Origin of the sequence: Parachryseolinea silvisoli (assembly GCF_021190955.1) — a bacterium.
GTDB lineage: Bacteria > Bacteroidota > Bacteroidia > Cytophagales > Cyclobacteriaceae > Ohtaekwangia > Ohtaekwangia silvisoli.
Genome location: NZ_JAIOAO010000004.1, coordinates 230,686 through 288,356, shown reverse-complemented (window position 1 = coordinate 288,356; position 57,671 = coordinate 230,686). Strand labels below are relative to the sequence as shown.

The 57,671-nt window shown below is 53.2% G+C and carries 42 protein-coding genes, 1 tRNA gene and 1 riboswitch (2 of these 44 only partly in view); of the genes, 13 read left to right on the top strand and 30 right to left on the bottom strand.

Translation table 11 applies throughout. The features are described from left to right. From K7P01_RS24155 to K7P01_RS24145, 3 genes are all read right to left on the bottom strand, one after another. Positions 1–949, bottom strand: the 5' portion of a protein-coding gene (locus K7P01_RS24155) for a hypothetical protein (protein ID WP_267297151.1). 434 nt of this gene lie to the left of the window's left edge; only the first 949 of its 1,383 coding nucleotides appear in the window; its start codon is at positions 947–949; its stop codon lies beyond the left edge, outside the window. Between the two features lie 9 nt (positions 950–958). Further along, entirely contained in the window at positions 959–1,465 is a 507-nt protein-coding gene (locus K7P01_RS24150) for a hypothetical protein (RefSeq protein WP_267297150.1), read from the bottom strand. Between the two features lie 146 nt (positions 1,466–1,611). Then, positions 1,612–2,640, bottom strand: a complete 1,029-nt coding sequence (locus tag K7P01_RS24145; RefSeq protein WP_267297149.1) for an LLM class flavin-dependent oxidoreductase — start codon at positions 2,638–2,640, stop codon at positions 1,612–1,614. 333 nt (positions 2,641–2,973) lie between these two features. On the opposite strand from K7P01_RS24145, the gene K7P01_RS24140 reads away from it, so the two are divergent. Next, entirely contained in the window at positions 2,974–4,101 is a 1,128-nt protein-coding gene (locus tag K7P01_RS24140; protein ID WP_267297148.1) for an OprO/OprP family phosphate-selective porin, read from the top strand. Between the two features lie 3 nt (positions 4,102–4,104). Continuing rightward, positions 4,105–4,398 (top strand): hypothetical protein, encoded by a 294-nt coding sequence (locus tag K7P01_RS24135; RefSeq protein WP_267297147.1) that lies wholly within the window; start codon positions 4,105–4,107, stop codon positions 4,396–4,398. On the opposite strand, the gene K7P01_RS24130 is transcribed toward K7P01_RS24135, so the two are convergent. From K7P01_RS24130 to K7P01_RS24095, 8 genes are all read right to left on the bottom strand, one after another. Next, on the bottom strand, positions 4,385–5,188 hold the full coding sequence (locus K7P01_RS24130) for an RDD family protein (protein WP_267297146.1): 804 nt from the start codon (positions 5,186–5,188) through the stop codon (positions 4,385–4,387). The two genes, K7P01_RS24135 and K7P01_RS24130, sit on opposite strands and share 14 nt — an antisense overlap. A 116-nt stretch (positions 5,189–5,304) precedes the next feature. After that, positions 5,305–5,377: transfer RNA gene (locus K7P01_RS24125), tRNA-Gly, on the bottom strand. A 60-nt stretch (positions 5,378–5,437) separates the two neighbouring features. Next, the gene (locus K7P01_RS24120) at positions 5,438–6,394 is read right to left on the bottom strand and encodes a glycoside hydrolase family 43 protein (protein WP_267297145.1); all 957 of its coding nucleotides are present in this window, start codon (positions 6,392–6,394) and stop codon (positions 5,438–5,440) included. A gap of 63 nt (positions 6,395–6,457) precedes the next feature. Then, positions 6,458–9,013: a leucine-rich repeat domain-containing protein gene (locus K7P01_RS24115; RefSeq protein WP_267297144.1), complete on the bottom strand. Its 2,556-nt coding sequence runs from the start codon at positions 9,011–9,013 to the stop codon at positions 6,458–6,460. Further along, entirely contained in the window at positions 9,000–9,845 is an 846-nt protein-coding gene (locus tag K7P01_RS24110) for a hypothetical protein (protein WP_267297143.1), read from the bottom strand. The genes K7P01_RS24115 and K7P01_RS24110 overlap by 14 nt, the downstream gene beginning before the upstream one ends. Then, positions 9,842–10,420, bottom strand: a complete 579-nt coding sequence (locus tag K7P01_RS24105; protein WP_267297142.1) for a hypothetical protein — start codon at positions 10,418–10,420, stop codon at positions 9,842–9,844. The genes K7P01_RS24110 and K7P01_RS24105 overlap by 4 nt, the downstream gene beginning before the upstream one ends. A gap of 27 nt (positions 10,421–10,447) precedes the next feature. Beyond that, positions 10,448–10,960 (bottom strand): nucleoid-structuring protein H-NS, encoded by a 513-nt coding sequence (locus tag K7P01_RS24100; protein ID WP_267297141.1) that lies wholly within the window; start codon positions 10,958–10,960, stop codon positions 10,448–10,450. 328 nt (positions 10,961–11,288) lie between these two features. Further along, the gene (locus K7P01_RS24095) at positions 11,289–11,480 is read right to left on the bottom strand and encodes a cold-shock protein (protein ID WP_254085710.1); all 192 of its coding nucleotides are present in this window, start codon (positions 11,478–11,480) and stop codon (positions 11,289–11,291) included. A gap of 220 nt (positions 11,481–11,700) precedes the next feature. On the opposite strand from K7P01_RS24095, the gene K7P01_RS24090 reads away from it, so the two are divergent. Further along, a complete protein-coding gene (locus K7P01_RS24090; protein WP_267297140.1) occupies positions 11,701–12,546 on the top strand; it encodes an aldo/keto reductase in 846 nt (281 codons plus the stop codon). A gap of 47 nt (positions 12,547–12,593) precedes the next feature. Here K7P01_RS24090 and K7P01_RS24085 read toward each other — a convergent pair whose 3' ends face one another. The 9 genes from K7P01_RS24085 to K7P01_RS24045 all read right to left on the bottom strand — a co-directional run bounded on the left by K7P01_RS24085 (position 12,594) and on the right by K7P01_RS24045 (position 25,954). Next, on the bottom strand, positions 12,594–13,541 hold the full coding sequence (locus tag K7P01_RS24085; RefSeq protein WP_267297139.1) for a hypothetical protein: 948 nt from the start codon (positions 13,539–13,541) through the stop codon (positions 12,594–12,596). A gap of 148 nt (positions 13,542–13,689) precedes the next feature. Then, a riboswitch (cobalamin riboswitch) is annotated at positions 13,690–13,902 on the bottom strand. A gap of 38 nt (positions 13,903–13,940) precedes the next feature. Then, positions 13,941–16,871, bottom strand: a complete 2,931-nt coding sequence (locus tag K7P01_RS24080; RefSeq protein ID WP_267297138.1) for a T9SS type B sorting domain-containing protein — start codon at positions 16,869–16,871, stop codon at positions 13,941–13,943. Between the two features lie 176 nt (positions 16,872–17,047). Then, a complete protein-coding gene (locus K7P01_RS24075; RefSeq protein ID WP_267297137.1) occupies positions 17,048–18,685 on the bottom strand; it encodes a hypothetical protein in 1,638 nt (545 codons plus the stop codon). Between the two features lie 137 nt (positions 18,686–18,822). Continuing rightward, the gene (locus K7P01_RS24070) at positions 18,823–19,725 is read right to left on the bottom strand and encodes a DUF5777 family beta-barrel protein (protein ID WP_267297136.1); all 903 of its coding nucleotides are present in this window, start codon (positions 19,723–19,725) and stop codon (positions 18,823–18,825) included. Positions 19,726–19,734: 9 nt separating this feature from the next. Beyond that, complete coding sequence (locus K7P01_RS24065) at positions 19,735–20,274, bottom strand: YceI family protein (RefSeq protein WP_267297135.1); 540 nt, start codon at positions 20,272–20,274, stop codon at positions 19,735–19,737. A gap of 24 nt (positions 20,275–20,298) precedes the next feature. Further along, complete coding sequence (locus K7P01_RS24060; RefSeq protein WP_267297134.1) at positions 20,299–21,114, bottom strand: hypothetical protein; 816 nt, start codon at positions 21,112–21,114, stop codon at positions 20,299–20,301. A 19-nt stretch (positions 21,115–21,133) separates the two neighbouring features. Beyond that, a complete protein-coding gene (locus K7P01_RS24055; RefSeq protein WP_267297133.1) occupies positions 21,134–23,050 on the bottom strand; it encodes a hypothetical protein in 1,917 nt (638 codons plus the stop codon). After that, positions 23,043–23,600 (bottom strand): RNA polymerase sigma factor, encoded by a 558-nt coding sequence (locus tag K7P01_RS24050; protein ID WP_267297132.1) that lies wholly within the window; start codon positions 23,598–23,600, stop codon positions 23,043–23,045. Before K7P01_RS24050 ends, K7P01_RS24055 begins: the two co-directional genes overlap by 8 nt. 332 nt (positions 23,601–23,932) lie before the next feature. Then, entirely contained in the window at positions 23,933–25,954 is a 2,022-nt protein-coding gene (locus K7P01_RS24045) for a caspase family protein (protein ID WP_267297131.1), read from the bottom strand. A gap of 115 nt (positions 25,955–26,069) precedes the next feature. Here K7P01_RS24045 and K7P01_RS24040 point away from each other — a divergent pair, with 115 nt between their 5' ends. After that, positions 26,070–26,615 (top strand): porin family protein, encoded by a 546-nt coding sequence (locus K7P01_RS24040; RefSeq protein ID WP_267297130.1) that lies wholly within the window; start codon positions 26,070–26,072, stop codon positions 26,613–26,615. Between the two features lie 90 nt (positions 26,616–26,705). Here the strand turns inward: K7P01_RS24040 and K7P01_RS24035 are convergent, their stop codons facing one another. The 3 genes from K7P01_RS24035 to K7P01_RS24025 all read right to left on the bottom strand — a co-directional run bounded on the left by K7P01_RS24035 (position 26,706) and on the right by K7P01_RS24025 (position 40,044). Then, positions 26,706–32,267: a carboxypeptidase-like regulatory domain-containing protein gene (locus tag K7P01_RS24035; protein ID WP_267297129.1), complete on the bottom strand. Its 5,562-nt coding sequence runs from the start codon at positions 32,265–32,267 to the stop codon at positions 26,706–26,708. Positions 32,268–32,392: 125 nt separating this feature from the next. Continuing rightward, complete coding sequence (locus tag K7P01_RS24030) at positions 32,393–38,791, bottom strand: S8 family serine peptidase (RefSeq protein WP_267297128.1); 6,399 nt, start codon at positions 38,789–38,791, stop codon at positions 32,393–32,395. A 407-nt stretch (positions 38,792–39,198) separates the two neighbouring features. Continuing rightward, positions 39,199–40,044 (bottom strand): helix-turn-helix domain-containing protein, encoded by an 846-nt coding sequence (locus tag K7P01_RS24025; RefSeq protein WP_267297127.1) that lies wholly within the window; start codon positions 40,042–40,044, stop codon positions 39,199–39,201. 88 nt (positions 40,045–40,132) lie between these two features. Between K7P01_RS24025 and K7P01_RS24020 the strand changes: the two genes are divergently transcribed. After that, positions 40,133–41,074 carry an NADP-dependent oxidoreductase gene (locus tag K7P01_RS24020; RefSeq protein WP_267297126.1) on the top strand — a complete coding sequence of 314 codons (942 nt, stop codon included), beginning with the start codon at positions 40,133–40,135 and terminating at the stop codon, positions 41,072–41,074. A 76-nt stretch (positions 41,075–41,150) separates the two neighbouring features. Here the strand turns inward: K7P01_RS24020 and K7P01_RS24015 are convergent, their stop codons facing one another. Together K7P01_RS24015 and K7P01_RS24010 are read right to left on the bottom strand one after the other, a co-directional pair. Next, positions 41,151–41,579 carry a putative quinol monooxygenase gene (locus K7P01_RS24015; protein WP_267297125.1) on the bottom strand — a complete coding sequence of 143 codons (429 nt, stop codon included), beginning with the start codon at positions 41,577–41,579 and terminating at the stop codon, positions 41,151–41,153. 306 nt (positions 41,580–41,885) lie between these two features. Further along, entirely contained in the window at positions 41,886–42,725 is an 840-nt protein-coding gene (locus K7P01_RS24010; RefSeq protein WP_267297124.1) for a universal stress protein, read from the bottom strand. A gap of 157 nt (positions 42,726–42,882) precedes the next feature. On the opposite strand from K7P01_RS24010, the gene K7P01_RS24005 reads away from it, so the two are divergent. From K7P01_RS24005 to K7P01_RS23995, 3 genes are read left to right on the top strand one after another with little or no spacing between them, the layout of a single operon-like run. After that, on the top strand, positions 42,883–43,431 hold the full coding sequence (locus K7P01_RS24005) for a hypothetical protein (RefSeq protein WP_267297123.1): 549 nt from the start codon (positions 42,883–42,885) through the stop codon (positions 43,429–43,431). Further along, on the top strand, positions 43,418–44,164 hold the full coding sequence (locus K7P01_RS24000; RefSeq protein ID WP_267297122.1) for an LVIVD repeat-containing protein: 747 nt from the start codon (positions 43,418–43,420) through the stop codon (positions 44,162–44,164). The genes K7P01_RS24005 and K7P01_RS24000 overlap by 14 nt, the downstream gene beginning before the upstream one ends. Positions 44,165–44,187: 23 nt before the next feature. Continuing rightward, complete coding sequence (locus K7P01_RS23995) at positions 44,188–44,877, top strand: hypothetical protein (protein ID WP_267297121.1); 690 nt, start codon at positions 44,188–44,190, stop codon at positions 44,875–44,877. On the opposite strand, the gene K7P01_RS23990 is transcribed toward K7P01_RS23995, so the two are convergent. From K7P01_RS23990 to K7P01_RS23980, 3 genes are all read right to left on the bottom strand, one after another. Further along, positions 44,806–46,071: a hypothetical protein gene (locus tag K7P01_RS23990; RefSeq protein ID WP_267297120.1), complete on the bottom strand. Its 1,266-nt coding sequence runs from the start codon at positions 46,069–46,071 to the stop codon at positions 44,806–44,808. The genes K7P01_RS23995 and K7P01_RS23990 overlap by 72 nt on opposite strands. A 398-nt stretch (positions 46,072–46,469) precedes the next feature. Next, a complete protein-coding gene (locus K7P01_RS23985; protein ID WP_267297119.1) occupies positions 46,470–47,441 on the bottom strand; it encodes an alpha/beta hydrolase in 972 nt (323 codons plus the stop codon). A gap of 52 nt (positions 47,442–47,493) precedes the next feature. Continuing rightward, positions 47,494–47,889, bottom strand: a complete 396-nt coding sequence (locus tag K7P01_RS23980) for a DoxX family protein (RefSeq protein WP_267297118.1) — start codon at positions 47,887–47,889, stop codon at positions 47,494–47,496. An 88-nt stretch (positions 47,890–47,977) separates the two neighbouring features. Here K7P01_RS23980 and K7P01_RS23975 point away from each other — a divergent pair, with 88 nt between their 5' ends. Beyond that, entirely contained in the window at positions 47,978–48,835 is an 858-nt protein-coding gene (locus tag K7P01_RS23975) for a helix-turn-helix domain-containing protein (protein WP_267297117.1), read from the top strand. A gap of 2 nt (positions 48,836–48,837) precedes the next feature. On the opposite strand, the gene K7P01_RS23970 is transcribed toward K7P01_RS23975, so the two are convergent. Both K7P01_RS23970 and K7P01_RS23965 read right to left on the bottom strand, forming a co-directional pair. Then, the gene (locus K7P01_RS23970) at positions 48,838–50,322 is read right to left on the bottom strand and encodes a calcineurin-like phosphoesterase family protein (RefSeq protein ID WP_267297116.1); all 1,485 of its coding nucleotides are present in this window, start codon (positions 50,320–50,322) and stop codon (positions 48,838–48,840) included. Between the two features lie 84 nt (positions 50,323–50,406). Next, positions 50,407–50,865: an Lrp/AsnC family transcriptional regulator gene (locus K7P01_RS23965; protein WP_267297115.1), complete on the bottom strand. Its 459-nt coding sequence runs from the start codon at positions 50,863–50,865 to the stop codon at positions 50,407–50,409. A 122-nt stretch (positions 50,866–50,987) separates the two neighbouring features. Here K7P01_RS23965 and K7P01_RS23960 point away from each other — a divergent pair, with 122 nt between their 5' ends. From K7P01_RS23960 to K7P01_RS23945, 4 genes are all read left to right on the top strand, one after another. Continuing rightward, positions 50,988–52,220 carry an aminotransferase class V-fold PLP-dependent enzyme gene (locus tag K7P01_RS23960; RefSeq protein WP_267297114.1) on the top strand — a complete coding sequence of 411 codons (1,233 nt, stop codon included), beginning with the start codon at positions 50,988–50,990 and terminating at the stop codon, positions 52,218–52,220. Between the two features lie 330 nt (positions 52,221–52,550). Continuing rightward, positions 52,551–55,688, top strand: coding sequence for a SusC/RagA family TonB-linked outer membrane protein (locus tag K7P01_RS23955; RefSeq protein WP_267297113.1), 3,138 nt, complete (start codon positions 52,551–52,553; stop codon positions 55,686–55,688). Positions 55,689–55,707: 19 nt separating this feature from the next. After that, complete coding sequence (locus K7P01_RS23950) at positions 55,708–57,309, top strand: SusD/RagB family nutrient-binding outer membrane lipoprotein (protein ID WP_267297112.1); 1,602 nt, start codon at positions 55,708–55,710, stop codon at positions 57,307–57,309. A gap of 98 nt (positions 57,310–57,407) precedes the next feature. Further along, a protein-coding gene (locus K7P01_RS23945; RefSeq protein WP_267297111.1) for a VCBS repeat-containing protein crosses the window boundary here: on the top strand, positions 57,408–57,671 show its 5' end (the start). Its footprint extends 3,039 nt past the window's final position; the window shows 264 of its 3,303 coding nt (coding positions 1–264); the start codon lies at positions 57,408–57,410; its stop codon lies off the right edge, out of view.

Sequence of the window (57,671 nt, the reverse complement as noted above, 5' to 3'; positions counted from 1 at the left end):
AGGCTTGCCAACTACCCCAGAAGACCAGACAGGCAGCGCCAAAGATCAGCACCGACCAGACGCGTTTTTGCCGGATACTCCACCACAGCACCAACCCGCCTGCTACTACGGAAAACACAATCGCCTCGGGGCGCGTCCACAAGGCCAGCACGATTAACACGCTCCCAATGCGCAGGTCCGCGTGAGACGACGTATCGACGGCACGCCACAACGCCAGCAGGCCGACGGCACAATAGTATGCGCAAATGGGATTGGACGATGACAGCGATGCGAAGTTGAACAGTTCGGGCACAGATAAGAACAAGACAGTATAAAAAGCCGCGCCCAGGTGTGTCGTGACCCGCGTCAGGAAGGCATATAAAGAGACGGCCAGCGATGCATAAAATATCACGACGACGACGTGGGAGGTCTCAAAACCCAGCAGGTACACAAAGGCAAAGTTAAGCGCCACCAGTGGCGGGTACAGGCTGCGCAGGCTATAGAGCGGGTGTTGCGGATCAAAGATCGCGTTGTGTAAGGTCCCCTCCTGCGCCACGGCCTTCGCCACAAAGTCAAATCCGTAGATACTGTCGTAAATATATACGGGCCAGAACAACGCCCGCGCAGTGACAACATATACCAGGAACACTGCGATGCCCACGAGGAATATCCAGGCCAGGTTTATCGGAAAGAGCCTTTCCAATAAGCTCTTTATCTGTACAGGGGGTCGATACCGTCGCAGGATATATACCGCCAGCACCATTATCAGTACCAGCTCGATTGCCAGTACCAGGGCAACGTGCCGCAGGGATACGCCGCACAGGTCGAGCACAAACATCAGCAGCGCATTGGCCCCGAGGCCAACGGGCCAGGCGTAGCCCATTTTCTCCCCAACAGGAAGTTGGTAGGCTAGCAGATTAACGATGGCGACGCCAAACAGGAACGTGATAAACAGGCCGGCTATTTCCATAACAACGGATTAAAAGGGCATAACATCATACGGATATTTTTTGTCTACGGGATACGCAAGCTTGTCATATCCCCAGTAGTGAACGATCGCTACATGCGTGGGACGAAGGTGTGACGACCCGGCGCCGAGATCGTCGCTGTAGACCAATCGGCGTGGGTATACAAAATAGCTGGCCCATCCGCGGTTGGTAATCCAATAGTCGATAAACGCATGCTCGCCGTCCGGCTTGCGAAAAACACTGTCCGGTGGCATCAGGATCACTGCAGTCTCCGGCGTTCTTGACCGCAGCAATTGCAGGTAGGTAAAATTATAGCCCAGTTTTATCTCCCGGCGATCGTCGTAGCTCAGGTCTTCGTACTGTTGCTGGGCTGCCCGTTCCTGCAGGAGTTTGTTAAAAAGTAAATCATACCCGGTGTTGGCTTTTACCAGAAGCACGAACACCGAAAACACCCCTGCCAATACCACGAGGTTTTTAACGATATAACGCGCTGACGGAGTACCTCTCAATTTTTTCATAACGGAATTTGCCACGACAGGCAAACGCAAATATAGGCAAACACATCGTTATTGCCACGACACCAGTCGCCGTGAACACACCGGCATGCCGTGGCAGGGCACTGTCGGGTTCTTCACAACGGTGCAGATAGCGCGCAGCGCACCCGTTATTGCTGACTATCCGGCGGCGTTAATCCAAAAGCTTCGGCCAGCAACGTAAACGATCGCAGCCGGTCCTGCTGGGCATAGGTCATTGTCGAGACGATGATCTCGTCTATACCGTAGGCATCGGCCAGCGCTGTGAGCTGTTCCTTTACCTGTCCGGGTGTACCCGATACGATGCGCCCCCGATTGTGTTCGAGGCGCAGCTGCTCCTCTGCTGAAAACTGGTAGTTGGCAATTGCTTCGTAGGGACCGATGGGCTCAAAGCGTCCTCGCTCAAACATGAGCAATGTATAGTCACTCAACTTGCGCAGCTGGCTGGCCTTCTCTTCCGTGTCGGCGCAAAATACCGTGATGCCCAGCATTGCCTGAGGCTCGGGAAACTGATCGGATGGACGAAACTGTTTACGGTATTGTTCTGTCAGCTCGGGCCCGGCATGGCCATTGATGAACCGGGCAATCACCAACCCCAGTCCCAACTGGGCGGCAAGGGTACTGCTACCACCGGCGCTGCTACTCAGGACCCATTGCTGCGGTATACCCGGGCTTTGTGGCACGGCGAGCAATCGACCGTACTCGGTGCCGGCCTCGTCGCGAAAATAAGCATACAAGTGCTCGAGCTGCTCACGGTAGTCCTCTTCGCGAAATCTATTGGAAGGGTTTAACAACGACGACGTAATGCGATCGCCGCCGGGTGCGCGCCCCGTACCCAGGTCAATACGACCGGGGAAAAGCGTTTCCAGCATACGAAAGTTCTCCGCCACCTTCAATGCGCTGTGGTTCGGCAACATAATGCCGCCGGAGCCAATGCGGATCGTGCGGGTCTCGTCCGCCAGCTTGACCATCAATACCTCCGACGTCGAACCGGCAATCATCGTGGAGTTGTGATGCTCGGATACCCAAAACCGGTGATAGCCTAATTGCTCGGCCAACCTGACCGTCTCAATCGTCTCGGCAATAGCCTGTGTTGCCGTCCCGCCCTGGCGCACAATAGACTGATCTAAGATGCTAAGCCGTAAAGATCGTGCTGCCATGGCTATTGCGCGATCAGTGTTACATATCTGAAAAACAGCGAATTATCAAGAATCGAAAGGTTCATAGCCGGAAATTTGATACTGTTGGATAGAAAAGAACACAACGGAACGTCCCATAGCTTAGTTCCTATGTTACCTTAATGTTACGTTATTTATCATTTAGTTAAGTTATCTATATGTTATCGGTTTGTTACCCGGGCTGTGGTTCTTTTGCATCCAAATTACACCACCATGCCGCGAACCTCGTCTGTCCGCCACCTTCTCCCCTTTGTTTTCTTCGCCTGGGTATTACCCCTAGGCGACATAGTGGCGCAGGATCCTGACTCGGTTAAAATGCGCAAAGCAAAGCCAATCGAATGGTTTAGGAAGATCAGTCTGCGCGGCTACGCACAAATACGCTATAACAAACTGCTGGAAACAAACCCCGACCTGGGCTGTGAGCAGTGCGACAAATCGTGGGGCGGTGACAACGGCTTCTTCTTCCGTCGCATTCGCCTAATCGTATTCGGGCAGGTACACGAACGGGTATATGTATACATCCAACCCGACTTTGCTTCGTCGGCTTCGTCCAGCGCCATGAACTTTGCCCAGATCCGCGATGCTTACTTCGACGTGGGGCTTGACAAAGACAACCAATGGCGCCTGCGCTTTGGACAAAGCAAAGTGCCCTACGGTTTTGAGAACCTGCAGTCCAGCCAAAACCGTATTCCCCTCGACCGCAACGATGGTATCAACAGCGCGCTCAGCAATGAGCGGGACATTGGTGTATTTGTTTACTGGGCGCCCAAAAAGATCCGCGAGCGTTTTTCCTACCTGGTGAGTTCCGGACTGAAAGGCTCCGGCGACTATGGTGTTGTAGGATTCGGCCTCTTCAACGGTCAGACTGCTAACCGCAACGAGGGCAACGACCAACCCCACGTGGTGGCACGTGTATCTTACCCGTTCCAGTTTGGCGAGCAATATATCGAGCCGGGCTTACAGGCCTACACGGGCAAAGCCGTCGTAGGCTCCGTATCCGAAGGCGTGGCCGGTGCCAATCCCAACTTTGAATACCTTGACCAGCGTGTAGCTGCCTCGCTGGTGGTCTATCCGCAGCCCTTTGGCCTCACAGCCGAATACAACGTAGGCACCGGCCCGGAGTACGATCCTGCCACCAACTCCATTCAATCAAAAGACCTGAAGGGCGGGTATGTCATGGCGTCTTACATGGCCCGTCTGCAAGAACACGTACTCATCCCCTTCGTACGTCACCATTATTATAACGGTGGTAAAAAGCACGAGCTCGACGCGCGAAGCTATCGTGTGAATGAATGGGAGATCGGGGCCGAATGGCAGCCGTTCAAGGCTTTTGAAGTCGTCGCCATGTATACTGTTTCCAGCCGACGATATGTAGACGCAGCGCGTCCCTCTAATTTTCAAGAAGGAAGCCTGGTCCGATTACAATTTCAGGTAAATTTGTAACGCATGAGCATCCTCTTCAAGCGTTATAAAAGAATTTTCCGTCGCAACCTCCAGCCGGTGTTTGCCGTGCTGGTGGCCAAACGCGATGGCATCTCGGCGGATTCGTGGGAGGAAGAAGTAAAACACACACTAATCCGCGTGGGCGAAAACCCCGTAGAGTATCTCGGTCAGGATCTGCCGCAGCAGTCCCTCCTGCTCACCATTCTGGAAGAGATTGAATACGAATTCTTAAAAGAAATGCGCAGCGCGCGCCATGTCACCCGGTCGTTACAGGACCTTCCGCCTACGGGTATCTAACAACTGTCGTTTTCGAAATTTCGTCGTGCCATCCGTGGCCGTCAAAGCAGGACAATGGTTCTAAAGGAATCAATCGTGCCAGTGTCCGGCGAATGATCGCGCTTTCATCTGGTACTGTACCGTTTTGCATGCGCACGCGGGTGTTCAACAGCAGTTTGCCCGGCGTAAGAAGGAACACACGCTCAAAGACAGCAAAATACAATATATAGAGCACGATCAGCACAAGCCATTCATATGGTAGCATTTCAAGATGGATCGATGCAACGAGTGTCAGAAAAATAGCTACATCTATCGCATAGCTGTAAAAACGCTGTATGGGTGTTGCCACAACGGGGTCAACAGACACAGACGCCTGCATCGTCCATTCGCGCTGAAAAAGTAACAAAACGCAATAGCCTATTACTGTCATCGCTAACATTGGAGACAATTGCGCCAGATCGTGCCCCGTCTTTCTGGCTGTTAGGAAGAATTTAACAAAGCCCACCAGTAAATGGCTGCCCTGGTATGCAAACATCAAGGATCCCAAAAATGCAAGGGCTTTTAGGGCGCCACCACTCATTACGAAGATCAACGCACATATACCGAGCACAAGCGTAGCCACTAGTGTCAGCAAAGGCGTGAATTGAAAGAAATTAACAGGGATAGGGCTGCCCCACATAAAAATGTAGTCTACTCCCAAGGCGTTGTACGGCTCAAAGCCGAGCCCATAAGACAACACATAAAAATAGGGTAGTATACTCAGTCCGCACGAAACCAACACGCTTACTCCCACCCAAATTCTAAAGTTCATAGACAAATATTTCTATAAAAATATAGGATTGTCGGTGAGACGTGAAAAGCATGTAATATTTTCAAAAATCACGACCGAAATATCGTTATACGACGATGTGTCAATCAGAAGAAAAGAGCGGGAAACGGGTCTCGAACCCGCGACCTGCAGCTTGGGAAGCTGCCGCTCTACCAACTGAGCTACTCCCGCGTAATAAATTACGATCTAAAGATAGTAAGCGCTAACACATGTGCAATACATCTCGCCCGTTTAAATCACTACCGGCTGTGCCAGACCCTCCGCATATACACCCTCGGAGGTCATGACAACCCGGCGGATCGTATCGTCCGGATTAAAGTAAATATAATCTATGCACACAGAACGATGATGGCTTCCGCCGCCGGGCAGTGCGCCATTGTGATAAATGAAATACGACCGTTCCTCATAATCGAGAATAAAACCTGAATTGGTTTGACAGTTACCGGCGATCTCGTTCAATATGCCGCAAAACTCCCAGGAGCCCTCCAGGCTGCGGCTGCGGCAATAGACGATCTTTTCCGGCATGCCCGATCCGTACGAGAGATAATACCATCCACGCCGTTTATACAGCCGTGATCCCTCCTGGAAATCCGGCAAATCCAGTTTTTGGATCGCCCCATCCAACGCGGTCATATTCTCGTTCAATCGCGCATAATAAGCTTGCCCGTTCCCCCAGAAAATATAAGCTTGTCCCCGGTCGTCGATGATCACCGCAGGATCCAGGTTGTTCATGCTTCCGGGCGCAGCATCAATCATCTTGTTGGTGATCAACGCCGTTCCGCGCGCGTCGTGAAAAGGCCCCCACGGCGCATCGGCCACCGCGACGCCAATCGCCTTACCGGCAATGGTAGCATGGGTAACGGCAGTATACCAATAGAATTTTCCATGCCGGGCGATCACCTGCGAACCAAAGGCATCACCCTGCGCCCACGAAAAGTCCAGCGCCCGGAGTGGGGAACCGTGTGGCTGCCAGGTGCGCATGTCGGAGGATGAGAAGCACAACCATTCGCGCATGATGTACGCTTGCTGACCAGGTTCCGCCTCGTCGCGTCCCGTAAACAAATACACTCGCCCATCATACACCACCGCCGACGGGTCGGCTGTATATACATGCTGGATAATCGGATTGCCTCTTGCATGGGCGGTGCCTGGCGCCGCCGCGTGCGGTTGTTCAATTGCGCGGATCATACACCTATAACTAAAAATTAATGCCCGTCGTAAGCGACAGGCATATTTTTTTCTGGTGGGCAGTTACCGGTAATACATTACCTGGCAATCGGGATGAGTCTTCTGAAAGCTCTCTACCTGCTTGGCCGATATCTTTGTGTTATAACACTTCAGCGTCTTCATGGGCAGCTCCTGCAGCGGGTCGATCTTTTTAACCTCCGTGTTCGAGCAATCCAGGAACTCGAGCGACCGCAGTGTTTCCAACGCCGTTAACGTCTTGATCTGCGTACCGGCACAATTCACTTTTTTGAGGTTTTGCAGGTTGCCTAGCGGCTTCAGATCTTCTGTTGGTGTATTGGAAATATCGAGGTCTTCCAGGTTTGTCAGCTCTGCCAACGGATCAAGCTTGCGCAGCGGGCTGTGCGTAAGGTGCAGCGACGTCAGCGTCTTCACCTTCGTCAGCGGTGTGATGTCGGTAATCGCCGTGCCTGCAAAATGTAATTCCGAAAGTCGGATAAAGACTTGCAGCGGCGTAAGATCCTGAATACGCGTCTCGCCGGCGTGTACTGTCCTCAACTCGATCAGTCGGTGCAGATCTTCGCGGGTCGGCTGCGCCTGCATGCGCAGCTGGGTGGTAAAAATCTCTTTCCAATCGTCGGTAACGCCGTTCCACCACGCTTGCAGCGAATCGGTCTGATAGACCACCAGGCACTCTGCGTGCTGACGCAAGAGCTGACGTGCCTGCTCGTCGGTAATCGCGGTCTTGTCTGCATATACCTTGCGCAGGCTTCCGGCCGACGCCAGCGGCTCCAGCGTTTGTATTTTGCTGCCGTCCGCCAGCAATGTGGCCAGCTTCTTAAAGCGTCCCGCCACGGCCAGGTCGTCTACGGGCGTATCGCGAATGTCGAGCGTGCGAATCTCCTGATGATCTTGTAAAGGCATCAAATCGCGGATCGATGTTTTCGCGGCTATCACCACTTTCAACTTGGTAAGCTTTTCGAGCGGGTCCAGACTCCGAATCTGCGCATTGCCCCCCAGGTTGATTGAATCGAGTGTCGTGATGCGTGCCAGCTCTTCTTTGCCTGGTTCGGCCGCCGTGCGGGCAGCATCCCGGAAGATCTTTTGCCATACGGCCGGCAGCGTATCCCACCAACCCTTCAGGTCCTCCGAGTCAAAGATCACCAACACCCCCGGATTCGCGGCAATAAAAGCATCGGCCGCTGCACGGTCAATGGAGGTGTGGTCACAGTATACCTTCTCGAGGTGTGTTAATGCGTCCAGTGGCGCCAGCGTTGCCACCGGCGTATAATTCACGTACAAAGTCTTTAATCCTTCCAGGCTGCTCAACGGCGTGAGGTCAGCATGGCGGGTGCTGTCCAGGCGCAGGATCATCAGCTTCTTCATGCCCTTCAAGCCACTTAAATCGGTTAAGGCCGTTTGCGAAAGGTTCAGCTCCTGCAAATTCACCAACGGTTCCAATACTGTCGATTGTGCCAGCGTTGTTCCGCTCACATCCAGCTGTTTCAATGACGTGAGCTTGCCCAGCACAGTAAAGTCATTGGCCTCGAGGTTCTCCATTTTCAGGAATTCCAGCCGGGTCATGCGCTCTACGGGCGCCAGATCGCGTACCTTGGTGTAACCGAAGTTGAGGCGCTGCAGGTTCTCGGCATACTTCAGGGGTGTCAGGTCGGCGACACCGGTGTGCGCCAGGTTCAGATCCACGAGCTCTGTCTGATTTCGAATGGGACTGATGTCGGTAACAAAGGTATTCGATATGTCCAGCGTCCGCAGACCTACCAATGCCGCCAGCGGCTCGATGTTCTGAATATAACTGTTGCGGCTCAGGTCCAGCGACTCGATCGCCGTGACGTTCTTGATGTCGCTCATCGTCACGCTGTCTGCCAGGCCAAGCTTGCGGGTAAAAATCTCCTGCCACTCGTATGAGAGCTGGTTCCACCACTCCAGCAATGCCCCCTTCTCGTTAAATTCGTTGGTATAGATGCTGACGATCTTCAGGTCCTGGTCGTCGGGATTATAGTTGATTTCGACAAAGCGCTTCAGCGTGCTGTTGACAGCTTTACCTGCCACAGTGGTACCTTTCATGTTACGCCCGAGCGTTACTTTATAAAAGAGCTTGTCGCCCGCCAGGGTCTTCTGTTGAATTTCGTCGATGGTAAATTCAAACTTGACGTCGTCGAAAAAGAAATCGACGTCTTTCAGATATGCCTGTACGTCTTTGTTGGTAATGACCTTCCGGTCTGCATCCAGGTCGTCTTCGATCTGCACTTTGCCGTCGCGGAAGATTTTGTTATAGCTCTCCGTCACCAGCACATCTTTATCCCGCGCCAGGGTTGCGCTGCTGCCCAGGGTGTTCAGCACATATTCCAGGAACGCCACCATGTCGCGCACCTTCGCCTCGTGGCCCGTCGCATCAACGGGCTTCGCGGTCACGTCGGGCGGCGGCGCCGTCTTGGTGTCCTGCTTTTTAGGAGCAGTGGTCGGCGTAGTCTTCTTGGCAGGCTGTTGACCTTTCTTGGTGGTCTGTCCCTTCTTCGCCGGCTTTTTTTGCTGGGCTTCGACAGGGGCTACATACACCAGGAGCAGGAAAACTGTGATCAGCCACAGTTTATTTCGTTTCATAATACAAGTACTTTCTGAGAATATTACGTTCCGACTCGCTCTTCAGACTCACCAGGTTTGAGATTAACCAGCCGTTGTTGTTGCCGGGGCGGTTAAACTCAGCAAGCTCAAAGTACCAGCCGGGAATCTGAAAAAAGTGAAACTTCACTTCGTCTACGGTCTTAAATTTAAGACTTCCCTTCTTGATCTCATATAAGAACACCGAAAGATGATCGGCTACAAAGCGCTTACCGGCAAACTGGCTGACGCTGTCGCTGTTCTGAAACGCCTTGCGCAGGTTCATAAAGTCCAACTCGTGACTGAGGGGATGTAGAAACTTGCCCACCTTGGTGGTATCGCGCTTAAAATACGGGTCAAACATATCCGCATGTACTTTGTCGATTACCCACTTGGAACCCAGGTGATCTTTCTCCAACGTCAGGAACAAGATAATGGTCTGAGCCTTATTGTTGTACAAAAAGGTAGTGTGCACCTCGGCAAACCAATTGCCGCCGTGGAAGTCCAGTATAACAGGCTTCGTGCCCTCCAACACGTCCTTGCCGAACTGCGCCTTCAGGTCGGCTTTTATACCGGCGTTGCTGGCGTCGAACAACATGCTCAGATACTTTTTACGAAGCTTCACGCTTTGGTATTGCCGGTCCTTCGTATCGTACCGATCGCCTTTGTCGTTCTCCTCGCCGTTAAATCTCCGGAAAAATTGGTTCACCTGTTTGGTCTCGGCATACAACCGGCTCTCATCGTCCATGTCGGAGACGAGCTGGGCCTGTACCGACGTTGTCGAGATCAGGCCCAGTACCAAAGAAAAAAAGATGGCGGCTCTTACGTAGATCATGCACTCGTTTCAGTCACCCGGATATCCCCTAGCATTACATCCCAGAACTCGATAATACGGCCCTGGATTTGGGTTTTCTTCCGCTCTACATAAATGGTAATATCTTTCTTTGTCGTGTCTTTATACTTCAGGCCGTCGTCGGATTCGCCTTCAAAACGTTGGTAGACCGTAACCACCCCTACATAACGCCCGTCGGGCTGACGTTCCAGGTCGCTGATATAGTGAATGTCATACCACTCGATCGACACACGGTCGTAGTTCAAAGCCATAAGACGCTCAAAGTATTTGCGCACCTTATAGTAGTTAACCTCCTTGCGGTTTAATGAGGAAACACCCATTTCGCTATCAGGAGCAAAAAGCTCTTCGGCACGATCCATTACACGCTGTGCCTCGGAGAATGGCGTCTTCTTATTGCCGATAATACTGATATACTTGCTCAGGTCGCGCACTTTTTCCAGCGCGAGCGAATCGATGGCTTGTTTTCGGGATGGGCTGATCTCACCTTTTTGCGCGGACACCTGTCCCAGGATACATACGCTCAGCAAAAGGGCATATACATATTTTATAGCATGCATGTTGTTATACGTTTTGAAAATGGAACATTATTTCTGCTTCACCAGCTCAACCTCTTTGATCTTACCGGAGCCGTCAAACTGGAGATTACCAATGCGGTCGGCGGTCTTCTTCTGATCTTTGAGATAATTCAAATAGTCTTTGATGTTGGTGGGACGATCATAATCTTTTTCACCGCCTTCTTCGTGAATTACGATCAGTACCGGTGTTGACGGCGAAGCAAACAAGGCGAGCGCTTCGTTGATGCTATTGTTCGCAGCCCCGGGGCTGGTGGCATTGGCTATAGCACTGAAATATTGTTCGAGCTTTTTCTGCGGACCAACAACTTCTTTTTCAGCACGGGCACGTGCTTCGGCATCGCGGCGGGCTTGCTCATCGGCCTCACGGCGACGGCGTGCCTCCTCTTCTTCACGCTGCTTGCGGGCGGCAGCTTCTTGCTCCATACGAGCTTTCTCGGCTGCCTGCTGTGCCTCCATGGCTTTCTTTTTACTCTTACAACCGGCGCCCATCGCCATCACTACGACCATTAAGGCCAATATCATAAATCGGGAAGATTTTTGAATAAGAAGTGTCATGTCTCTTGTTTTCTGTTTGATGATATTTTTTCACTACTAAATTATCGTGCCTATTTTTAAGAATTACCAGCACGTATGAAAAAAACTTACAGACTAAACGCACCGAGAGGTGTTTAGTTGTGCCGCCGATATTAAAATCGGATTAATAGCCGGACTGGCAGATCGTTAACCAATCCATCCGGTTAAACCGGAATACAATATCTATATAGGATCCGGAGCGCACAACTTCACATTCGGTAAATAAAAAACCCCCAGTACCAAGTACTGGGGGTTTTCATGTTATCCAAAGCTACGATTAATTTAATCGGGTCACTTTGACTGCGTTCAGGCCTTTTTTACCTTTCTCTTCTTCATACTCAACCTCGTCGTTCTCGCGAACCTCGTCGATAAGACCGGAAACATGGACAAAAATGTCCGCGCCTGAGTTGTGGGGTTTAATGAAGCCAAAACCTTTTGCTTCATTAAAAAACTTTACTGTTCCTTGCATTGTATTATGTATTAAAAATTACTAAAACTGCCGTGCGGTGGGAATCAACTCATCGTACGTAACAACGTCAAAATATACTGAAAGCAATCTTTACGGTATTAACTTAAGGAAGGCAAACAACAAAATAATAGTGAGACTAACTTTGCTGGAGGGCAATTTCTTAAATGCCTGGCAAAGATACGACAATAAAACTCTAATTTCCTAAAGGAGAGCTAATTATATGACAACAACTTCAAAACAAACCCGCACCTTCAATTTAGGCCAGTACGAGATCAACCGCCTGGGATACGGCGCCATGCAATTGACCGGGCCCGGTGTATTTGGCGACGCCCCCGACCGGGCCAGGGCCAAAAAAGTCTTACAGGAGGCTGTCGCCGCCGGCGTAAACTTTATCGACACCGCCGACGCCTACGGCCCGCATACCAACGAATCCTTAATTGCCGAAGCCTTGCACCCCTATAAAAAAAACCTGGTCATTGCGACAAAAGGTGGCTTTAGCCGTCCCGGCCCAGGCCAATGGGTACCCAACGGCACCCCTGGCTTCATTCGCGAGAACATTGAAGGCAGCCTGAAACGCCTGAAAGTAGACGCGATCGATCTCTGGCAATTACACCGGTTCGATTCGAACGTGCCCGTGGAGGAGACACTCCGCCCCGTAGTCGATGCTGTGAAAGCCGGAAAAATACGTTACGTAGGGTTATCCGAAGTAGATGTCGCCCAGATCGAGCAAGCTCAAAAGATAGTGCCCATCGTATCGGTTCAAAACCTGTATAACCTGGGCAACCGCAAGTGGGATAACGTGGTCGATTATACCGCGCAGCGTGGCCTGGCATTTATACCGTGGTATCCACTGGCATCCGGTCCCGAATCCATGGCCGGCAAAATCAGCAGCATTGCCGCCCGCCATAACGCCACAACGGCCCAGATAGCGCTCGCGTGGCTGCTCAAACGTTCACCCAATATATTGTTAATTCCCGGCACCAGCTCCGTCGAGCACTTGCACGAAAACATGAAAGCCGCCGACATCGTGCTGACCGACGAAGAATTTGCCGGGCTCTCTAAATAAAGATCATTCCTGGCAAGGCAAAACGTGGCCTTGCCAGGAACTATACCTTATAGATTAATGTCTTCGATGCCCGCAATCTCGGTTGAGACTTCACCTAACCAGCCGGCATCCTGGTTCGTGCCGGTATGGATCTTAATAAAGTCGATGCCCGTCAGGCTTACCGGTGTACCGCTGCTGTTCACCGCCCAGTCAATATCAAATGTCGCGTTCGTATCTGCATTGGGCACATTGTCCGCATAGCCCCAGGCAAAGGCCGGTGCCAGCCAGTGCTCGGCGGACGGGTCCGGGTTGCTATCGTACGCATGGTTCGCCAGTTTTGTACCCGTAAAGGTGATGCTGTTCCCTTCCCACTGCGGGTAATACGACGCCTGGGTGTGAAACGAATTGCGCTTCACTACACCGGAACCTCCTTGATTGTCCGTCCACGGCACATCGGCATTTAACGGGCTGGGCTTGGTATACGTGATCTGGTAATTTTTGATCGTGCCGGCAGCATTGTAGGCACTGCCAGCCAGCTCATACCACGTATCGTCTGGCAAACCGTTGGCATTCACATCGCGCGACACCATGACAATACCCGGCTCGGCCCAATCGGTGAAGGCATTGCCATATACTTTAAAGTCACGCACACTGGCCACGTTCGCGATGGTGTGGTCAAAACCCACAACAATATAGCCGCCGAAACCGCCCAGGCACACCAGGCCATTTGTTTTACCGACGAGCGCTGTAGCCGCCTTCGTTGCCATTTGAGCCGCCGTATTGCCCGATGTATACGCAGGCAACGTATTGATAAACTGTCCCGGCGCAGGCGCGTAGGTAAACACCTGCGAAATATACTTCGTCGGCACCAGCAGTGACGCCCGTGCATGTGCGTCTTTTAAGGCGTCTGGGGTAACCGACTGTGCGGTGGTAGAGACTTCTTCGTACGCAGAATCCGTGCAGCCGGCCAGGCATAGTAAACCTGCCATGCACATGAGTAACATGTTCTTTTTCATAGTCAACTTTTTTTGTAAACGTTTAATTATATAACCTCAGAAACCTCTGATTCTACTACCGAACAACATGCAGAGGTTGAACCATACGCTGGCCATGAATACGCAGAACGCGACCCGGTCATCCGCACACCCGTTCACCGCAGGCTACAAACTCTGATGGCACGGGGCAGGTCTTCTGACTCTCCTCTCTCTCAACACCTTCCCGTCCACCAGCCGGCAGACAGTGGTCTTGTCGTTGAAAGCTCGTTCCGGCAAACGCCGGATGAGGATTACAGCAGCGGGAACTGTCCAGGATTTACACCTGATTCCCTTTTAATCACTCCGCCAATTGGCAGTATGAACCCTATGCTGAATCGAAAATAGAAATTAAATGATCACGAACCAAGAGACTTATCGGGCCTACGGCTCGTTCAACAGGTGCACCCATCCTTTGTAGAGCTTCACGCTTTTGCGTGGATCGAGCACATCGAAGGTGACTTCGGCACTGTAATAATAGACAGCGGGCGACAACATGGAACCGTTCTTGTCGCGTCCGTCCCAGTCAATATAGATGGAATTGATGTCGTCCCGGTAGTCACCGGTGTAAGAATATACTTCGCGTCCCCACCGATTGAACACTTTGAACCGCACCGTTTTCACGAACCGCGCACAACCATTCTTGAGATGCTCGGGCGCCGCACAGTCGTCGGAAGCACAGGCATAATCGCGCAGGCTGTAGGCGCTGAAGACCGGGTTTGCCGCATCGCCGTTCGGGCTGAAGACATTCGGCAACATATAGTTCGGACAGTTGTCATTGCATACGGCGTCGCTCAGGTCACTTTCGTTGCCCGAGAAATCAACGGCCGATATTCTGTAACACGCCGCATACGAGCTCAAGCCCTCGTGTACAAACATGCGCTCGGTGGCAGCCACTTGCCCGAGTAGTGTATACGCGCCCGCCAACGTCGTGGTCCAATAGACACGGTAATACTGGATATCCGAATTACATCCCCCCGCTTCGCCCGGTTCCCACTGCAACGTGTTGGCGTACGTTCCCGGGCGGGCGATGCAAAGCGTGGCAACGGACAGGCGCTCACAGTCCACTAGCGACACCGTGAGCAAGGGGGTACAAGGCGCCAGCGTATCGCCCGGCTGTACACAAATACGCTGGGAGTAGTTCTCCAGCGGCTCGGGTATCCGCTGCGGGTTGCCATAGCCTCCGCGTGTCATAATGCGATAACAATAGGTTGTGCCGGGTGTAAGGCCACTGTCGACATATTGCAGGCCACCGGCCGTCACGTTGACCGAGTCCACCAACTGCAACTGATCTTCGGCATCTTCCGTACCACCCCGGAAAATGTAATGATACGGATGTGCTTCTATCTGGTTGGACCACGGTACATGCGCCGACCAACCCAGGGTAATTTGATCCTTCTGCGAGGTTGAGCCCACCCTTACCGACGACGCCCAGGCTGACGACCCCAGCAACAAGGTTGTGTCGTTACCCGACTGCGGACTCTTTTTCGTGCAATACCCCAGAATGTTATAATTATAGACGTTCACCTCCGTATTCAAGCCACCGTCCAGGTACGTGGTATCCCCGAACAACGTCGCCACCAGGGTGGAATCGTTCGCCCTGTCGAACCCCACGCCACGGTACACCCGGTACTCATATGGCGGCGGGTATACTGCGGGGTCGACATCAAAGGGCTTCTTCCAGCTCACCCGCACCAGTCCGTCTTGTGTATCCGTCCGCTCCACCGATACGTTTGTAATGATCGGCACATCGGCCAATACCGGTCCTACACAAACCTCTTGCGAAACATAGCTCTCCCCGCCGCCAGGCCCCGGATACACCGCCACCAGCCGGTAACAATATCGTGCACCCGGTGCGAGCCCCATCCCGTTGTTGGTATCGATATACTGCGCCGTAGGTTCGTCTGGTGAGAGGCGTGCCGGCACCGTGTCGATCAACGTATAGCCTAAGCCTGGTGGCATGCCCGTTTCACAATGGTCGGGCTGAAAGTTGGTGCCGTCTACCTTTCGCCATAGTTGTATGGTCTGCGCATTCTGACAGGTATAACGGTCCCATTTCAGCGTCGCCGTGCGCCGGGTGGCATTTAATTGTGCATCATTCCAAATCGGCGCGGGACCCACTACCGTAATGCGCCAGGCCTTGTAGACGGCCAGTCCAAAGGCATCTTCGGCCTTGAAGTACACAGTATAAGGTTGCTCACGCACATGCTCGCAACGGGTGTACCAGGTAAAACCCGCGTACGCCGGTGACGTTTGAAAGATCGTCGGCGAAAACGTCGCGGGGGATTCGCGCAGTGAAAATACCTCCGAGGTTGCGGTAATACGCACATCGTCGGGTGGCGAATCCAGGTCGTATGCGTTGATATATTCCTGAATCTTGTCGCCCGCCGTCACACAAATATCTTCCGGTACGATCAGCTCCGGACGTTTGTTATCGCAATCTTCCACGACAATCTGCATGTCGCGGCGCACAAATCCCACCTGGTAATACGTTCCCTTGGCTTTACGCCGCCAGTCGATGACGATAAAAGCAATATTATACTCCCCTACCATGCCGGGAGCATCCCACACAACATTGCCGCGTTGGTCAATGGTAAACGTCGGTATACCGGTACCGGCCTCGTTGCCCTGGGCATAGTGTGTGTAGAACTTAGAAGCCGCGGGGCTCAGATAATTGAAGACCGAAGCACCACGGTCGCGGTAGGGAACGACCATCTGGTAAGAGATGCTGTCAATGCCGTCGGGGTCGACCGCCTGGGGGTTATGAAACCAGGCTACGCCCGTACACGCGCGGCCCAACGGCGGTTGTCCCAGGTGCACCGGCGTATTGCAGCCCAAATAAGGGTCGATGACCACCTGCGTCTCCAGGTAAAACGGTGTCTGCACCGGGCTGTCCATGTTTAAGATCCCCGCGTTCCGGTTCTCCTCCACATAGCTGATCGTATACGTGCCCACATCAAAATAGTGGTTGATCTCAAAATAGACATAGGCTGTGCCGGACGGCATTCCCTTTGTAGAATAACGGGGATCGTTCGGACGGATCTCCGGCACCTTGACCCGTGGGCTTCGGTCGCCAAAATCAAGGTAATCATTGGCTCCGCCGAAAAGCACGTCCGTATCGTTGGTATTGATATACACCTCGATGCGCACGGTATACGTAATACCGCCGCCGCTACCACAGTCGCCAACCCTTGTCAGCTTGATATTGCCCGCGCGCAGGTGTGTGGCATAGACCGGGCCACCGGGCAGCAGCAGACAAAAAATAACCAGACAGAGCAGCAGGCTGCTCTGCAGAGCATCTTTATTTACCAACATAGCGATTGTACAAATAGGTTAGCGCAAAATACCCCACAACCCATCACACGCCATCCTAACGCCAACCAGCCACCTTCGTGTATGCCGCCTTAAAAAAATATTTTACGTACCCCCATAAAAAGGGGGTGCCCCACTGGAGCCCCCCCGACGGTATGATAGTATAATGATTGTTACAACTATTCCGGCGCTTCCGCGATATCCTTCACCACTACCGGCCAAACACCGGGTTGCGGTACACTTACGCCTTTTGTTTGTCCGCGCTGGGCATCCGAGCCAAAGTAGTATACCGGCCAGCCTTTATAGGTGAGCTGTTTTTTGCCAAAGACATCGATCGAACCGAACAACGTCTTGTCCAGGGTAGACGGAACCTGATCGGGCGTGGCTTCAAAGATCGGCCAGATGGCATCGTGGGCTGCCTCTCCATTTGTGAAGTTGTTGTCGTTATTCTTGTCGACCGTGAATACATACAGCGTGCGGCCGTGGGCATCGGTAAAGTATGTTACGGCGCCATCACCTTCGGTATAATCGCCTTTGTAGTGTTTGTTATCCGCACCGATCAATTGGCCTTTCGCCAGTTGAATCGTATAATCAGGCTTGGCAACAAACCATACACCGCCTACACCTTCACCGGTAGTTTGACCGGCTGCCTCACGCGTGCCGCCTGGTGCATAGTAATAGAGTGGCCATCCTTTGTAGGTTGTTTGTGCCGCGCCGTTCGTCGTAATGGTAGCGAAGTCGTCAAAATCAAGGCCTTCACCGACCAGGTCTTCCGTCAGTCCGGCAGCATTGTATACGGGCCAGGCGGTGGCACACCCACCTGTACAGGTATTGGCACCCGCTACGTCGGTAGCAAAGTAATACAGCGTATTACCTTCGCTATCCGTCAGGTACGAACCGAGGGTTGCGCTGGTAGCCAGCTTGATTGCCGGTTCCGGTTCGTCGGCTTCCGGTGCTTCCTCTATGTCTGCCACTACTACCGGCCAAACACCGGGTTGCGGCACGCTTACACCTTTTGTCTGTCCGCGCTGAGTGTCTGATCCAAAATAGTATATCGGCCAGCCTTTGTAGGTGAGTTGCTTTTTGCCAAAGACATCGATCGTACCGAACAGTGTCTTGTCCAGGGTGGAAGGAACCTGATCGGGTGTAGCTTCGAAGATCGGCCAGTTGGCATCGTGGGCTGCCTCTCCGGTCGTAAAGTTGTTATCGTTCTTCTTGTCGACCACGAATGCATACAGCGTACGGCCATGGGCATCGGTAAAGTATGTTACAGGGCCATCACCTTCGGTATAGTCACCCTTGTAGTGTTTGCTGTCCGCACCAATAAGCTGGCCTTTGGCAAGTTGAATCGTGTAATCAGGCTTGGCAACAAACCATACTCCACCTACACCTTCACCGGTTGTCTGGGTGGCTGCTTCGCGCACGCCGCCCGGCGCATAGTAGTAAAGTGGCCATCCTTTGTAGGTAGTCTGTGCCACACCGTTCGTCGTAATGGTAGCGAAGTCGTCAAAATCAAGACCTTCACCGACCAGGTCTTCCGTCAGTCCGGCTGCATTGTATACAGGCCAGTTGGCGATACATCCGCCTGTACAGGTATTGACACCGGCTACGTCGGTAGTAAAGTAATACAGGGTATTTCCATTGCCATCCGTCAGGTACGAACCCAGGGTCGCGCTGGTACCCAACTTGATCGCCAGTTCCGGTTCGGCCGGTGTCGTGTCATCATCGTCACTGCAACCAAGCACTATAGCGGAAAGGGCTACCGTCAAAAGCATGCCCCGTAAAAAGAGCATACGTGTGTTAAACAATAGTTTCATACAGATTAAAATTTGTTTAAGGGTGTAAAAAGAAAAGTTGTAGAAAAAGGTATCCCAGGAAGCGGCCATCGGGCCGCTTCTCGAAACAACATACGTACTCAGGTAGTGTGGCTCACGCAAACGCGCGGAGCCTTATATCATTTGCCTTTGTGCGACTTCAGCTGAAAAGCGCGTGTCACGTTAAAGCCCAGGTGGATGTCACCATCGAAGAAGTCGCCGTCCGTCTCGGTAATAAACGTCCGCTCGATCATGCCCCGCGTATTGGTCATCACGATCTGGAAGACGTGGCCGCCGGTCTCGATATCGATCGCCAGGCCAATGGCATCCTTGTATGGTGAGTTATCGGTTGCATTCAGACGGTAGTAATACTCGGCATTCACGGATACGCTACGGGTCAGTTTGATACGGCCACCGATACCAATCGCTGCCTGCGTATTCTCTGTATCACCCTCGCCCAGGCCGATGTAGTTTTTGTGGACCACGGTCGGCATCAGCTGCAGCGACAGCTTCGACGTAAAACGCCGGGCAATCAACAGCTGGCCGGTGTACGACAGCCGGTCGATCGTTTCAAAGCCCGCCGGTGTCTCATCGTCCTTGGGCGACGTTTTATACGCCCCGCTGCCAAATGCCGTGATGGTAAAAGGTACACCCTCCCTGGTCTGGCGCAACAGCTTATACTTCAGGTAGCCGTCGACCGTCTTGTCCACTGAGTTACGGCCAATGCCAACGCTCAGGTTATCGGTCAGACCATACTCCAGGCCAATGCGTACGAAGGCATCGTCCAAACCGAACATCTCATACAATCCGCCGTTAACACGTCCGAAGCGGTGTGAAAAAATAAACTCCAGGGTGCCGGCGCTGGTGGTCTCTACCGAGTGGCCGTTCACCAGCCGTGACCCCTTAAAGGCCTGGCCAATATAGCCCTGGTCTTCCTGGCCTGTGGAAAGTTCTTGCAACAGCTCGTCTTGTGCCCGCGCCGAAAACGTCAAACATGTCGTAAAGGCCAGCGCTGTAAAAAGTGTTCTGAATATAAACCGCATAGTTCGTGATTATTGAGGCTTGTAGGTTACTTGAATGGTTACGTCCACCTGCTCGGCAATATTCTGCCACAGCAATTTGGGAATCTGCACGTTGTAGTCTGCCAGCTTGACGACAAAGCTTGATTTCATCAATAGCTTGTCGCCTTGCTTTTCAACGTGTCCCGCGATTTCGACAGGCCGCACCACACCGTGTATGGTCAGTTTGCCTTTCGCTGTCACGGACTGTGTTGCCGGCCCCGAGGGCGTATAGCCCTGCAGTTTTCCGGAAAACGTTGCCGTTGGATATTTCTCCGTTTCCATATACTTCTCGTTGAAGTGCTCCTGCATCAATGCTTTGTCAAATTGATAGCCCTTGATGGGAATGGAAAAGGCAATATCTCCGCTGGTCGCATTAAACAAGCTGGAAATTTGCGTGTTCTCCGCCTTGATATCTTCCACCGTGGCCTTCGAGAAAAAGGAGGTTTCTCCTTTCTCGGCCTTATACTTTTGCCCCAGTGCCGGCAAAACCATTGCCAGCGCGAGGACTACGAGGATCACACGTCGCTCCATAAACCTGATAGGGTTAGGTTAAGACTAGTTATTAAGCGCACCATCGTCCACCCAGCAGGCAATCTGGTCAATGGCTGACTGTGACAGCGCCGGCTGGCCTGCGGGCGGCATGCTTCGGGCACCCGTGCGGGCCTTAATCGTAGTCGCATTGTTTTTAATATTTGTGAACTGGGTGAAGTTCGGACTTTGCGAGCCTGCTACGTGACAACCGGTGATCGCACAGTTTGTCTGAATGATGTTCTGGATATCACCGCTATAGGTCACACCACTTGCACCACGCGCAACGGTAGCGCTAATCACCCGTGAGCAATTATCCGCGTCACGCACCGTGACAGAATACTGTCCGCTGGCCAGGTCTTCGAATACGGGGTTCGTGCCAAAACTGCCCGTGCCCAGTTTATACTGGAAGGGTGTTTTTGTACCGGTAGCCGTTACCGTAATCGTGCCTGTGTCTTCGCCACAGCCGTTGTCGCTCGTTGTTTCCGCCGAAACAGCCAAATCACTCGAAGGTACCTGCAGGGAAACCTCGGTCGTCGATTCACAACCATTGGCGTCTTTCAGCGTAACAGTATAGCTACCCCCCAGCAATTTGCTGAATGCACCGTTTGCCTGGAAGGTGCTACCGTCGATGCTGAACTGGTACGGCGTACGGCCGCCCGTACCCGACACAGTGATGGAGCCGTCTTCAACACCACACGCCGACGGATTACCCTGGTTGTCTACCGCAAGGGTCAAACCACTCGTGGCGCAATCCACCATTTCTTCTTCAGAATGGTTTGCACAGGCACTGGCCAACAGGCCTATTAGGAAAAAATGGACATAGTTCGCCCTGCGAATCATAAAATTCTTTGTTTTTTAGTTAAAATTGATACTTGAGTGAGAAGAAAACCCCCGAGCTCACCAGGTCGACCTTACCTTCGCCGACGCCGGAAAGAGGAGCTTTGAGAAAGGGTTCCGCCTGTACCTGGAACCGCCTGCTCAGCCGATGCTGTATGCCGATTGAGATATTCAGCATACTAGCCCAGTCGTTGTTTTTACGTGTATACGTTTCGTTATATATGTAGTCCTGCGTAGGACCTTTTACTCCATAGGTATAATCTTCGTTCAACATGATGTACGACGATATACCGGTCGTGATCGAGAAATTGGTGCGCGCCTCCGGTCGTATATAGTACGTCACGTTCAGCGGCAGGTCCAGCACGCGGCACTCGCCATCCAGCCAATCCGCCTTTACCGTGTACGGTCCCGAACCGTATGTCTTCTCGGGATTCTTGCTGGTATAGATCTTACGCGACCAGATGGCGCCCGCGGTAATCCCGATGCGCTTTATCGGCATAAACTCTACCAGCAAACCGATGTTGATACCCGACTTACCCGGACGCTTGTACCCAATCGTACTGAAGTCCGGCGACACCGGCAGCTTGATATACCAACGCGACACTTTTTCCTTCTCTTGCTTCTTCTCTTCTTCCTGTGCCGCTACAACCTGGGTGGTATCTTTTTTCCCGGCTTCCTTCACGGTAGCGCTGTCTTGTCGTACAGCTGCCGCCAGCGTTTCCTGCCCCGAAATAGTTTCGCCTTTGTTGCGCTTCCGCATCGGAGGACCATGCACACCCATCACTTCGTCCTTTTCCCGCACATACACGTCGTCTGCTTCACCCTCCTGCTTGTCGCGGTCCGAAGCTTGTGCGGTACCAGCCTGATCCCGGCTGTCCCGCACCGCTCCTTGGGTATCAGGGTAAAGACCTACTTTCTTTTCATCCGTCTGCACGCCGGCGCCGACAAGTTTGTCGTCTTTCGTTGCCGCGTTTGCTACGGGCTGTTGTTTATTCTTTGTATCTGTTGCCAGTGTAGATACTTGATATTGTTGTTTCTGCGTCGCGGTATCCTCTTCTTTTACTACAGCAGCTTCCTGTATACCTTCTGCACGATTCGCGCCGGGGGCTGTTTTCGATTGCTCTGACGCGACCAGCTTTTTATCCGCCGTAGCATCTACCGGACGGCCTGCGACCCGCTGCACCGTGATCATACTATCCTGCTGATTCGATCCAGCAGTCGCAGACTTACCTTGTTTTGCATTCACCTGTCCCGTCCGGCCAGTTTGGTTAATTGTTCTTCCTTCCGCATCGGTGCTGACCGCTGTCTGGCGTTGCACCCGGCGGCGATTGCTCGTTGCTTCCGCGCCGGCTTCCCCGGTCTTGTTTGTACTGCTTCCACCGGCCTCTTTCAGGCTGCTGGCAGTGGTTGTATTTTCTGTCGACGCTACAGCCGTTGTCTTATTGACCGACGTCGCATTCTTAGCTGTCGTATTTCCTGCCAGGGCCTGCCGGGATGTTTCGCTCTCCTGCGTAGTTCCCTTTGCACCCGTCCGTACCGTAACCGTTCCCTCACCGTCGTCGGCAGCATTGTTCGGCAGCCTCTCTGTTGTCGTTCCCGGTATGTCCTGTGTCGGCGTGCCGGCGTCCCCACGGTGTGTCGGCACGGTCCGGGCAAGTGCAGTGTCGTTTTCCGCAGAAAGCAGTGGCATAGTGTCTACTACCGTTGCTTCCTGAGGAGAAGTCATTCTGTCGTCCGACTGCCATACCGACCATACAGACGAGAGCAGCATGGCTCCCACCAGTACGCGCAGCGTGATGCGTCGGAAAAAAGCAGCCCTGTCGTCACTGTCCAGACGTGCGCGCAGCATCTCCCAGTCCTGCGGATCGTACGCAGGCTCGAGGCCGCTTGCTGCCTCCCGGAACAGCTTATCCAACTCTTTGTCTGACATCTCAGGCATACTTTTTCACGTTAATCCTTTTCAGCAACGTCCGCAGCTGCTCACGCGCTTTAAACAGGTTAGATTTAGAAGTCCCCACTGAAATTCCCATCTGGGCTGCAATCTCCTCGTGCGCATAACCGTCTATCACGTACAGGTTAAAGACAGTTCGGTACGCCGGTGTCAATTGCTGCACCATCATGACCAATTCTTCGTAGGACAGCGCGTCCAGCGCATCTCCGTGTACCGACACCACTTGCGCGGCGGCAGCCTCCAGATCCTGATGATGCTCGTGCTTACCCGATTTGCGGTACTGATCAATGGCCGTATTGATCATGATCCGTCGCAACCACGCTTTAAACGAAGACTGATCTTCGTGCTGGTTCAACCGTGTGAACACTTTCATAAATCCATCATTCAGGATCTCCCGGGCTTCTTCCCGAGAGCGCGTGTACCGCAGGCAGATGCTCATAGCATACCCATAAAAATGCTCATAAAGCACCTTCTGGGATTCGCGGTCGCCCTTGAGGCAACGTTGAATGATTGCGTTAAGCTGCTGCGGGTCTTCCAAGCATTCTTAATTTTTAAATCTTCCCCAAGACGGCCCTTGTCCGGGACAGGTTGCCTGCACTTGAAAAAAAATTAATAGGATTCCGGGATGTATGGAGAAAACATCCCGAAGGTAATTAGCATTCAGGCACTTCCGCAATCGATGTCGCCTATTTTACAAAGGTGTCAACCCAAAAATTCCTTAGAAAGAGGCACCCATGCCGAACATTACCAAAGATTCTTCTTCGGACGCCCCGAAATTTACATGTAACGAAAGCTGATTCATAAATGGCACAACATAGAAGCCCGACGATTACACACGTCCGGATCTTAAATGCCCATGTACCGACGCTGCTATCGCAGGTAAAATACCCCTTTTAGCCGAGCCTCCTCCCACGGCCGCTGCGAGCCTTTCGACAGGTCTTCTACATGGTTACGTGTGTTCATAAATACATCCTCGATCCGCTGCGACACCTTCATCTGCTTGATCAGCTCGCCGGTATACAAACCGTGTGCGCCCGCGCCGTCGGAGGCGACCGAGCCGGGGTCTGTCGCATACGCAATGATCATCCCCGAAGGTGCGTTGACTTTGGCCAGCCCTGCTCCACCCCGCTTACCGGTCGGGAACGGGTTGTTTCGACACGCATCCAGGATGATCATGTTCAAGCCCTCGTGGTTTGTCACTTCGAGTGTGCGCAGCACCCCCGTCAACGGAATGGTCTTCTGCCGCACGTCCAATACCGACTGAATGTCGGCGTCCACCGGCACCAGGTAATTGGCGCCGTCTACTTCCAGCCCATGTCCGCCATAATAAAACACCGACACATCCACATCCTGCACACGATCGCCAAACGCATAAATGGCATTCTTCATTTGCTCGTAGGTCCCGTCTGTAATTTTCATCACATCAAAACCCAGCTCGCTCAACGTGGCCGCCATACCGTTGGCATCGTTCACGGTATTGTTGAGCTTGTTAGTATATTGATACGAGGCATTGCCGATCACCAGGGCTACCTTCTTCTGTGAAGCCTTGACCTTGCCGGGCACACCTGTCTTGTCAGTTACCGCCGTCTTCGGTTCGTAGGTGATGTAAAAATCCTTCGTCGTAGTTTTGGTTTCCGTATTCTCTGCCGTGATACGCACTTTGTTCTTACCGGGCAGCAAGTCAGCCTCTCCGGTGAAGTGACGGTCACCATCCAGGATTGCCTCCTTGCCGTTGATATATACTTTAGTGATACGCTCATTTCCTTCGATCATACCCTCCACGGTTGTTTTATCGGTAGACACGACCTGGGTGGCATAACTACGGTCCAATCCCGGTGTATTGATCCTGATCTCCGCCGGCGTATTGCGCTCGATGTAATATAGTTGCACCGCGCCTTTCTGCATCCCGACGGCCAGATATTCACCATTCCCGGATATTGCCAATGCCCAGGGTATACCCGGCAAGGATACCGTACTGGTGATCTCGGCCTTCTCCAGGTTTACGGTCCACACCGCCGAGGCATCTTTCGAAATATAGGCCACATGGCCTGCACCGGGCGCAAATGACATTTCGTCGACGCGATAACGCATCGGCACGCGCTTGCTTTCATTACCCGTCAGCCAATCGTAGGAAAGAATCATGTTGCGTCGCTCCGGCTGGTTCCGGCCCTGCATACCACCTTTGGGAATAAACACCTCCTGTAACCCGACCACAAAGCGATCGCCCAGCGAGTTCATGGCCGCGGCATGGAGTACCGAGCGTGAGCCTGTGTACTCACCGCTTTGCAGCGTAAGCTCGCGTAAGAATTTTTGTGTGATCGGATTCCAGCTCAGCACGCTGCCTTGCTCGGTAATCATAAACAATTGTTGCCCGAAGCGATCGTACCCCACAAACATGGGGTTTCTAACCGTAGCGGGCACACGTATATTTGCATGGGTAAGGTTTGCCTTCAGATCGAAGAGCTCGAGGTTGTTATCCCGCGTGTAGAGTACTAGTGTTTGCCGGGAGGGATCGAGGTTGACCAACACCAGTTTGACCGGCACCTTTGCCGTACGAACACGATCGAAATTACCGGTGGCATATTGATCTATAGCACCACCCGCCGTAACCACGACAAACGTGTTGTCTTGTCCGGTAAACGAAGTATATAAAACCTTCTCGTCAACAGACCACTGTTTCACCATACTCCTGTCCGCCACATCCCAAATGGATATATTCCCTTTTTCATCGGCCACTGATAAGTATTTCCCATCTGCGGAAAACGCCATCGCCACCACTTTTATGGGGGCATCGCGCGTAAGCACCTGGTATGGTGTAAGAAAAATATCCTGCGCAGCAAGCGATGTAGCAATATTGATTGTAAGAAAGAGTAATAGAAAAATTCGAAACATATATAGTTCGTTTAAGATATGGAGCTCGTATCAACGTGTGAAGGCAACCAATTGTTTTGATTCACGTTACAAAATCAAATTTATACTGAACCCATTAATCACTTAAACAAACCACATGAAAAAGTCTTTAGTAGTGGCGCTTTTAATCTTAGTCGCAAGAAATACTGCGTATAGCCAGCAGGATAAAGGTGATGTCAACGTCACCTTTTCCGGCACCTATACCAGCAACAAGTTGTATAGCTTCGGACAGATCTTTATCAAAGGCGGTTATTTTGTAACCAAAAACATCGAAGCCGGTATAAAACCGCAATTTCTCTTCGGTGACGGCTTCTCTGGCACCGGTGTCGGCCTGTATGGAACCTATAACTTCCTGACCAAAGACGCCAAACTGGTGCCATACGCGGGCGCTGAAATCAACCACTCCAGCCTCAAATCCGGCGGTGGTGAAGAGTCGGGCAAAATGAAACAAACAAACATGGGCCTATACGGCGGTAGCAAATACTTTATTACCGAAAGTCTGAACGTTGATGCCGGCATGAACTTCTCGTTCAACCTGGCCAGCAGCCCTTCTGAAATGGACCTCGGCATGATCTTCCAATTCCAGGTAGGTGTGGGCTTTATCGTCGGCAACGTCAACAAAAAGAAAGTAGCAGCCGAGTAGTCTCGCACACAGCCGATAACATTAAAGTTGGTGAAGTAGGTGAAGCGGTGAGCTGGTTCCGTCCCTCCGGAACCGCTCACTTGCTTTTTCCTATCGCACAGTCACTGTCTTGATACCTTCCCTACCAAACAACGTCGGGAAATACATACACTCCACCCGCGCCGGATTCAATGCATAGGTTCCACTGAAACGCGGTATCAGTTCCACGGTATATCGGTATACCCCGGGTTCGAGGTGTTTAAAGAAGATCACCGTCTTTTCATACCGGTGCTCACGATAAACTTCTTCGCGGTTCGCTCCCGGCAGCCTGGCGCCATACGAGCATCCCGCCGGGATCGGTATCTCCAACATAACATAGTCGGCCGCGTGTTTTACCGTTACCGTAGCCGTCAACCGCACAGGCTTACCCGCCACCAGGCGCAGGCTGCCCGGCTCAAAGGCCGTTGTTACCACAAAATCTTTATCTACCGGCGCTGGATTCTCCACCCGGTGTTGCTGATGGGCTGTCAGGTATACCGGCCAGTCACCTGTTTTGGAAACCTGCAGCGCTGTAACATTCCCACGGAATGTATAGGGGAATGCGTGGATCGTCGTATCCTTTTTATCGCCAGACAATCGTAGCGTTACATCACGGTCCATGCGCTGCGACGGATTCGTAAGCGCTGGTGAGAGCATTTCCAACAGCAACGACGACTCATACGTGTTCCGCCAATGTTGCCCGCGCATCTCCAGGAAATAATAGCGAATACGGGTCAGGTCTTGCGGTGCCACTCCCTCCTCTTTCGCCAACAACTGGTACACCTGCCAGGTATTGGTCAGCGCGTTGTCATCAACCGGACCGTTATATACCCCCCAATAATAATTCCCTTTGGAGGTCACCTGTCGCATGGACTGGATCCATGCCCGATCGATCTTGCCGCCCGTAAGCTGCACGATACTTTCCACCAGCAGCCGCTCGCGCAACGTAGCCCGGGTTGATTGCCGCACGGCATACACAACATCTTGTGCCGCCACCGTCTGCCCTTGCTCTAACAGAAATTGCATCACAGCAAGCTCAACCGGCAGGCTGTAGTGCGATAGCGCACCCGCCAGCGTACGAAACAACAAGGCTTTATCAACCGGTACGGCATAACCCTGCCGTGCAGCCAGTTGCAAACTACGCGCAACGTGCAACGTCACCCATACGTCGGTTGCACCGCTGTTCCACCAGGACCATGCGCCATCGCGATTCTGATGCGACACCAGCTTCCGGATAAGCTTTTCGACGGCGGCTTGCGCACGAAACTCCTTCTTCTGGTACGTCAATAGTTGTTGCTCCACCAACAGTGCCCGCAACCGCGAGGCTAACTGTTCATTGCAGTCGTAGGGATAACTTTTTAAATAGGCCACCTCTTGCAGCAACACATCCGACAGGTTGCCCTGTGCATGGATCGTGACAGCGGTTGTGTCTCCAAAACGCCAGGTAAACGTCGTATCGCTCGCCAGGCTGGCAAACATGCCCGTTGTCTCCAACGTGCCCCGTGGGTACACCGGCAGGGTTCGCACCTCGCCGTCACGGTACTGTTGCGTAGCGGCCGTATAACGAACAGACACGGAATCATGTCCAACGGTATGTAAGTAAAGACTGTCGATCACTGCACGGTCGAGCGCCACGCTGTCGTTGCGTTGTACAACATCATTCACCACAATGCTGCGCATCACGTGCATCACCTCGTTGTTGTGCTGTGTGATCTTACCCAATGCCACCGCGTGATCGCCGGCCACCAGAAACTGCGGCAGTGAAACCTCTGCCAACAGCGGCTTATATGCAGGCACGTACGCCCGGGTCTGTCCCGTACGCCGACGCGAGCCCATGCCCAGCACGTATATATTCCAGCCGGTTATATCATCGGGAAACCTGGCTTCAAAGACGGCACGCCCCGCACGGTCTGTACGCAGGCGCGGTTGCCAAAACGCATCGTCGCGGAAATTACTCCGCAGATTCTCCGGTATATCCTGTGACGATACAGCCGGCCGACTGGGCACCCGTGTCTTAGCCTTGTCCTCAACGTCCAGACTATTGGCACCTCTGACCGCCAAACCAGCCATGCGGCCCTGGAGCGCGCGATGATAACCGGCCACCACTACCTCTTGCAACATTTGGACATCCGCGTGTAAGCTGACATTCACCACTGACTGGTCTGCCGCACGTTCCACCGTACTATACCCTATAAAAGAAAACACGAGGGTAGCATTAGGAGGGCAATCCAATGTATAATATCCATCCATATCGCTAATAGTCCCTTGCGTGGATCCGCCCACCATCACATTTACGCCCGGAATCGGCAATCCATCCTCATCCGTCACGCGTCCCTGCACGGCCGTACCCCAGGGCTGTCGTGATGCCGACGGGATGTAGTATTGATTGCGCAGCCGCTCCACTTCCTGCTCGCGTTCGACGGCATCCAACGGCCCCGTACCCAACCGCTGTCGGGCCGCCGCCAGTGCCGCCGCGCTGACCGCGTCGGCCGCCGACAACGGGCTATCATCCACCGTTCGGTAGGTATGCCCATACGGCCGCACCACCAGCGAATCGACCTGCACATATTGCCCCGTCTCAAAGACGACCACCACACGGTATGTCCCTACCGGCAAGGCCCGGTCCAGTACATTTCCGGCAAACGGATATTGCTCCTCCGGACCATCGCAACGAATAAAACAAGCGGTGTTTACGGCAAGCCCCTTTGCCGCCGGATAAGGATCAAGTGTTACCCGGCCCATGCTTTGCGTCGATTTGGACAAGCGAGGAGACTGTCGGTAATGATAAAACTGTTTTACTCTTCCTCCCGGCACGAACCGCATACGTTGCGCGGTATAGGCTCTGTCGCGCAAAAGGCCAAACGCCATATTCCATGGCCGTGATGCCTGCTGAATCCTTGATCGAACATCAACCTTCTTCAGAAGCAGCATATTGTTGCGCAACTGATATTGATAGTCCAACTCAACTGGAAAGGTCATGCGCACGCTATCGTTGTGCGTAATGGCTGCCATTCCGGGGTAAACCGGCCCCACCAGTGAATACCAGAGGTTACCTTCCCGGCCATTCAATGTGAGGTAATGATCTCCCTGCTGCAGGTATGTACTCTTGGCAATCCCCGCACGCTCAAAGGGTATAAAATGCGTCGCAAGCCCGACTACCTCTTCCTTTGTCAACTTATAGGGCATTTCCACACGCGTTGCCTGCGCGGGTAAATGATTGTAATCCAACGACAAAATCAGTTTCTGTGCCGAGTCTATACGCACGCGGGGTAGCGTGATCTGTGACAATGGCAGGCGTATGGTAACCGTGTGCTCACCGGGCTGCACCGTGAACGAATACGGCTGTTGCAGCGCACCGCCATAATACACCACGCGTCCATCGACATATACAATATGTGCTGGTATGAGCTCTCCGCGCAGCACAACAAACGGCGCGACCTGTGCGACATCGGAAGGCTGCCGGTTTTCAAAATATCCGCTCGCGGGAAACAGAAAGCGATAAAACAGCAAGCTGTCCAACCCCAACCGGGTGCCCCAGGTAGCATATGATAATGGTCTGCTTAACCTCTGCTTTAAACCTTCGGCCAGAAATACATTCCGTTCCGCCCGCTTGCGTGGCATCTTCCCTAAGTTAGGCACAGCGACATCGGTCGGCATCGTAAACTTCCGTGTATAGGCATACGCTGTCAGATCCACGTCGCGTACCGGTCGGCCATGTGTATCGCGCACGGTGATCGTGATGGGCGCCCGTTGCCCGGGATATACCTGGTCAGGATGCTCCACGCCAATGGCCAGCTCGTGGGTATCAAAGGTGAAGGGATGCTCCTCGTTGTATACATTACCCCCCCAGGTATATTGCACAGACAGCGTATACGTCGCCCGGGCGTCAGCCTTACGCATCCACAACAGGTCCACATCCTTCCCCATCGCTATCAGTCGGCTGTTGCGGAAAAGAAAATACCGAAATAGTATATGCCGTGGGTTTTCGGTCTTCACATACAAGGAGTCGTGTGTACGTCGCGCGGTAAACACCAGCGCCGCGGCCTCGTCACGTGGGGCCAACGACACGGCGCTGTCGGCATAGTGTACCCGGTAGAGTGCCGCGGTATAGCGCACCTTCTCCTGATAGGGCAACACCACTTCGCGCATGGACGATGTACCCACACCGGTAAAGGTCTCTAACCGCACCGCACCCGACACAGGATATTTGCCTGCATCCCAGGCTTTCACCTGCACCGTGTCGCCCCGCAGCAACAACGCCACGGGAAAGGGTCGGCGATTATACGAAAGTGATACGACCTTTTCTATCCGTTCCTGGCTGCTGTTCAGAAAAGAGACAACGGCCTCATATCGTAACGCAACATCGGGCATCACACTATCGGGCAACACCACCGCGGTCTCGCCGACAGGATCCAGCACAAGCGTATGATACCACAGCGTATCGGGCACAAAAACCTGCCGCGGAAAATATTGCTGCACCCGCACCGGGCGCAGTAAGATCTCTGCCCGCCCATCGTACACCGGAAGATCATTGGCATCAACGCCTTTCAGGTATAACCATGAAGGTTCTCCGGGCCGCCCCTGCTCCACCCGCACGGAATAGGTGTTTTGCTGTAACACATAATCCTGAAACTGAAAGCTGCCCGGTGGCAGGGTGCGCCGGCGACCGCGCTGTAACCGGATAAAATAACGGCGATCACGCAAAAGGCCCAGGCTATCATGCAAAACAAGCTCATGGGTGTAAGCCCCCGGGCGAAAAGGTTTTGCAGTACCCAGCTTTCTGTCAGACACATCATCGCGATAGCTGTTATCCGAAAGGTACAAATCCACCGGCTTGCGAAACCGACGTCCGTGTTGTGAAACAATATAGGCCTTCAACCGCACTGTGTCACCGGCTTTGTACACCGGCTTATTCGTGGCCACATATCCGCCCATACTCACATCTCCCCAAAGCGGGCTAAGACGATAATAAATACCGGGAGGCGACAATCGACTGCCATATACCAGGTTTGAAATGTTTCGTTTGACGTAATGGTACGGCGAGAGCAGAATCTTCACCGGCGCCGAGCGGAGAACTTTCCGGCCTGTACGCGCTACCAGGCCGTTGTTCGACTGACGCTGGATAGCAAAATACGAGACATGGCCTTGGTACTCCACCCGCAAAACTCCCTGGCGGTTAGCGCTGGCCAACCGGTAAGTGTCACTGACTGTATCGTATGGGATCTTCTTCTGCCGCACATACACATGTGCATCGGTAATCTCCCTCCCCAGCGAGTCATACAGCACCAGCACCAGGTCCCGCCGGTTGTTCAATACTTTCAGGTCTACGTTGTTAACCGAACGTAGCTCCCCTCCCAAATCACCACCATTGGCATACATAAACATATAATGCCCCACCGGCAACGTGTGGGCATACGTCGAATCCGTCGGGTATACATCCACCAGCGTATCGAGCATAGACACATCAAAATCGTGAATATTGTCGTACAACCGTTGAACCTCACCCGGCCGGACCTTATAAATAAACGTGTAATAACCGGACTGACGACGCGTGGCGAGATCCTGCGCACGGGCCGACATCGCAACGACCAGCAACCACAGCGTCAGACAGGCAAATCGATAAAGGTTCTGCATAGGAGTAGGTTAGTTTTATCCGGGATGCAGAACCGAACACAATTCCATAACGACGGGGCCAAAATTTTCCAAAAAAAGAGCACCGCCGTTTCCAGCAGTGCCCAAAAGAAAGATAGCGGAAAAGTTTACTCCTTGACGAATGCACGCACGCGGCGAAGGCCACCTTCACCGGTTATTTGCAGGAAATACACACCCGGTTTAAGGGTTTCCACAGAGATCGCATAGTCGGCAAGCTCCTGCGGTGTTACAGTCTGTGACCACACAGGCTGCCCCAGGGTGTTGCGTATCGCCACCTGCACCGCGCCGCGCATTGATTCGTGCAGTTGCACGTGGACGGTGCGGCCGGCCGGTACAGGGTATACCCGCAACGATGCTGCCTCGCCGGAAGCAACGCCCGTAACACCATCCGTCACGCGCACTCGTACAGGAAGGCGTTTGATGGCACTGTTTTTCGAATTGCTGGTAATAAACGCTGTGTGCTCATATGTGCCAAGGGGCAGTTCCTCTGCGTTGATTTCCAACGTCACGAGCTGCTGCCCGCCGCTCGATACTTCACTGGCATGGCCCATCACATTCAACCAGGGCGCCGCCGGCGCAATGAGAATGCTGGTACTGTCGGCAGAGAAGCCACCATCAAAGGGACCTTTGATCACCAGGGCATCCGTGGCATCCGTGTTCTCCATGCCTACCGCCTGGTATCCGTCTGTGGGAATATCGAGGTAATGCAGCTCAATGCTGCCATCCGGATACAATACGATCTGGAAGGTGCTGGCGCGGGTCATATCGGGTACACCGATAAAGCTAAACGGCGGCACCTGTGTATACTGTACGGTAAACTTGTCGTCTTCGTCCAGGTAATGAATGCTGCCGCCGATCGACGGATCGAGGTCGTCCCAATGCGCAGCAATAAAATTATTTGGGGCCGCGGGATTCAACAGACTGTGGTCGAAAATAAAATCGCCGACAGCACCAAATGAAATAAATCCATCGGAAGCAATCTTCACCCGCTCGAACCGCTCGCCATAGAACGGAAAGAAAAACGGCAACACCATCGACATAGAATCGGTATCGCCAAGCTCCACCGCCGTGCCCCGGGCACGAATGTCATTCCAGCGGAATGTAGGCCCACCCGGGTGACGGCTGTCGATAAAGGTATAACCATGCTGGTCCGGACCGCCGTGGAAAGGCGTTGGCGCTTCAATGACGGGTGACGCCACCTCAAAACGCAGTGACGCCTCGCCCGTGTTGCCCAGGTCAAACGTAGGATAAGAACGTTCACCGGGTTTAAGCGTAACGACCAGTTCATCCTCCGACGTTGTCAACACCGGTGCGCCTTGCACTGAAAGCTGTACGGGGACCCCAACAGTAGACCGGTTCGGATCGTTATTAACCACCAGGAGCGTATCGCGATACACACCGCTCGTGGTGGCCGTTGCATCCAGCACCAACCCCAGGCTACGGGTTTCACCGGGCGGAATCGTATATACTGTTTCGTCGGTCACGATCCAACCGGCATGGTGTTTACGTTTGAACGATAGCTTCAGGGTACTCATGCCATCGTTGCCCACTACCAGTGACGGATAGGCACGCTCGCCCTCCACCAGGGAAGTTTCTACCCTTTCGGTAGTGGATACAATACGAGCCGGTTGCCGCACGTGCAACGCTGCTGCTACCGGAATTGCATCCGTAGTCGGATCAGTGTCCGACACAGTAATGGTAGCGGTATAATCACCGGTCTCCAGCGTTTTGGCATCCAGGTATACACGCGCTACAGCAATTTGTCCGGGCGCCAGACTTCCCGTGGCGGGCGTGATAGTCACCCACGGCGCAATACCCTGCGGCACTTCCAGCGCAAAGTGTGTAGTCTCTCCGCCGGGGTTGCTCATTTCAATGTATGTTGTATCGGACTCACGGTAGTCAACCGTGGAGGTCAGGGACTTCTGGTTTACCACCAACGCCCCGGAACCCGTTACCTGCACACGTGCCGGCAATGTCAGTTGGTCCACGTCGTTCGCGATATCCACGATAATATCCGCCAGGTACGCGCCCGGCAGCAGCCTGGTGGCATCGGCCACCGATGTCAGTGTAACCTCTGCACCGGGATTCAGCACACCACTCACCGGCGTAATTTTCAAAAATGCCGGCAGCGAATCAAAACCACCGTCATGAATGGAAACGTCGTCGATATAAATATGCCCTGTACCCTCGTTATGGGCCTGGAACGCGATAGCATTGATTGTGGATGTTATTCCCGCACCTTCATAGACCTTCGTCTGATTGATATATACTTCAAAAATCGACGTCGTATGATCGACCGCTATGGAAAGGGCAAAGTATCCTGACGGAAAAGTCGCATACAAGGGCATACGCGTCGTAAACTGTAGCTTCTCATTAAACACCTGCACGCTTTGCGTACCGTCGGCGCCAAAACGTATCGACGTAACCGGAATCCCCGAAGGGTATGCCAGCGGCATCACCTCGAAAGAACTTGTGCGGTCGTCGATCTGCAAGCGTACGCTACAGACCGACTTACTCCCCTTGCCTGTAGCAATATAGGGCGACAACAACGCCGCAGCCTGCTGCGAGCCGTCTGCTATAAACAACACATGATTCTTGCCACTGGCAGGTTTGGCTGCGGCAATCGTCCACTGCGGGTAGCCGAGCACCTGCCATTCCTCTTGTCCATTGATATTGCCCGGATAGAACCCTTCAAACGTCGTGGAATAATCGACCGGCCCTTCGGGAATCGGGCTAGCCTCCGCCGTCTCCGCCGCGGGTGGAATAGCGCTGCCTTGCCAGCCACGAACCGCCGGTAGCGCCCCCGCCGACAGGATCATCTTGCCGGCCCGTGCCGTCGCGCCCGCCATGGACGCCAGGCGCTTGCGTACATTCTTCACATGAATGGTATAGGGAAATGCCTGTGTGCCGTCGTTGCGCAGCACGACGTTGTCAGACACCGTCGTGCCTGCCGCCGTCGTCAGGACAACCGAATCGGAGACAAACGTAAACGCAGGTCCCTGTACATCCAATCCGATCGATACGATCGATTGACCCAGTATCGGCACGTTGGTCGCAATGCCCAGCGCACTTTCGTAATGGCCAGTGGCCAGGTCGTTGGCATTGATCTCCACCGAGACTTTCGCCGTGGCGCCCGGCGCTACGGTACCCTTCGCCGGCGTTGCCGCCAGATGAGTCGAGCCGGCCAACCAATGCAGCGAATTGCGCAGCAGCACGGGCACATCGCCCGTCCAGAATTCATTTAAAGAACCGCCCAACCCCACCGGCATGATGTTTAGCGCTACAACGTTCGGCTTAGCCGCCGCCATCCAGTCGCCGCTCAACCATTTGGCAATGCCCGTGGCGTTTTGTTCCAGCACCACTTCCTGCATGTCACCCGAGAATGTAATCGCTTCCACGCCTTCCAGGATCGGGTGGTTAGCAATAATCTTCTGCCCCATCGTTGCGTATGTACCATAGAACGTACTGGTCGCTTCGAATGGACCATAGTGCTCTGTCATAAACCGTCCACTCAACCCCGTGAGAAAATTCGCATCGCCGGTATATACGAACTGGTTTAGCAATACTTTACCACCGGCGTCCACATAGTCGGCAAGCAGATCACCAGCCTGTTGCGGGGTGATACCACTGTACCGCATCCATTCTTTATTGTTCATCACAAACACCACGTCATACCCCCGCATATCGGCCAGCGTGAGATCAACCAGGTGATCATGTACGTCCACTTGCAGCTCTGGGAAATCCGCGAGCAGGAACGGCACACCCGATCCGGAGGCATCAGGACACATAACCAGCACGCGTATCTTCTCCGAAGGCAAGCCTTTCTCCACGACTTCGTATGTCATCGGAGCACCGCCGGTATTGCTGATCGTTATTTCCCGCGTCGTTTTACCGCCTGTTGGCAAGGACGCCGTCAATGCTGTGGGTGTTACCGAAATCGCCGGCGCGACCACGCCTTCACCTGACAGGGCTACCATTATGACGGGGTTATCCGGATCGTCGGTATGCAACGTAAGTGTACCTGTCGATTTGCCGGTGGCTGTGGGATGGTAAAAAATCTTCATCTGCGCCACGCCGTAGTTGGACAGCCAATACGGCTGTTGCAACTGGGTGGTAAACGCGGGGTTGTCGACGCTGAGCTGGTCCAGCGTCAACATTTGCGTGCCGCCATTGCTGATATCCAATCGAAGCATCGCCTGCGCACCAACAGCTGTCGGACCAAAGTCGAGCGCGGTAGCGCTCACGATTAGAACCGCCTTCGTGTCAATGATCTTAAACAAGATCGGCAGGGTCATTGCGGGATTGCTGGGATCGTTGGAGCGAATGGTAAACATCTCGTCGATCGAGATCGGAGATTGCCGAAATGTCTTGAACGACAGCGTCACCAGATCCCGCTCGCCGGGAGCCACAACCCCCGTGCGTTTGGAAAATGTAAGGTGAAAAACTGACTCCAATTGGCCCAGCGTGCCATTGCTCCCGATCGTATATTCCAGCGGCCCCTCGCCGTAGTTGATGATATATACATCGCGTTGCACTTCGTCCGTCGGCTGCATCTCGACCATCAGGGGAATGGGATCCAGCCCGATGACCGGTGCCGCCACGGTCGTGCCACTGGCCACGTTGGACACTTCCGATCCATTGCCTGCAGGATCATATGCACGCAGCGCAAAGTAATACGTCGTCGTCGGTAGCAAATCGCGCAGTGTATAACTTTCCGTGATGCCCGCGGGGCTCGCTTTCGGCTGATTGGCCACGGGCGTAGCCTGATCGAAGTTGGCTACCGTGATAGGTGTTGTAGCATAGCGCAGATCGTAGCGGCTCACGGGCCGTGTGCCCCCGTCGCTGGGCGCAGTCCATGTCAATGTAATCGTAGCATTGGTTATGAAGGCAGCCTCCAGGTCGTTGACCGCCGCCGGTGCCACGTTGTCTTCCGCTTCGTCACGCAGCGCCAGGAAAGCATCGACTCGCCGGCCGAGCAATCCCGGATAGCTCGCATTGTCGGCATCAACATCTGTGGCAGTCGCCAGCAGCCGGGCGCGAAGCTGATCGGGTGTATACCCCGGCCCTCCAAACTTCGACACCACCAGCGCTGCTACACCCGACACGTGCGGACATGCCATCGACGTACCATCCGCGTATACATATTTTCCACCCGGGAACGTGCTCAACACACCTTGTTCCGCAATGTCAGTCTCGCCACCCGGTGCAGCAATGTCCACCCACGCACCATAGTTGGAATACCAGGCTTTGGTGTTCGTGTGCGTCAGACCCGACACCGACAGGGTGCGCTCGTAATATCCCGGGTAGACGCGGTCGGAGGTATCGTCGTTACCGGAAGCAAAGATGACGATGCCACCTTTCATCGGGCCCGTCTGCACACCGTTCTCGTCGGTACCGGCCTCTTCGATAAAATAATCGATCGCGTCCAGCACGACCTGCTCATAATAATCGGTGCGACCATAGCCCCAGCTGTTCTGCGAGATCACAGCGCCATTGTCGGCCGCATAGATATAGGTATTCTCAAAACCTCCGGAAATTTCCAGGTCGGGTGTCAGCTCTTTGAAAACAGCGCAGCTCATGATGCGTACGCCGTCACCTTTACCTGTACCGCCCGCCACACCGGCTACCCCAATACCGTTGTTGTTGGTGGCGGCTACTGTGCCGGCCACGTGCGTGCCATGCGGGTGAGCCTTCATGTTGCCGCGCGCATCGACAAAACTGTAGCCGTGAATATCGTCAACATAACCATTACCGTCGTCATCGACGTCATTGCCGGGGATCTCGCCGGCATTCACCCACATGTTGGCTTGCAGATCGGGGTGTGTATAGTCCACGCCGCCGTCGGTCAGTGCCACGATGACGTCGCGTTGACCGGCCTCGATGCCCCATGCCCGGAAGAGGTTAATGTCCACCCCTTCTTTGCCCTGGGTCTGGCCGTGATTGTTATAGTGCCACTGATAGTCGAGGTACGGATCGTTTGTTATACTGCCGGCCCCGCGTGCCTGCGCACCGCTGCTGTTGGCCTTGGGCACGAAGGGTTTATAACCACGCTTCTTGCCATCGCCCATCACCTTCTGCCGCACTGCTTCGACTTTTACCACACCGTCGACCGACCGGTACGATTCCAGTACCGACCCAAGCGACATTTTTTCATCTACCTGGATTTCATACCACAGGTGCAATCCGTGGCGACGGTGCTTTTGCTCAAATTTACCCGCTACCGGAAACACACGTTTCATTTTCCGCGCGCCAACACGCTGGTGGGCGGCATCGAACGACGCCATGCCCGTCTGCACGACATTCCCCGCGGTGACGCGCAGTCGCGCCGTCTCAAGCTGTCGCGCATACGCTTCGCTCACCCTGACCCGCACAATTCCCGGCACCGTCCCGGCACCGGCTTGCCCCGGCGGCTGCGCCATCGCGCACACTGCCAGGCATACTATCAATAAGAAGGAAAGGCCAAACCGCAGGCATATGCCACGGGCACACAAGTAAAAATACGTCATAGGATTAGGTTAATAAATAAACGAAATATGAGTTATTGTTTTAACGCTACCATAAACGGGGTCTTTCGCGAAGTGATCCTTACATACATCCGCCGGCCTGCCGCTAACTTGCTATACGGCCCCTCAAGGATACGTATACGAACGAAGGCACTTCCCTAAGCAGTATAAAAAATTATTTTCTAAAAAACAGACCGAACGGTATCCTCTTGTTACCGACGTCACCATCGTTTTTGGCATACAACACCGCCTTTTGCCTGAAGAAAGGAAAAAAAATCCAAATATGACAGTATTACTATAGGGAGAGCCTTTCCATATATACCTGGTCGGCGGTGACTATACTTACCATCGTTATCATGGTCCGCACGATGTCACTTTTTTCGAGACAGGCGACCTGCCATCGATCGCACTCAACGGACGGGCTGTAATTCCTTCCGGAATTGTGAAGCACTTTTGCCCGTTGCTTTTCGCAAGAACTTGTTGAGATGGCTCTCATCGGCGAAGCCGAGCTCGGCCGCGATCTCGTGCACGCGCAGGTCGCTGAAGCGCAGGCGCGATTCGATGTGCCGCCGGCGCAGGTTGGAAATATATTGCTGTAAGGTTTCCTGTGTCTTATTTTTGAAATAACGCCCCAGGTACGATCCGGATACGCCGAACTGTTTGCTGAGGTGTTCTGCCTTGAGCTTCTCCGGCTGGCATAGATTAGCCTGTACATAATGGAGCATATCCACGGCGCGCCCGTCGGTATCTTCGTGCACGGCGGCGGGTAAATACTTGGCGATGTTCCGGGCGACAATGACGATCAATGTATTCACCAACTTCTCAACGAGCTCGCGGTTATACAGGTCGCGGTTTACAAACTCGGCAATGATAGCCTCGGCCAGGCTCCGCACCAGCGGTTTGTCGGATAAGTTCTTTAGGATACAGCCGGGTTGATGATTGGCATTCTGCAAAATATATTCCAGCCGCCGGAGGTCGTCGGTGTGGAAGGACTTGGAGCGTATATAGTTATCGTTGAACCGGAGAAAGAAAAACTCCGTGGTGGCCTCGACATCAAACGAATGGCAGTCTTGTGGCGTAATCAGGAACATGTGGCCCGGCCGGTAGTAGAAGGTGCTTTTGTTGATACACTGCTTGCCTGTACCTGACATGATATATACCAGCTCGAAAAACAAATGGCGGTGGCCCGCGCTGGGCCCTTCGTCCAGCTTGCTAAAGGCCACTTCAAACGGTTCGTACAAAGTTTCGCGCTTCATGACGTAAAATTACCGAAAAAGGTATGAATAGTACCGAAATACCCATCAAAATCGGTAGAAATTTGCATTATTAAACATCACATAAGACATGAAAGCAATTATCCTAAAGGCTCCCGGCGGCATTGATCAGCTGCAGTATACCGAGCTTCCCCAGCCCGCAGTGGGCGAAAACGACGTCTTGATACAAGTAAAAGCCATCAGCCTCAACCCCGTAGACGTCAAGACCCGGGCAGGCAAGGGTGTATACGGTCGCCTGAAAGAGCTTACGCCCATCGTCATTGGTTGGGACATTGCCGGTATTGTCGCCGCCGCAGGCGCCAGCGTTACCACCTTCCGTCCTGGCGATGCCGTTTTTGGCATGGTGAACTTCCCTGGCCACGGTCAGGGGTACGCCGAATACGTTGCTGCTCCGGCACATCATCTCGCGCATAAACCCGCCAATATATCGTTTGAAGAAGCCGCGGCCGCCACGCTCGCGCCGCTCACAGCCTGGCAGGCCATGGCAAACCATCCGCAAGTGGGCCCGGGCAAACGTGTGCTCATTCACGCCGCCGCCGGTGGCGTAGGACACTTCGCCGTGCAGCTGGCCAAACACCGTGGCGCCCACGTGATCGGCACGTCGTCGGCCGCAAACAAAGACTTCGTCCTGGGACTCGGTGCAGACGAACACATCGACTACCGCGCACAGCCCTTTGAGCAAGTAGCGGGGTCGGTAGACTTCGTACTCGACACCCTCGGTGGCGACACCATCGATCGATCGTTGACCATCATCAACCGGAGTGGCGCCATCATTAGTATTGTCTCCGGCCTGAGCGAAGCCGTAGTACAGAAATCAAAAGACAAAGGTGTCGATGGTAGCTTCATGCTGGTACAATCCAACGGCGCGGACCTGGAGGCCATCGCCGCCCTGCTCGCCAAGGGTAGCCTCAAAGCGCACGTGTCACAAGTTTTCTCCTTCAGCGAAATGGGCGCCGCGCACCTGCACGTGGAGACAGGGCGCACAGTAGGCAAGATCGTCGTGAGAGTATAATTTATACCACCATACGATTTTATACACAAACAAAAAAAGCACGGCCTAAAAAAACCGTGCTTTTACTGAGAGCATATTAGTCGACGCCCAGTCCGCCAACCATCTCCAGTGCAACACCTTCGGGCTTGCCATCAATCAACGGCATCGCCTGACTGATCAGCGCGCGGGTTTCGGGCAGCGTGAGCGACTGGTCGTGATCTTCTTTGCTGTCCCAGATTTCCATGACATGAATAACATTCTCATCTTTCGGGTCGCGCCCGATGGCGTATACGCGTATGCCCTTCACAGCAGATACCTGCCGCGAGGCTTCCAGCAAAATGTCCGCGAGCTTTTCTGCCTGGCCCGGTTTCGCACGAAACTTGCCGGTCATACCATACTTGGTTGCAGTAGCATTGGTCTTTTCCATGGTCGTATTCTTTTGGTTCTTGGTCTGTGTTTTAAAAAATAGTCCCGTGCACACCACTGACGATGCGCACATGGTGATCAGAAAGATAGCAAGTTTCATGGCCTTGGGTGTTTGATGGACCAAAAGTAGGCCACCCGGTTGACAGCCGTATGTCAGCAGCTGTCGCCCGCCAAGCACATCTATGCAAAAAAAATTGCAACCGCCCTCCTGTCCACGGGATTGGACACTCTGCCGCCGCTGAACAGAGGCACGTTTTGCCGTTGTAGGCAAACTGCTACCTTGGTCCCTGAACACGACCAACCCAACGCCGGCCACGACCTGTTTGAGAATCCGTTTGGAATGTGGCGGTTTGAAAAGATTAGAGACTAATTCTTCCTTTTAAAATCAGTACCTCTTACGGATTCGCTAATACTCACTAATAGCGGACGGCATCACCGATGTCCAGATCATCGACCTGGAGTGGTTGACGATGTCTTCGGCCGTGCTGCCGTGCAGAAAGTGCGCCACGCCACGACGGCCGTGGGTGCCCAGGGCAATCATATCGGCTTCGATCTCATGGGCAAATTTTAAGATACCGGCTTCAGCATCCATGTCATGGTATATATTGACTGTATAATTCTCAAATCCCAAACGCTCCGCGAAAGCTTCGAGCCGTTCAAGAACGACAGCATCTTGCTCGGGATATAGGGGCGAATTGATCCAGACCATGTGCAGGTGTGTCTGGAAGAATTGTTGCAGGGCTTTGACCTTGTGGGCCAGCTCTTCCTGGAAGTCGTTTTCAAGCGTACAGGGGAACACAATGCGTTTCACCGGACCGTCGCATTTATCCTTGACGGTGATGACCGGTACGGCCGAGGTACGCACGACCTTCCCGGCATTGGAGCCCGCGAAGAACTCACGCAGGCCGCTGGCGCCGTGGGTGCCCATGATGATCAGGTCGCCGTCGGCAGCAGCCACATAGATGGGTATAATCTTGTGCATGGGGCCGAATCGGATCGCATGGATAACCCTGACGCTATCGGGCACGTCCGCCGTGAGCGTGCGCATTTCCAGCACGGCTTGCGCGCGCAGCTCTTTAAAGAGTCCGTCGTCATACGACAAAACTGCCGAATCTTGCAATACAGGTACTTCGATAACATGCAACAGGTGTACTTCACCGGCTGACTGTGCGGCTACGTCGACGGCAAACCGGAAGGCGTGTACGGCGGGTCCGGAAAAATCGCAGGGTACAATGATTCGTTTCATGATTGTTGTGTTTTCAAATCGTATATCAAAAGTAACAAGGCATAGAAACGCCGCAGCTGAAAGCCGTCAGGGTGCCAACTGATTTATATCAGCCTTGCGTAGAATCATTCCAACTTTTTGCCAACCCGGCGTGTCTGTTCAAGAGAAACCCCTACCGATGAAAAACCTATCAACGAGTACGCTTCTCGCGCTACTCCTGGCGCTGATTGGCTGCCAGCACGACGACGGCGAGAACCTGGAAAGTGTGCAGGGCTATCGCCCGCTGTATGGACAGGAAGCGGAAAGCCCGATCGTCATGCAGGAAGCGCGCGCCTTACAACGCCCCGGAAAAATATACCGCTACGGCGACTATCTGTTGATCAATGAATATAATGCCGGCATCCACGTTTTCGACAACAAAACACCCGAAAAACCCGCCCCCATCGGCTTTATCCGCATTCTCGGTAACCGCGAGCTGGCCGTGGGCCAGGATATACTATACGTCAACCACCTCGATAACCTGACGGCCCTTACCATTGACGATTTTAACAACGTTGTACAAATCAGCTCCAGGCCACTGGGATCACCGTACCACTATAGTGGAACTTCTAATATACCGCCGCCACCCCGTGGCTACTACTTTGAATGCATAGACCCCATGCAAGGATATGTCATCGGCTGGGAAGCTACTACCCTTCATAACCCCACCTGCTATGCGCCTAACTAACTACCCTGTTACCATACTTTTGCTGTTTGCCGGTTGTTTGGCTGCGTGCGACAATGATGGCTCCAGTGGAACAACACCCACCGGCGAAGGCGGCTCGATGGCGCGTTTTACGGTGCATGGCAACTACCTGTATACCGCCGTGGGCGAGGAGCTCACCGTTATCGACATCGTGCGCCGCGATACGCTTGACGCCGTATACACCCTTGCCATTCCAGCCGACATCGAAACGATCCATGCCCAAGGTGACTATCTCTACCTGGGTGCCCAAACCGGGATGCATATTTACTCCCTCGAAAATCCCGACCAACCCGCGTTCATTTTTAAGTACGAGCACATTCGTTCCTGCGACCCTGTGGTGGTACGCGGCAACCGGGCCTACGTTACCCTGCGCAGCGGGAATACCTGCGGTGGCAGCAGTAATAACCTGGAGGTGATCGACATCGACGATCCTCACCGGCCAAGGCTGCTAAAAGCCTATCCGCTCAAGGCGCCCCGTGGCCTGGCAGTCGACGGCTACCTGCTCTTTGTTTGCGACGAGTCCCTCAAGGTATTTGACGTGAGCTCTGACATCTATCCCCTGCTCCTAACCGAAGTAGAGATCGATCGCCCTTACGATGTTATTGCCAGTAATGGTCTGGCGACCGTTACCAGCGCGGAGGGCATTCTGCAGTACCGCTATCTCAACGGCCCGGAGCTTACCAAGGTCAGCACCATTGCCGTGGAACGACCTTAAACCGTACAATTGTATATACCGCCATGAGATTATTGTTCGTTCTAGTTTTTTTCAGTACCGCGGCCGTGGCGCAAGATTCGGACCGTTACGATCAGGCGGTGCCGCACCAAGCCATCAAATTCAGCCCGGGCCATCTATTGATCAACTACCACCCTACCGTCGAGTTTGCCTACGAGCAACGCATCGCCCCCCGCTGGACGATCCAGGGTGAATATGGCCAGATCGTAAACCTTCAGGGCACCCACCGGGGAAACAGGATCGACGACGCCTGGGACAGCGACCGAAAAGGTTATAAGGCCAAGTTGGAAGCACGGTACTACGTGTATGCTACGCAACGTGCGCGCTTTGTCTGGTACACCGCCGGTGAGCTGTATTATAACAATATCAATTATAAAAAACAGCTGATGACCTACGAGTACTACGACGAGACCAAGGATGCCCTCTATGAAAAGACCTATCGCCAACGAGTCTACCACGAAGAAAAAGGGCTCAGCGGAAAGTTTGGCTTTCTCTGGAACATGGGTCCTGTCCTGCTCGATGTAAACGGTGGCTTGTGTTATCGCTTTATCCACTACAGCAAAATACTTCCAGCGTTTGACCTGGACGACGACTCATTTTTCGAATTTAGCAACGACGAGACATCACGTGACGAAGCGGGGCTGGTTTTGGGTGTACGAGTAGGTTACCGTTTCTCCTGGCGACGATCCGAATAACGACGGAAACGCCACAACGGTCTGAACAGGCCATGCTGTCTGATTTTGTATCGGAGGAGTAGCTTTCACTTTTTCTTTGCTTTCTTTCCCACGAACGTCGGCATCTGGCGTTAATCTTGTCAGCACATACGTATAGGTCCGCGCCTCCGTGTGTACAGGTTGAACAGACGCGGCCTTCTTTTCGTACTGGTATACCATCTGTGGCGCTTTGGCTGTCCGAATATCCATCGTCTCGCCATCAACGGCCGGTGTACTCTTTCGCGCCGGCGCGTGCTCTGACTGCGTTCTTATTGTCGTAAACTTTATTTTACGCACAGGTTCCTGAGCAACAACGTCCGCTTCACGCTCATCGTCATTGCCTTCCGGCGTTTCTTCCACAGATGCCGCGCGACCACGCAGCGCCATGATTTTTGCCGCGCCGAAACGTTTCACTTCTTTGATCCGACCACCCTCGCGCAGTGATCCAAATTCAATGCCGATCGACAACACCAATGTCCACCCTTCCTCAGGCGGCATCTGATCCATGGAAAGTTGTAGTGTAGTAGCATCCATTCCTTCCAGCGATGGATGCCATTCCGTCGAAGCATGTACTCCGAAGGCGCTGCGATTATACCAGGTGTGCGGCGAATACTCCTTCTTGGCAACGTCAAAGAATAAGTCAGGTACAATGCCTAGCGTGGCGGTAATGCGAAATGAGGCGTGGTTATTCTGCGGAAAATAGTTTATACTGTGTATCAATTCGGGTATATCGACGCGGGCGCTGAGGGTGGCGCGGTCGAGGGTATAATATACCGGGTTGCGCACGATGGAGTCAAAGCGTGGCATTTCCTGGGTAGTTGAAAAACCTTCCAGTATGCGGGCATGATCAGACAGTATGATGTTTCGGCGCCCCCAGTCGCTGGTACCATCCAGCAACTGCACGCGGCGCATGATGCTGTTGATGTCACTGCCAAAATTATAGTCTGCCAGGCGCCGGATCGGGTTCATCGTCATGCGCACATGCCAGCCCATGCGCGAGCATCCGCCGAACTCGGACATTGTACGGCGCGTATTGATAAAGTTAGCGCCGTTTTTAAGCTCGTTCGGGTTTGGTCCGCCCTTGCGCCGCACAACGATCTTCGAACAACCACGCATGCGATAGGCGCTCAAATCGCCTAATTTACCCGTGAATGTAATCCCCTCCAGAAATGGCATAATCAATTGGTTTCGTAGTGAACATCCTATAACAACTGGCACCTCGTGAGAAACGAGCGTGCCCGATTCGAAAGTAGCAAAAGTCAGCACGCAGCCTATCAATTGTATAATTTAAATTTTAAGGAAATGGAAAATAGTATAAGATATTCAAGAGCTAATAAGCTATTTGTTATCTATTGAATATCTATTACTAAATAACTCATTATCTATTGCTTATATAATAAGCTGCCTGACCACTGATAAACACCTTACCGGAATTATACAGTATACCTTTACGTTGTGTCGAAAAGGCTGATCTGTTCTATAAACAACCGATTGATTGAACAAAAAACACATAACCTGGTACTTTCGTACCTGAAAAATCAGGTATACCCGGACGATTCGAATTCCGAGAGCGTCTACAACACCTTTTGCAGAAAAACGGCCGTATAATTCAACACCGGTGTAAACCAAGGCTCAAAAAGGCAAAATGTGTGGGGTGTATCCGGAAAAGTATGCACTTCCGTATAAATGCCATACCGCTGCAGAATTGCCATATAGTCTTCACGACCGGCGTGCATGCGGGCTACGCTGCTATTAAGAAATAACGTGGGTGGTGACTGTTTACCGGCATAGGTCAACGCCGATGCCTGCCGCCAAAGGTCGGGGTTCTCCGCGCGTGTATAGCCAAACCAATTTGTAGCAGCCGAGATCGACCTGGTGTCGTCACCTTCACCCGACTCGGGGTGTATAAAAGCCAATATGCCGTCGATGTTTACCACGGCCTGTATGGCGCTGCTATAGTCCATGTTGCGGGTGCTGTCGTCGAGGGCCGGCACGTTGGTGGCACTGCCGAGTAAAGCGGCGAGCTGGGCACCGGCAGAAAAGCCGAGCGCAGCGATGCGTGTGGGGTCGGCGTGATAGGTAGCCGCGTTTGCACGGATCCAGCGGATGGCGGCTTTCAGATCATGGACAGCCGCCGGATAGAGCGCATCGGTTGACAACCGGTACGATACGGTAAAGCACACAAACCCCCGCGCGGCCAATCGCTGCGCCAGGGGTATGTGTTGTTGCCGGTTGCCCGAGCGCCAGCCGCCGCCATGGATGATCATGACGGCCGGTAAAGGCTTCCGGCCATGCTCAGGATAAAATACATCCAGCTGCAGGGTATAGCCACCGATGGTAGTATAAGGCACGTTGCGCGCTTGTTTCACACCCGGCGGTACACTGTCGGTGACGAGCATGATGGACGGATATTGCTTGCGCGCCTGGCGATACGCGCTGGCATTGTTGAACGACGTGTCGGCCCGGTGAGTAAGACCCTCCGTGCGTTGCGCGTAGCCCGTGAGCGGCAGCAACAATATCGCCAGCCATAGTCTATACAGTGCCATGACACAATATACATATTGTCGTGCGGTTTCCCGCCGGGATGGCATGTGCCTTTTATTTCCGGCCCAGCAGGTTGTCGAGCGCCCAGGTATTGCTGGTCAGGAAGTTTAGCAAAATGGCGGCAAAGGCCACGTGGATAAACTGTGATGGCAGCGCCTCCCAACTCTCGATCAGGCAGGTGCCCAGGATAAGGAGCAACATCAAAACGCCGGCGGCGACAAGCGACAGGCGTGTAAAGAGTCCCGCGACGAGCAGCAGGCCGATGACGAATTCCAGGATAGGCAAGGCATAGGTGAAGGGTGTGACGAGGGCGGCGGGCAGCATGGACTTTTGAAAGGCGCCAACCATTCCCTGCGAGAAGCCCGCAAGTTTGGGAAGACGTACCAGGCCGTGGCCTAACAGGCTGGCACCGAGGGCCAGGCGGAGCAATAAGAAAGACGTTGTGTTCATGAAATACGTTGTTTTACGCAACAAAGGTGGAGACAATTTCAGCGTCGGGATAGAACATTTCGGGGGATGATCTGTACATTTACAGGTCATGGAAGTCAGGAATCTTCATCAGCCGTTTGCGTTGGAGCTTTTGGAAACCGACGCTTACGCCGTGCGCGAGCACCGGAAAACATTTTTCGAGCTGGTCTTTATTCTCGAAGGCGAAGGGATACAAACCATTAATACACACCAGCTGGCGTATGCCGCCAACAAGATGTTTCTGATCTTTCCGCAGGACAAACACAGCTTTGAGGTAAAGGCCTTTACCAAGTTCTTCTTTATACGCTTTAATGATAGCTACCTTAAAACGCAAGGCCGCGCATGGGTACAAAAGATGGAGTTCATCTTTCACCATCACAACCACCTACCGGTATGCATATTGAAGAACACCCCCGACAAACACCTGATTCGCGCGTTGGTCGAAGCCCTCATACGCGAGCAGGCCAATGACCACCCGCATAACCACGAGGTGATGGCGCAGCTTGTCAATACCATCATTACCATCGCTGCCCGTAATCTCACCCTGCAGGTTGACGAAGGGCCTTCCAAGCCGTTCTCCGACACGTCCCTCCCCCTGCTAAGCTATATTCACGAACATATCTATACTCCCGAACAGCTGAAGATCGAAAAGATCGCGACACGTTTTAATCTCTCGCCCACCTATATCAGCGAGTATTTCAAGAAGTTGACGGGCGAGTCGCTGCAACAATATATTACCGGCTATAAGCTCAAGCTGATCGAAACACGCCTGCGTTATACAGACATGCGGATTCGCGAGATCGCCGACGAGTTTGGCTTTGCCGACGAAAGCCACCTGAACCGCACCTTTAAGAAACACGCGGGCGTTAGTCCTACCGTATTCCGGAAAAAATCGATGGCCGGGCAAAAGCTCGTGGCCGGTGCGTAGTATTACAATGTCAGTGTGTCTGTGTAGCGATTGTTAAAACGATCGCTACACACTACTTCAAAGTTTTTAGTGCCTGCCGGCGGTTTGATGAAGAACAGGTGATCGGTGAGCGAGGGATCTACCCAGCTGCGCGGCACCGGCTTGGTGGCGCCTTCGTGTAGCTCGACGGACCATGGATCGAGCTCAGTGCGCTGCTCGGGACTGCCGAGGGATTTGCCGTCGGCAAAACACTCGATCTTCCAGGCTTTGTCCCAGTTCCACACGTTGATGCATACTTCGTCGTGGAATACGCGGTGGCGGCCCGGCACATAGGCGCGTAGCTGGTGCTCTTTCGGGCGGCCGGTGGCCTTGTAGTACCACTTCAGGTCGTTGCCATCTACTTCGTATACACCATAACCGCTGGGTGTTCCGTCGCTGCAGATGGGGCCGGTCCACCAGGCACCACAGACTGCGCCGTGGTTGTGCTCGGTGATGTTGTTCTCCGTCCATTTTTCGTTTACGTGCGCGTGGCCGGAGAGGATGTGTACGTTGTATGGCTTCAACAACGTATACAGGCGCTCGCGGTTCAATACGACGCCGCCCATGTCGTCGGCATCTTCTTTATAGCGGCGACGCTTGCCTGTGTTGGTGGGAATGTGCAGGCTTACCACGACCGTAGTACCGGCCTTGATGTTTTGTAGGTCTTGTTCGAGCCATGCAAGCTGGCGCTCGTCCAGGTAACCGATGTATTTTTTGTCTACGCCGACGAAGAACACATCGTCGAGTACGACATAGTGGATCTTGCCGCGGTTGTAGGAATAATACGACGGGCCGAAGTTTTTCTCAAAGGTTTTGGACGAGCCTTCGTCGGTGCGAGCTTCGAGGTCCATGTCGTGGTTACCGATGACCTGAAAGAATGGTATGCCGCTTTGCGCGATGGCTTGTTTGTAGTCGGCAAACAACTCGAACTTATCCCACACCAGGTCGCCGCAGCCGATGCCGTGAAAGAGCGTGCCGGCAGGGTATCCGCTCACCAGCGCCTTCAGGTCGGGGGCCGACTGGGTCAGCAGTTTCTGCGCGTCGTCTTTGGATTGTATCTGGGGGTCGGCCCACAAGACAAAAGCGTGTTTGTCGTCGCTGCCGGGAAGGGCTTGCAGTGTGAAGTCGGCTGTGAAAGTCTTCTGACGGTGGTCGATCGCGCGATAAAATTGGGTGATGCTCTGCTCGTGCGGAAATGCATAGCCCGCCGGCAGCGACATATATACGTACGAAGCAGTCTTGTTGCTCAGCAGGGTGTATTCGCCCCTGGCGTTGGTCTGCACGACGTTGATGCCGTCGGTGATGGCAACGCCGGCCAGGCCTTTCCCATTGGCCAGGACACGTCCCTTGAGCTGTGTGGTGTTGAGGTCGCGGTTGGCGCCCACGAGGCGCTGGGCCTGGGTGACAACCGGAGCGATGGCGACAGCACCCAACACGCCCAATCCTTTGATAAAGTCTCTTCGTATCATATATAGTTTAAAAAATCAGGTTACGTGCAAAGATTGGGAGGATTGCCAGGCGAACGGGTATGCAGGGCATTAAGTTTCTATTAATTATAACGCCAGGCTATGGCTGACCTTGACCCGGTCCATGACCACGTGGGTATAAAAGTGCTTAACATTGCTGTTGTCCATGAGCCATTTTTTCACAAAGGCTTCGTACTCCTGCATGGTACGTGTGTTCACCATGAGAATGAAGTCGTAGTTGCCGGTGACAAAATAACATTGCTGCACTTCGGGTTGCGCCAGCATGGTGGCTTTAAATTTATCGAGCGCTTTGGAGTTCCCCTGTTCAAGGATGACGTCGACAATGCAGGTGATAGCGATGCCGGCGACGGCTGGCGCGATGATGGATACATCGGCTTCGATAATCTTGTCTTCGCGCAAGCGTTTCAATCGCCGCTGCACGGCCGATGCGCTAAGGCCTACTTCCTGCGCAAGCTCGTCGGCGGTGAGCCGGTTGTTTTGTTGCAGCAACCGGAGAAGGTGTTTATCGAACTGATCAACGTCCATGCGTTTTTTACCCGTTTAGGATATTAAAGATAAAGTAAAAAAGCGTTTGCCCTCCGTCTTTGCAGAAATCACGCCCGGCGCCACCGGTAGTTTTGCATCCTTAAACTTTTACGATTACGCTTATGAATCAACCAACTTTATCCAAAGACTTATCTGTCGCCCCGTTTACTCCGGCCGAGGTCGATGCGCTGCGGCGCGACACACCGGGCTGTAGTCATGTTGTCCATCTCAACTATGCCGGCGCCGGACTGATGCCAACGCCCGTGATCCAGGCCCTGCATGACCACCTCGACCTGGAAGCTCGTATCGGGGGTTATGAAGCCGCGGCCCTGCGCGAGCCTGAAGTACGATCCTTCTATACGCAGGCCGCCCAGTTGCTCAACACCAAGCCCGGCAACATAGCGTTTACATCGAGCGCCACCGATTCGTATAGCCGTGCGCTGTCGTCTATTCCCTTCCGGAGGGATGATGTGATCTTAACTACTCAAGACGACTTTGTCTCCAACCAGATTCAGTTCCTCTCCTGCCAGAAACGGTTTGGCGTGCGGGTGGTGCATGTGGAGAATGCGCCGGAGGGCGGCGTATCGTTAGAGGATCTTGACGTAAAGCTGCGCGTGCTGCGGCCGCGGCTGCTGGCCATTACCCACGTGCCGACCAATGCGGGACTGGTGCAGCCGGTATATGCTATCGGAAAGATCGCTGCCCAATATCCGGAGACCTATTATCTGTTGGATGCCTGTCAATCGGCCGGCCAGATGACGCTCGATGTACAACGTTTACACTGTGACTTTCTGAGTGTGACGACGCGTAAGTTTTTGCGGGGACCTCGTGGCACCGGCTTCCTCTATATATCTGACAAGGCCTTGCAGGCAGGACTTGAACCATTGTTTCTGGATATGCGCGGTGCCACCTGGAAAGAGAAAGATCGCTATGCGCCACAACCGGATGCTACGCGTTTTGAAGACTGGGAGTTTGCGTATGCGTTGGTATTGGGTAGCAGCAAGGCAATCGAATATTGTTTGGCGATAGGCGAAGACCGCATCGAGCAACGCGTCAAGATGCTGGCCAACAATCTGCGCCAAGGGTTACAATCTCTGCCGGGCGTGCGGGTATTGGACCGTGGTCCGGATGTTTGCGGGTTGGTGACTTTTACGGTGATAGGTGGCGAGCCGGTTTCGTTGGTGCAGCAAATGCGGAATCAGCATATTAATATCGTTCCAAGCTACCGCGATTTTGCGGTGCTGGACTTTGATGAAAAGGGCGTTTCCTGGGCGCTGCGGGCGTCGCCGCACTACCTGACGACGGACCAGGAGCTCAATCTTTTCTTGTCGTTTTTTGAAAAAACAATCCAATAGAGGATTAAAAAAGACCCATATCACCCACAACACGGTACCGGTATGGGTCTTTAGGGTATTTTTTACAGGCACTGCCCCTAAATTTTTTAAATTTTCATACCTATTGGGTGATTCCGTAATTATGCCCCGCACACGATCGAAAACGTTATTCTGAACTTTCAAAACCTTGTGCTTACGCACACACTGTTGCATGTGTGCGTGCACGCACACTCGCTTTCGCTTGTTTTAGTTTCAAAACATTATATCTTTACTAAGTAATCGATACGCACAAAATTCCGCTTGAGCGTGTCGATTCAAAATATTTACTAACCCAAAACCCAAACTACAATTATGAGAAGAAGTCTACGACTTACGTCTTTGCTGTTCTTGTGGCTAACAACAGCAGTGGCGTATGGGCAGAGCGTGACTGGCAGGGTCACGTCTGCGAGTGACGGAAGTGCCATGCCGGGAGTATCGGTTCTATTGAAAGGTTCGACTGTTGGTGCGGCGACGGATACCGAGGGGCGTTTTACCCTGAGTGTCCCGGATGTGTCGAACGCGACGCTTACTATTTCGTTTATCGGGTATGCCACCCAGGATGTACCACTGGCCGGCCGGACGTCCATTGACGTGGTGCTGACGGAGGATATCTCCCAACTGAACGAAGTGGTTGTCACGGCGCTTGGTGTGCAGCGTGAGGCAAAGACGCTGGTGTACTCTACCCAGACGGTTAAGGCGCAGCAATTGACAGAAGTTCGCGATGCAAACAACTTTGTAAACTCGCTGCAGGGCAAGATTGCTAACGTGCAGATCACGCAGGGCTCGGGTGGCCCGGGTAGTGGGGCACGTTTTGTCATGCGTGGTAACCGCTCGCTACAGGGAAGCAACAATGCGTTGATCGTGGTCGACGGTATTCCTATCAACAACGTATCGCTTTCTCCTGCGAGCAACGACTTCGGCGCGGTACAAAACTCCGACGGAGCTTCCAACATCAATCCGGACGATATCGAGTCGGTCACTGTTCTTCGCGGTGCCTCTGCCGCTGCTCTCTACGGCAGCGAAGCAGGTAACGGCGTTGTGGTCATTACGACAAAGAAGGGTACGAAGGATAGATTCACCGTTAATATAAACTCAGGGATAACAGCTGAAAAGCCGTTTACTCTTCCAGCCGTACAAAATACATATGGACAGGGTATAGAGGGAGCGCTAACAATGGCATCCGGTAACAGCTGGGGTGCACGTATGAACGGGCAGACCTATACGAATCTCATGGGCCAAGAGCGTACCTACAGTCCTCAAGAGGACAATATCAAGGATTTCTTCAAGACAGGCGTAACCTTGAACAACTCCATCAGCGTACAAGGTGGTTCGGAAAAAATGCAGACGTATTTGTCGTACACCAATAACAATGTGAAGGGGATTATACCCAACAACGACTTGAAACGGCACACGACAACGGTGCGCCTGACCAACCAGATCAGCAGCAAGTTTTCCACGGATGCGAAATTGACCTATATCTACCAGGACATCGATAGCCGCCCTCGTACGGGTGAAGAAAACGCGCCGGTAAGCGACCTCTACCAGGTGCCCCGGAGTATGAGTATTGGCGATGTTAAACAATACCTGGCTCCTATCGAAGTAGGCACCCCGGCGCCGGCCCCCTGGCCTGCCACGCTCTCGTCCATTTATCAAAATCCTTATTGGATGACAGAGATGACGAGCATCAATGAGACACGAAACCGCATCATGGGTTTTATTTCCGCGAAATATGAATTCAGCAAGAAGTTCGGGATTTCGGGCCGCGCCAATTTGGACAAACAAATTGACATGGGGAATTCAAAATACTCGGACGGCACGTTGTTATGGGCCACGACAGCCGGCGGTCTCTACGAACGCATGGACATGGTCGCCACTCAACAGTGGTATGATCTGAATTTTTACGGTGCGTTTGATCTGAATAAAGATTTAAAGCTGGACTACCGCGCCGGTGCCATCTACCAGGACAAACAACATGAGCGCAACGTTTCGCAGGCGAACGGCCTGAACGTCCCCAACCTGTTTCTCATGTCGAACGGAAAGTCTTTTAATTATCCTTACGACGCATCAAATCTCTTTCACCAACAGGTGCAGGCAGTTTTCGGACAGTTAAGCTTTGCGTATAAGGAAGCCATTTTCTTAGAAGTAACAGGCCGGAATGACTGGTTCTCGTCACTTCCTGATCCGTATAATGTGTTCTACCCGTCGGTCGGCCTTTCAGGCGTGATCTCCGATCTGGTGACAATGCCACAGGCAATATCGTTTCTTAAACTAAATGCAAACTTCGCCGTGGTAGGTAACGGAGGCCAGCCATTCATTATCAATCCATCGTATCCATATGAAGCTGGTGCAGGCAATGGCTTTCTGCACCGTCAATACACACAGGCTCTTGCAGACTTAAAACCCGAAGAGGTAACCAATATCGAGTTCGGGTTTGATGCACGTTTCCTGGAAGGGCGTCTCGGGCTTACATTTTCCTACTATAAGAGTAACTCCCGCAACCAACTTCTTCAAGCACGTCAACCTGTTGGCACAGGCTATGAATCCAAGTACTTCAACGCCGGTAACATTCAGAACCAGGGCATCGAAGCCGTGTTGAGCGGTACTCCTGTCAAGAGCGGAGATTTCAGCTGGGATATTACCTATAACTTTGGTTTAAACCGAAACAAGGTAATTGAAATAGACCCTTCTCTTCCGGACGGCGAGTTTTTCCTGGGAGGCGGCACCGGCTATGGCCGCCTGGCGACTCCCATCGCTGTAAAAGGCGGGAGCTATGGTGATCTGTATGGCAAACACTGGGTTCGCAACGACGACGGCCAATTGGTGGTAACGCCTAATGGTCTGCCGACTACCGACGGCCAGCATACACGCCTGGGCAACTTCAACCCGAAGGCTACCATGGGTATTACAAACTCCTTCACCTATAAGAACTTCTCGGCACGCGTGCTGATAGACGGTCGTATCGGAGGCATCGTGGTTGACGCAACCGAGATGAACCTGGCTAACAGTGGCATCGCCGAAGTAACGGCCAGCAACCGCGAGGAAGGCTGGAACCTTGGTGGTGTTGATTCCAACGGCACCCCTGTCGCAACCAACGTTACAGCCGAACAATTCTGGTCGGCCGGTGACAACGTCGTTGCCGGAAAACGTTATGGTGTAGGCGAGGTATTTGCCTATGATGCCACCAACTTCCGCATCCGCGAGTTGAGCATCGGCTATAACATACCGGTTCCTTCCAACTTTTTGATCCGTTCAGCTAAATTTTCGATCGTCGCCAGAAACCTGGCCTGGCTGTACCGCGGCGAGTCGCTTCTGGATATACCCGGACTTGGCAAACGCAAGATGCAAATAGATCCCGATATGAGCATGGGCAATGGTAACTATCAAGGAATTCAGATTGCAACGCTTCCTTCTACGCGCAGCCTGGGTTGTAATCTGACACTTACGTTCTAAGCATTCAATGACAATACTTATGAAAAAAACAAAACGCTATATACTCCGCGCCACCTGTATGTTGTTGGGCAGTTGCATGTTGTTGCTGGCGTGTACGGAGAGCTACGAAAGCATCAATACCGACAAACGAAATGTGACCGTGATGACGGCAGCGGAAATTCCGTTCCTGTTCAGCAAGGCCTTGTCGGTGGCCCCGAACAACCAGAACAATTACCAGATCGCACAGAACCTTTTTGCCGACCAGTATGCGCAATATTTTGCCTGTACCGCGAGCTCCTTCGGGTCTGACCGTCTGGTCATCAACCAGAACTGGGTGGGTGCCGCCTTCAATCCGATCTACACGCAGGTTGCACCACAACTGGATGCTATATTTCAACTGACGGATCCTTCCAGTGCAGAATACCAATTGGCCAGCATCTGGTGGGTATATGCATTCCACCGGGTGACGGACTATTGGGGCCCAATCCCTTACACGCAGATTTTACAAGACAGTGAGGTCGTACCGTATGATGCACAAGACGCAATCTACAATAACTTCTTTGAACGACTATCCGCTGCCGTTACTGTGCTGGAGGGGAAACGTACAGAGACTCCGTTCGGAAACTATGACATCCTGTATGGCGGTGATGTAGACCTTTGGATAAAATTCGCCAATACACTACGGCTTCGGCTAGCCATGCGCATTTCAAACGTAAACCCGGAGCGTGCGCAAACCGAGGCGGAAGCCGCCGTTGCCGGTGGTGTGATGGAAGAGAGCCCTGCCGACGACGCGCTGGTACAGCGTTCGCTGAACGGCGGCGATGGCAACGGACTGGCTATTATGCAGTGGAACGAATTTCGCATGAGCGCATCGATGGAATCGGTCCTGAAAGGATACGAAGACCCGCGTATATCGGAATATTACCTGGATCACCCTGTGGTGATCGGCGGCACGGAAGTTCGCCGCGAATATGACGGTGTACGTAACGGTATGACTCCTGGTCAGATGGCAGCGGCTGTTAACCATACGGATTCGCTTTCCCAGCAGGGACCCCGCTGGTCGCCTGTATCGGTCGGTGGTATAGCAACCTACAACTCTACACCTCAGAATGTTATGTGTTCTGCAGAGGCCTGGTTCCTGCGCGCAGAAGGCGCTCTGAAAAACTGGAATATGGGCGGCGGCACACCTCAGGAATACTATGAGGCGGGCATCACCCAGTCTTTCCTGCAATGGGGCTTCACGGCCGGTCAAGCCGCGGCATACGCCGCCAGTGGCAACACACCCACCGAGCCCGACGATTTCTTCAACTCGCCGGCGATGACGGATATTCCCGTTGCATTCGGTAGCACCCTGGAAGTCCAGGAAGAGCAGATAGCCACCCAGAAATGGATCGCGCTCTTCCCCGACGGAGTGGAAGCCTGGGCCGACTACCGCCGCAGTCATAAACTGAAACTGTACCCGGTGGTAAACTCCGACAACCCGCTGATTGGAAACCCTTCTTCGCAATGGCTTCGCCGCATTCCGTTCCTCGAATCGGAGCGCGGGATCAACCCCGAAGGCGTTGCCACTGGCGAAGCTTTGCTCAACGGCCCGGATGACACGCAGACACCGCTGTGGTGGGACGTCATTCCACGCAATTAATGCTCAAAAATCCTCGATAAAAAAGGTCAGGCGGTATACACTGCCTGACCTTTTTCATTTTTATCTTTCGGTACACCTGAACCTTATCCCTTCGCGGCATGAAATCCATTTGCCTCTTACGTTTCATTCCTTTGCTTTGCGGCGCCGTGCTTATCGCTGGCTGTAAACACGACGCTACAACTTCATCGGCCCCTACCCTCTTTGAAGAAATTGCGCCGCAACAATCGGGTGTGACGTTTACCAATACGGTGCGTCAGCAAGGTGACAACCACGTATTGAACTACCCCTACTTTTTTAACGGCGGCGGCGTGGCCATCGGTGATCTGAATAACGATGGCTTACCTGATCTCTATTTTTCGGGC

Excerpts from the sequence above, each read along its gene's own strand:
- K7P01_RS24150 (WP_267297150.1), bottom strand. The coding sequence starts at position 1,465 with ATGAAAAAATTGAGAGGTACTCCGTCAGCGCGTTATATCGTTAAAAAC.
- K7P01_RS24145 (WP_267297149.1), bottom strand. The coding sequence starts at position 2,640 with ATGGCAGCACGATCTTTACGGCTTAGCATCTTAGATCAGTCTATTGTG.
- K7P01_RS24140 (WP_267297148.1), top strand. The coding sequence starts at position 2,974 with ATGCGCAAAGCAAAGCCAATCGAATGGTTTAGGAAGATCAGTCTGCGC.
- K7P01_RS24135 (WP_267297147.1), top strand. The coding sequence starts at position 4,105 with ATGAGCATCCTCTTCAAGCGTTATAAAAGAATTTTCCGTCGCAACCTC.
- K7P01_RS24130 (WP_267297146.1), bottom strand. The coding sequence starts at position 5,188 with ATGAACTTTAGAATTTGGGTGGGAGTAAGCGTGTTGGTTTCGTGCGGA.
- K7P01_RS24120 (WP_267297145.1), bottom strand. The coding sequence starts at position 6,394 with ATGATCCGCGCAATTGAACAACCGCACGCGGCGGCGCCAGGCACCGCC.
- K7P01_RS24115 (WP_267297144.1), bottom strand. The coding sequence starts at position 9,013 with ATGAAACGAAATAAACTGTGGCTGATCACAGTTTTCCTGCTCCTGGTG.
- K7P01_RS24110 (WP_267297143.1), bottom strand. The coding sequence starts at position 9,845 with ATGATCTACGTAAGAGCCGCCATCTTTTTTTCTTTGGTACTGGGCCTG.
- K7P01_RS24105 (WP_267297142.1), bottom strand. The coding sequence starts at position 10,420 with ATGCATGCTATAAAATATGTATATGCCCTTTTGCTGAGCGTATGTATC.
- K7P01_RS24100 (WP_267297141.1), bottom strand. The coding sequence starts at position 10,960 with ATGATATTGGCCTTAATGGTCGTAGTGATGGCGATGGGCGCCGGTTGT.
- K7P01_RS24095 (WP_254085710.1), bottom strand. The coding sequence starts at position 11,480 with ATGCAAGGAACAGTAAAGTTTTTTAATGAAGCAAAAGGTTTTGGCTTC.
- K7P01_RS24090 (WP_267297140.1), top strand. The coding sequence starts at position 11,701 with ATGACAACAACTTCAAAACAAACCCGCACCTTCAATTTAGGCCAGTAC.
- K7P01_RS24085 (WP_267297139.1), bottom strand. The coding sequence starts at position 13,541 with ATGAAAAAGAACATGTTACTCATGTGCATGGCAGGTTTACTATGCCTG.
- K7P01_RS24080 (WP_267297138.1), bottom strand. The coding sequence starts at position 16,871 with ATGTTGGTAAATAAAGATGCTCTGCAGAGCAGCCTGCTGCTCTGTCTG.
- K7P01_RS24075 (WP_267297137.1), bottom strand. The coding sequence starts at position 18,685 with ATGAAACTATTGTTTAACACACGTATGCTCTTTTTACGGGGCATGCTT.
- K7P01_RS24070 (WP_267297136.1), bottom strand. The coding sequence starts at position 19,725 with ATGCGGTTTATATTCAGAACACTTTTTACAGCGCTGGCCTTTACGACA.
- K7P01_RS24065 (WP_267297135.1), bottom strand. The coding sequence starts at position 20,274 with ATGGAGCGACGTGTGATCCTCGTAGTCCTCGCGCTGGCAATGGTTTTG.
- K7P01_RS24060 (WP_267297134.1), bottom strand. The coding sequence starts at position 21,114 with ATGATTCGCAGGGCGAACTATGTCCATTTTTTCCTAATAGGCCTGTTG.
- K7P01_RS24055 (WP_267297133.1), bottom strand. The coding sequence starts at position 23,050 with ATGCCTGAGATGTCAGACAAAGAGTTGGATAAGCTGTTCCGGGAGGCA.
- K7P01_RS24045 (WP_267297131.1), bottom strand. The coding sequence starts at position 25,954 with ATGTTTCGAATTTTTCTATTACTCTTTCTTACAATCAATATTGCTACA.
- K7P01_RS24040 (WP_267297130.1), top strand. The coding sequence starts at position 26,070 with ATGAAAAAGTCTTTAGTAGTGGCGCTTTTAATCTTAGTCGCAAGAAAT.
- K7P01_RS24035 (WP_267297129.1), bottom strand. The coding sequence starts at position 32,267 with ATGCAGAACCTTTATCGATTTGCCTGTCTGACGCTGTGGTTGCTGGTC.
- K7P01_RS24030 (WP_267297128.1), bottom strand. The coding sequence starts at position 38,791 with ATGACGTATTTTTACTTGTGTGCCCGTGGCATATGCCTGCGGTTTGGC.
- K7P01_RS24025 (WP_267297127.1), bottom strand. The coding sequence starts at position 40,044 with ATGAAGCGCGAAACTTTGTACGAACCGTTTGAAGTGGCCTTTAGCAAG.
- K7P01_RS24020 (WP_267297126.1), top strand. The coding sequence starts at position 40,133 with ATGAAAGCAATTATCCTAAAGGCTCCCGGCGGCATTGATCAGCTGCAG.
- K7P01_RS24015 (WP_267297125.1), bottom strand. The coding sequence starts at position 41,579 with ATGAAACTTGCTATCTTTCTGATCACCATGTGCGCATCGTCAGTGGTG.
- K7P01_RS24010 (WP_267297124.1), bottom strand. The coding sequence starts at position 42,725 with ATGAAACGAATCATTGTACCCTGCGATTTTTCCGGACCCGCCGTACAC.
- K7P01_RS24005 (WP_267297123.1), top strand. The coding sequence starts at position 42,883 with ATGAAAAACCTATCAACGAGTACGCTTCTCGCGCTACTCCTGGCGCTG.
- K7P01_RS24000 (WP_267297122.1), top strand. The coding sequence starts at position 43,418 with ATGCGCCTAACTAACTACCCTGTTACCATACTTTTGCTGTTTGCCGGT.
- K7P01_RS23995 (WP_267297121.1), top strand. The coding sequence starts at position 44,188 with ATGAGATTATTGTTCGTTCTAGTTTTTTTCAGTACCGCGGCCGTGGCG.
- K7P01_RS23990 (WP_267297120.1), bottom strand. The coding sequence starts at position 46,071 with ATGCCATTTCTGGAGGGGATTACATTCACGGGTAAATTAGGCGATTTG.
- K7P01_RS23985 (WP_267297119.1), bottom strand. The coding sequence starts at position 47,441 with ATGGCACTGTATAGACTATGGCTGGCGATATTGTTGCTGCCGCTCACG.
- K7P01_RS23980 (WP_267297118.1), bottom strand. The coding sequence starts at position 47,889 with ATGAACACAACGTCTTTCTTATTGCTCCGCCTGGCCCTCGGTGCCAGC.
- K7P01_RS23975 (WP_267297117.1), top strand. The coding sequence starts at position 47,978 with ATGGAAGTCAGGAATCTTCATCAGCCGTTTGCGTTGGAGCTTTTGGAA.
- K7P01_RS23970 (WP_267297116.1), bottom strand. The coding sequence starts at position 50,322 with ATGATACGAAGAGACTTTATCAAAGGATTGGGCGTGTTGGGTGCTGTC.
- K7P01_RS23965 (WP_267297115.1), bottom strand. The coding sequence starts at position 50,865 with ATGGACGTTGATCAGTTCGATAAACACCTTCTCCGGTTGCTGCAACAA.
- K7P01_RS23960 (WP_267297114.1), top strand. The coding sequence starts at position 50,988 with ATGAATCAACCAACTTTATCCAAAGACTTATCTGTCGCCCCGTTTACT.
- K7P01_RS23955 (WP_267297113.1), top strand. The coding sequence starts at position 52,551 with ATGAGAAGAAGTCTACGACTTACGTCTTTGCTGTTCTTGTGGCTAACA.
- K7P01_RS23950 (WP_267297112.1), top strand. The coding sequence starts at position 55,708 with ATGAAAAAAACAAAACGCTATATACTCCGCGCCACCTGTATGTTGTTG.